Source organism: Phenylobacterium sp. (assembly GCF_030697305.1).
Classification (GTDB): Bacteria; Pseudomonadota; Alphaproteobacteria; order Caulobacterales; family Caulobacteraceae; genus Phenylobacterium.
Window position 1 is genome coordinate 1 of record NZ_JAUYQL010000081.1, and the last position, 43,177, is coordinate 43,177.

44 protein-coding genes and 2 tRNA genes are annotated in these 43,177 nt (G+C 68.1%); 26 read left to right on the forward strand and 20 right to left on the reverse strand.

Annotation, left to right across the window (positions count from 1 at the left end; genetic code table 11):
• The 5 genes from Q8R27_RS08760 to rodA form a co-directional block, all read left to right on the forward strand.
• On the forward strand, window positions 1-295 hold a 295-nt coding region (locus Q8R27_RS08760; protein WP_305698656.1), incomplete at its 5' end, for a rod shape-determining protein.
• A gap of 67 nt (window positions 296-362) precedes the next feature.
• The gene (gene mreC / locus Q8R27_RS08765; RefSeq protein ID WP_305698657.1) at window positions 363-1,511 is read left to right on the forward strand and encodes a rod shape-determining protein MreC; all 1,149 of its coding nucleotides are present in this window, start codon (window positions 363-365) and stop codon (window positions 1,509-1,511) included.
• Window positions 1,508-2,020 (forward strand): hypothetical protein, encoded by a 513-nt coding sequence (locus tag Q8R27_RS08770; protein WP_305698658.1) that lies wholly within the window; start codon window positions 1,508-1,510, stop codon window positions 2,018-2,020. Before mreC ends, Q8R27_RS08770 begins: the two co-directional genes overlap by 4 nt.
• A gap of 12 nt (window positions 2,021-2,032) precedes the next feature.
• Window positions 2,033-4,015 carry a penicillin-binding protein 2 gene (gene mrdA / locus Q8R27_RS08775; protein WP_305698659.1) on the forward strand — a complete coding sequence of 661 codons (1,983 nt, stop codon included), beginning with the start codon at window positions 2,033-2,035 and terminating at the stop codon, window positions 4,013-4,015.
• The gene (gene rodA, locus Q8R27_RS08780) at window positions 4,012-5,166 is read left to right on the forward strand and encodes a rod shape-determining protein RodA (RefSeq protein WP_305698660.1); all 1,155 of its coding nucleotides are present in this window, start codon (window positions 4,012-4,014) and stop codon (window positions 5,164-5,166) included. Before mrdA ends, rodA begins: the two co-directional genes overlap by 4 nt.
• Here rodA and pip read toward each other — a convergent pair.
• The 4 genes from pip to cysD all read right to left on the reverse strand — a co-directional run bounded on the left by pip (window position 5,163) and on the right by cysD (window position 9,690).
• Window positions 5,163-6,182, reverse strand: coding sequence for a prolyl aminopeptidase (gene pip / locus Q8R27_RS08785; RefSeq protein ID WP_305698661.1), 1,020 nt, complete (start codon window positions 6,180-6,182; stop codon window positions 5,163-5,165). The two genes, rodA and pip, sit on opposite strands and share 4 nt — an antisense overlap.
• Window positions 6,183-6,428: 246 nt before the next feature.
• The gene (locus tag Q8R27_RS08790; protein WP_305698662.1) at window positions 6,429-6,785 is read right to left on the reverse strand and encodes a DUF423 domain-containing protein; all 357 of its coding nucleotides are present in this window, start codon (window positions 6,783-6,785) and stop codon (window positions 6,429-6,431) included.
• A gap of 41 nt (window positions 6,786-6,826) precedes the next feature.
• Window positions 6,827-8,731: a sulfate adenylyltransferase subunit CysN gene (gene cysN, locus Q8R27_RS08795; protein ID WP_305698663.1), complete on the reverse strand. Its 1,905-nt coding sequence runs from the start codon at window positions 8,729-8,731 to the stop codon at window positions 6,827-6,829.
• Window positions 8,731-9,690 carry a sulfate adenylyltransferase subunit CysD gene (gene cysD / locus Q8R27_RS08800; protein ID WP_305698664.1) on the reverse strand — a complete coding sequence of 320 codons (960 nt, stop codon included), beginning with the start codon at window positions 9,688-9,690 and terminating at the stop codon, window positions 8,731-8,733. The genes cysN and cysD overlap by 1 nt, the downstream gene beginning before the upstream one ends.
• A gap of 17 nt (window positions 9,691-9,707) precedes the next feature.
• Here cysD and Q8R27_RS08805 point away from each other — a divergent pair, with 17 nt between their 5' ends.
• The 8 genes from Q8R27_RS08805 (at window position 9,708) to Q8R27_RS08840 (ending at window position 17,029) form a co-directional block, all read left to right on the forward strand.
• Window positions 9,708-9,881, forward strand: coding sequence for a hypothetical protein (locus Q8R27_RS08805; RefSeq protein WP_305698665.1), 174 nt, complete (start codon window positions 9,708-9,710; stop codon window positions 9,879-9,881).
• 27 nt (window positions 9,882-9,908) lie between these two features.
• Window positions 9,909-11,444, forward strand: coding sequence for an AlkA N-terminal domain-containing protein (locus Q8R27_RS08810; RefSeq protein ID WP_305698666.1), 1,536 nt, complete (start codon window positions 9,909-9,911; stop codon window positions 11,442-11,444).
• On the forward strand, window positions 11,425-11,961 hold the full coding sequence (locus tag Q8R27_RS08815) for a methylated-DNA--[protein]-cysteine S-methyltransferase (protein ID WP_305698667.1): 537 nt from the start codon (window positions 11,425-11,427) through the stop codon (window positions 11,959-11,961). Before Q8R27_RS08810 ends, Q8R27_RS08815 begins: the two co-directional genes overlap by 20 nt.
• A gap of 140 nt (window positions 11,962-12,101) precedes the next feature.
• A complete protein-coding gene (locus Q8R27_RS08820) occupies window positions 12,102-12,317 on the forward strand; it encodes a hypothetical protein (protein WP_305698668.1) in 216 nt (71 codons plus the stop codon).
• 237 nt (window positions 12,318-12,554) lie between these two features.
• On the forward strand, window positions 12,555-14,948 hold the full coding sequence (locus Q8R27_RS08825) for a polar localization protein TipN (RefSeq protein WP_305698669.1): 2,394 nt from the start codon (window positions 12,555-12,557) through the stop codon (window positions 14,946-14,948).
• Between the two features lie 28 nt (window positions 14,949-14,976).
• A complete protein-coding gene (dgcA, locus tag Q8R27_RS08830; protein ID WP_305698670.1) occupies window positions 14,977-15,957 on the forward strand; it encodes an N-acetyl-D-Glu racemase DgcA in 981 nt (326 codons plus the stop codon).
• Window positions 15,958-15,994: 37 nt separating this feature from the next.
• Window positions 15,995-16,420, forward strand: coding sequence for a DUF4112 domain-containing protein (locus Q8R27_RS08835; protein WP_305698671.1), 426 nt, complete (start codon window positions 15,995-15,997; stop codon window positions 16,418-16,420).
• Window positions 16,421-16,477: 57 nt separating this feature from the next.
• Complete coding sequence (locus Q8R27_RS08840) at window positions 16,478-17,029, forward strand: carboxymuconolactone decarboxylase family protein (RefSeq protein WP_305698672.1); 552 nt, start codon at window positions 16,478-16,480, stop codon at window positions 17,027-17,029.
• A gap of 4 nt (window positions 17,030-17,033) precedes the next feature.
• Here Q8R27_RS08840 and scpA read toward each other — a convergent pair whose 3' ends face one another.
• From scpA to Q8R27_RS08870, 6 genes are all read right to left on the reverse strand, one after another.
• Window positions 17,034-19,193 carry a methylmalonyl-CoA mutase gene (scpA, locus tag Q8R27_RS08845; RefSeq protein ID WP_305698673.1) on the reverse strand — a complete coding sequence of 720 codons (2,160 nt, stop codon included), beginning with the start codon at window positions 19,191-19,193 and terminating at the stop codon, window positions 17,034-17,036.
• The gene (locus Q8R27_RS08850; protein ID WP_305698674.1) at window positions 19,193-20,614 is read right to left on the reverse strand and encodes a methylmalonyl-CoA mutase family protein; all 1,422 of its coding nucleotides are present in this window, start codon (window positions 20,612-20,614) and stop codon (window positions 19,193-19,195) included. Before Q8R27_RS08850 ends, scpA begins: the two co-directional genes overlap by 1 nt.
• Window positions 20,615-20,701: 87 nt before the next feature.
• Window positions 20,702-22,135, reverse strand: a complete 1,434-nt coding sequence (locus tag Q8R27_RS08855) for an MFS transporter (RefSeq protein ID WP_305698675.1) — start codon at window positions 22,133-22,135, stop codon at window positions 20,702-20,704.
• Entirely contained in the window at window positions 22,132-22,584 is a 453-nt protein-coding gene (locus tag Q8R27_RS08860) for a MarR family winged helix-turn-helix transcriptional regulator (RefSeq protein WP_305698676.1), read from the reverse strand. Before Q8R27_RS08860 ends, Q8R27_RS08855 begins: the two co-directional genes overlap by 4 nt.
• A gap of 54 nt (window positions 22,585-22,638) precedes the next feature.
• Window positions 22,639-23,118: a hypothetical protein gene (locus Q8R27_RS08865; protein ID WP_305698677.1), complete on the reverse strand. Its 480-nt coding sequence runs from the start codon at window positions 23,116-23,118 to the stop codon at window positions 22,639-22,641.
• Window positions 23,119-23,178: 60 nt separating this feature from the next.
• On the reverse strand, window positions 23,179-23,616 hold the full coding sequence (locus tag Q8R27_RS08870; RefSeq protein ID WP_305698678.1) for a S24/S26 family peptidase: 438 nt from the start codon (window positions 23,614-23,616) through the stop codon (window positions 23,179-23,181).
• Between the two features lie 85 nt (window positions 23,617-23,701).
• On the opposite strand from Q8R27_RS08870, the gene Q8R27_RS08875 reads away from it, so the two are divergent.
• Window positions 23,702-24,091, forward strand: coding sequence for a hypothetical protein (locus tag Q8R27_RS08875; protein ID WP_305698679.1), 390 nt, complete (start codon window positions 23,702-23,704; stop codon window positions 24,089-24,091).
• A 50-nt stretch (window positions 24,092-24,141) separates the two neighbouring features.
• On the opposite strand, the gene Q8R27_RS08880 is transcribed toward Q8R27_RS08875, so the two are convergent.
• From Q8R27_RS08880 to Q8R27_RS08915, 8 genes are all read right to left on the reverse strand, one after another.
• Window positions 24,142-24,339 (reverse strand): hypothetical protein, encoded by a 198-nt coding sequence (locus Q8R27_RS08880; RefSeq protein ID WP_305698680.1) that lies wholly within the window; start codon window positions 24,337-24,339, stop codon window positions 24,142-24,144.
• A 341-nt stretch (window positions 24,340-24,680) separates the two neighbouring features.
• A complete protein-coding gene (gene fdhD, locus Q8R27_RS08885; protein ID WP_305698681.1) occupies window positions 24,681-25,457 on the reverse strand; it encodes a formate dehydrogenase accessory sulfurtransferase FdhD in 777 nt (258 codons plus the stop codon).
• Window positions 25,458-25,491: 34 nt separating this feature from the next.
• Window positions 25,492-25,731, reverse strand: coding sequence for a formate dehydrogenase subunit delta (locus Q8R27_RS08890; RefSeq protein WP_305698682.1), 240 nt, complete (start codon window positions 25,729-25,731; stop codon window positions 25,492-25,494).
• The gene (gene fdhF / locus Q8R27_RS08895) at window positions 25,728-28,571 is read right to left on the reverse strand and encodes a formate dehydrogenase subunit alpha (RefSeq protein WP_305698683.1); all 2,844 of its coding nucleotides are present in this window, start codon (window positions 28,569-28,571) and stop codon (window positions 25,728-25,730) included. The genes Q8R27_RS08890 and fdhF overlap by 4 nt, the downstream gene beginning before the upstream one ends.
• Before the next feature lie 7 nt (window positions 28,572-28,578).
• Window positions 28,579-30,132: an NADH-ubiquinone oxidoreductase-F iron-sulfur binding region domain-containing protein gene (locus Q8R27_RS08900; protein WP_305698684.1), complete on the reverse strand. Its 1,554-nt coding sequence runs from the start codon at window positions 30,130-30,132 to the stop codon at window positions 28,579-28,581.
• Window positions 30,129-30,611: a formate dehydrogenase subunit gamma gene (locus Q8R27_RS08905; protein WP_305698685.1), complete on the reverse strand. Its 483-nt coding sequence runs from the start codon at window positions 30,609-30,611 to the stop codon at window positions 30,129-30,131. The genes Q8R27_RS08900 and Q8R27_RS08905 overlap by 4 nt, the downstream gene beginning before the upstream one ends.
• A 62-nt stretch (window positions 30,612-30,673) precedes the next feature.
• Entirely contained in the window at window positions 30,674-30,949 is a 276-nt protein-coding gene (locus Q8R27_RS08910; RefSeq protein WP_305595332.1) for a hypothetical protein, read from the reverse strand.
• 197 nt (window positions 30,950-31,146) lie between these two features.
• Window positions 31,147-31,221: transfer RNA gene (locus tag Q8R27_RS08915), tRNA-Thr, on the reverse strand.
• Between the two features lie 364 nt (window positions 31,222-31,585).
• Between Q8R27_RS08915 and murA the strand changes: the two genes are divergently transcribed.
• The 5 genes from murA to Q8R27_RS08940 all read left to right on the forward strand — a co-directional run bounded on the left by murA (window position 31,586) and on the right by Q8R27_RS08940 (window position 36,539).
• On the forward strand, window positions 31,586-32,875 hold the full coding sequence (murA, locus tag Q8R27_RS08920; protein ID WP_305698686.1) for a UDP-N-acetylglucosamine 1-carboxyvinyltransferase: 1,290 nt from the start codon (window positions 31,586-31,588) through the stop codon (window positions 32,873-32,875).
• A gap of 5 nt (window positions 32,876-32,880) precedes the next feature.
• Window positions 32,881-33,312: a DUF2948 family protein gene (locus Q8R27_RS08925; RefSeq protein ID WP_305698687.1), complete on the forward strand. Its 432-nt coding sequence runs from the start codon at window positions 32,881-32,883 to the stop codon at window positions 33,310-33,312.
• A gap of 36 nt (window positions 33,313-33,348) precedes the next feature.
• Window positions 33,349-34,656: a histidinol dehydrogenase gene (gene hisD / locus Q8R27_RS08930; protein WP_305698688.1), complete on the forward strand. Its 1,308-nt coding sequence runs from the start codon at window positions 33,349-33,351 to the stop codon at window positions 34,654-34,656.
• A 149-nt stretch (window positions 34,657-34,805) separates the two neighbouring features.
• Complete coding sequence (locus tag Q8R27_RS08935; RefSeq protein WP_305698689.1) at window positions 34,806-35,741, forward strand: fatty acid desaturase; 936 nt, start codon at window positions 34,806-34,808, stop codon at window positions 35,739-35,741.
• Between the two features lie 159 nt (window positions 35,742-35,900).
• Window positions 35,901-36,539, forward strand: coding sequence for an SH3 domain-containing protein (locus Q8R27_RS08940; RefSeq protein ID WP_305698690.1), 639 nt, complete (start codon window positions 35,901-35,903; stop codon window positions 36,537-36,539).
• Here Q8R27_RS08940 and Q8R27_RS08945 read toward each other — a convergent pair.
• Window positions 36,536-37,837 carry a hypothetical protein gene (locus Q8R27_RS08945; RefSeq protein ID WP_305698691.1) on the reverse strand — a complete coding sequence of 434 codons (1,302 nt, stop codon included), beginning with the start codon at window positions 37,835-37,837 and terminating at the stop codon, window positions 36,536-36,538. The genes Q8R27_RS08940 and Q8R27_RS08945 overlap by 4 nt on opposite strands.
• A gap of 195 nt (window positions 37,838-38,032) precedes the next feature.
• Here Q8R27_RS08945 and Q8R27_RS08950 point away from each other — a divergent pair, with 195 nt between their 5' ends.
• The 7 genes from Q8R27_RS08950 to Q8R27_RS08980 all read left to right on the forward strand — a co-directional run bounded on the left by Q8R27_RS08950 (window position 38,033) and on the right by Q8R27_RS08980 (window position 41,264).
• The gene (locus tag Q8R27_RS08950) at window positions 38,033-38,509 is read left to right on the forward strand and encodes a UPF0262 family protein (protein ID WP_305698692.1); all 477 of its coding nucleotides are present in this window, start codon (window positions 38,033-38,035) and stop codon (window positions 38,507-38,509) included.
• 5 nt (window positions 38,510-38,514) lie between these two features.
• Complete coding sequence (locus Q8R27_RS08955; protein WP_305698693.1) at window positions 38,515-39,003, forward strand: low molecular weight phosphatase family protein; 489 nt, start codon at window positions 38,515-38,517, stop codon at window positions 39,001-39,003.
• A 91-nt stretch (window positions 39,004-39,094) separates the two neighbouring features.
• The gene (infA, locus tag Q8R27_RS08960; protein ID WP_111458197.1) at window positions 39,095-39,313 is read left to right on the forward strand and encodes a translation initiation factor IF-1; all 219 of its coding nucleotides are present in this window, start codon (window positions 39,095-39,097) and stop codon (window positions 39,311-39,313) included.
• Between the two features lie 25 nt (window positions 39,314-39,338).
• Window positions 39,339-39,920, forward strand: a complete 582-nt coding sequence (locus Q8R27_RS08965; protein WP_305698694.1) for a nucleoside triphosphate pyrophosphatase — start codon at window positions 39,339-39,341, stop codon at window positions 39,918-39,920.
• Window positions 39,917-40,957: a ribonuclease E/G gene (locus Q8R27_RS08970; RefSeq protein ID WP_305698695.1), complete on the forward strand. Its 1,041-nt coding sequence runs from the start codon at window positions 39,917-39,919 to the stop codon at window positions 40,955-40,957. Before Q8R27_RS08965 ends, Q8R27_RS08970 begins: the two co-directional genes overlap by 4 nt.
• On the forward strand, window positions 40,954-41,118 hold the full coding sequence (locus Q8R27_RS08975) for a DNA gyrase inhibitor YacG (RefSeq protein WP_305698696.1): 165 nt from the start codon (window positions 40,954-40,956) through the stop codon (window positions 41,116-41,118). The genes Q8R27_RS08970 and Q8R27_RS08975 overlap by 4 nt, the downstream gene beginning before the upstream one ends.
• Before the next feature lie 70 nt (window positions 41,119-41,188).
• A tRNA-Phe gene (locus Q8R27_RS08980) sits at window positions 41,189-41,264 on the forward strand.
• Window positions 41,265-41,328: 64 nt separating this feature from the next.
• On the opposite strand, the gene Q8R27_RS08985 is transcribed toward Q8R27_RS08980, so the two are convergent.
• Window positions 41,329-42,540 carry a glycosyltransferase family 87 protein gene (locus Q8R27_RS08985; protein ID WP_305698697.1) on the reverse strand — a complete coding sequence of 404 codons (1,212 nt, stop codon included), beginning with the start codon at window positions 42,538-42,540 and terminating at the stop codon, window positions 41,329-41,331.
• Window positions 42,541-43,177 lie beyond the last annotated feature (637 nt).

Below are 43,177 nucleotides of genomic sequence, written 5' to 3' on the forward strand. Positions count from 1 at the left end.
CAGCGAGAAGCAGGCCTCCGACGCCCTGGCCGAACCGGTCGGCCAGATCGTCGACGCGGTGAAGATGGCGCTGGAAGCCACGCCGCCGGAGCTGGCGTCAGACATCGCCGACAAAGGCATCATGCTGACCGGCGGCGGGGCGCTGCTGCGCGGCCTGGACGCCGAGATCCGCGACCACACCGGCCTGCCGGTGACGGTGGCCGACGACCCGCTTTCCTGCGTGGCGCTCGGCTGCGGCAAAGTGCTTGAACATCCCAAGTGGATGAAGGGCGTACTTGAGAGCACCCTGGCGTAGTATCCACGAATCGCCGGGTTTTTGGGGGTGACGGGGGTCCTCTCAATGCCGCTTGGAGTCGCCTCAGGTGTCCTTACGGGACAATCCGTTCGGTGAGCTGAAGGTCCCGCTGACCTGGACGGCGGCGGTGGCGTTGATCGTCGCCGCCATCGTGGCCATGGTTCTGCTGGCCAATGACCGTCGTGGCACCTTCCAGGCCGAGGCCTACGGGGTCACGCGGCGGGTGGGCGACGCGGTGGCGGCGCCGGTCGGCGGGGTGATGTCCGCACCGATCCGCTGGACCGGCGATGGCGTCGATACGGTGCGGGGCTACTTCTTCGCCGTCTCGGAGAACCGGCGGCTGAAAGCCGAGCTCGCCGAAGCGCGCCAGTGGCGCGACGCAGCCCTGCTGCTGCGCGACACCAACGAACGCTACAAGACCCTGCTGGGCCTGCGCACCGACCCGCCGATCCCGATGGTGGCGGCGCGCACGGTGCTGGATTCGCGGGGGCCCTTCGCCAACACCCGGATCGCCAACGTCGGCAAGGAGAAGGCGATCAAGGCCGGCTATCCGGTGGTCAGCGAGAACGGGCTGGTGGGCCGGGTGATCGGCGTGACCACGGGCGCCAGCCGCGTGCTGCTGCTGACCGACATCGCTTCGCGCGTGCCGGTGATGGTCGACCGCACCAACGCCCGCGCCATCTTGACCGGGGACGGCGGGCCGAACCCGACAATGGAATATCTGCGCGGCCAGGAGCCGGTGCGCCAGGGCGACCGTGTGGTGACGTCCGGCGATGGCGGCGTGCTTCCCCGCGGTCTGCCGGTCGGTACGGCTGTGAAGACCCTCGACGGGCGCTGGCGGGTGGTGCTGGCCTCCGACGCGGCCCCGGTGGACTTCGTCCGCATCCTGTTGTTCCAGGACTTCGCGCAGCTGGCCGACAGCGCCGAGCTGAACAAGATGCCCGTGCCCCCGCCGCCGGTGGGCGGCGTGCAGGTGGGCGAGGTGCGCCAGGCTTCGCCCGCCGCGCCAGGGACTTCGGCCAGCGCGCCGTCGCTGAAGATCACCCCGCCGCGCCCGGCCGGCGCAGCAGCGACCGCCTCCACCCCGCCGAGCGCGCCTGCCGCGACGGCCCCGCGTGCGGCGACGCCGCCTGCGACGCCCCCCCCGCAGCTTGCCACGCCGCCTGCGCCTGCCGCTGCAACGACGTCGCCACCCGCTCCGGCGCCAGCGCAATGAGCGGCCAGGCTCGCGTGCTCGCCCCGTGGGAGTGGATCGGCGCGCCGATGCTGCAGTGCGTGGCCTTGACCATCCTGTTCGCGGTGTCGCTGAAGGTGTTCGGACTGCGGCCGCCGGAGCCGGTGTTCGCCATGTGGCCAGTGTTCGCCTGGGCGATGATCCGCCCCTCGATCCTGGCGCCGTTCGCCGTGCTGTTGCTGGGCCTGTTCCTCGACGCCTTCTGGGGCGGGCCGACGGGTTTGTGGGCTGTGTCCCTTCTGGTCGCCTATGGCGCGGTGCTGGCGGCGCGGAACATGATGGTCGGCCAGAGCCAGCCGATGATGCTGTTCTGGTATGCGACGGTTACGGCGCTGGCGTTCGGCGCGGGCTATCTGATCAGCGCGGTGAAGACCCAGACCTATCCGAGCCTGGTGGCGGTGGGTTGGCAATTCCTCGCCACAATCGTGCTCTACCCGTTAGCCAACCGGTTGATCGACAGATTCGAGGACGCCGATGTCCGGTTCCGCTGAGGGGCGCCGGCCATGAGCCAGCCATCGATCTTCTTCGCCGAGGTCAACGAGAAGCAGGGCGCGTTCCACCGGCGTGCGTTCCTGATGGGCGGGTTCGCCGGTGTGAGCCTGTTGGCGTTGGGCGGGCGGCTGGCCTACCTGCAGATCTCGCAGGCCGAGCGTTATGAGAAGCTGTCGGCGTCCAACCAGTTCAACTTCCGGCTCACTCCGCCGCCGCGCGGTCTGATCGTCGATCGCAACGGCGTGGTGCTGGCGTCCAACCGGCCGAACTTCCGCCTGCTGGTGGCGCGCGACGAGCAGTTGGACGCTCAGGCGACGTTGAAGGTGCTGGCCAATTTCGTACCGCTGGACGCGGCGCGTCAGGATCGGCTGGTCAAGGAAATCGCCCGCACGCCGCGCCGCGTGCCGGTCTCGGTGATCGAGGACATGAGCTGGGACCAGTTCTCGGCGATAAACGTGCGCGCGCCGGAGTTGCGTGGCGTCACCGCCGACATGGGCGAGGTGCGGGTCTATCCCCACGGCGGCGCCTTCGCCCACGTGATCGGCTATGTGGCCAAGGTGAACCGCGAGGACCTGACGGCCACGGGGCCGAACTCCGACCCCATCCTGCTGCACCCGGGCTTTCGGATCGGCCGCCAGGGGGTGGAGAGCGCCTTCGACCAGGAGCTCCGCGGCAAGCCCGGCGCGCGGAAGGTGGAGGTCGACGCCAACGGTCGCGAGGTGCGTCAGGATCCGGAAGGCGACATTCCAGCCACCGCCGGCAAGCAGATCCAGCTGACGCTGGACGTAGACGTGCAGAACCGCGCGCTGGAGGTGTTCGGCGAAGAGGCCGGCGCCGCCGTGGTGATCGACTGCCGCACCGGCGACCTGCTGTGCATGGTCTCGACGCCGAGCTTCGATGCGAACCGCTTCGTGCGCGGGTTGACGGGCGTGGAATATCGGGCGCTGGCCAACTACGAGCGACGGCCGCTGCTGGACAAGGCGATGTCGGGGACCTACCCGCCGGGGTCGACCTTCAAGATGATGACCGCGCTGGCGGCGCTGGAAGCCGGGATTGATCCCGAGGAGCGCGTGGTGTGCGGCGGGAGCTGGCGGTTCGGCGGTCGATCCTGGGCGTGCTGGAAGCGTGGCGGGCACGGCGCGCAGAACCTGCACAACGCGATCAAGAACTCCTGCGACGTCTACTTCTACCAGATGTCGCTGCGCACCGGCCCGGACCGCATCGCCCAGGTGGCGCAGGCGTTCGGATTCGGCCAGGCCTTCGACATCGGCATTCCGGGCCAGAAGAAGGGAATCGTGCCGTCGACGGCCTGGAAGAAGAAATACTTCCGCAACCCTGAACTCCAACGCTGGTGGCCCGGGGAGACGCCGAGCTATGCGATCGGGCAGGGCGCGCTGGCGGTCAATCCGCTGCAGCTTGCGGTGATGACCGCCAGGTTGGCGAACGGACGCAAAGCGCTGAATCCACGCTTGATCCGCTCCATCGGCGGGGTGGAGACGCCGAGCGGGGCGGAGGCGCCCGACTTGCCGTTCAGCCAGGAGCACCTGGACATGGTGCGCGGCGGGATGGCGGCGGTGGCCAACGACGTCACCGGCACCGCCTATCGCGCCAGCCAACTCGGCCTGGGCGAGATCAAGATGGCCGGCAAGACCGGCACGGCCCAGGCGCGCAGCTATGGCTCGGGCGGCCGCGGCAACGCCGGTATCGCCTGGCGGCTGCGCGACCATGCGTGGTTCGTGGCCTTCGCGCCGTTCGATGCGCCACGCTATGCGATGTCGGTGCTGGTGCAGCACGGCACGGCCGGCGGCGGCGGGGCGGCGGTGGCGGCGCCCAAGGCGCGCGAGATCATGCGGGTGGTGCTGCTGAAGGATCCGGAGCTGCGGGCCCGGATCGAGCAGCCGCTGCCGATGCCCGCCATGCCGCATGAATGGGACGGCGAGGGCGAGGCGCCCGGCGAACCCACGATCGTGCCGCCATCGGAGCGACCCGCATGACCGTCAGCGCCCTGACCCGGCCCGGGGAACGCGACCGCCTGGTCGTCAAGCTGAGCGAGATCGACTGGTTTTTCTGCCTGGTGCTATGCCTGATCGCCGGCGCCGGGGCGTTGATGCTGTTCTCGATCGCCGGATCGTCTTGGGAGCCCTGGGCCGCCAAGCACATGATCCGCTTCGGCCTGTGCTTCGCGCTGATGGTGGTGCTGGCGCTCGTCGACCTGCGGGTATGGTTCGCGCTGGCCTATCCGATCTATGGACTGGGCCTGGTGCTGCTGGTGGCGGTGGAGGCCGTCGGCGACGTGTCGATGGGCGCGCAGCGGTGGCTGAATCTGGGCTTCGTTCGCCTTCAGCCGTCCGAGATCATGAAGATCGGCATCGTGTTGGCGCTGGCGCGCTTCTATCACGGCCTGTCGGGCAAGAAGGCGCACCTGTCCTGGTGGCTGCTGATCCCGGCGACGCTGATCGCGGTGCCCGTGGCGCTGGTGATGCATCAGCCGGACCTCGGCACCGCCATGCTGATCGCGCTCACCGGCGTCGCTGTGGTGATCATGGCCGGATTGTCGTGGCGGGTGATCCTGGCCGGCGTGGTCGCCGCCGCAATGGCCATCCCGCCGCTGGTGATGTTCGTGCTGCACGACTATCAGCGAAAGCGGGTGCTGACCTTCCTGGACCCCGAGAGCGATCCGTCCGGATCGGGCTACCACATCCTGCAGTCGAAGATCGCGCTGGGCTCCGGCGGCCTGCTGGGCAAGGGATACGGACTGGGCTCGCAAAGCCAGCTCAACTTCCTGCCTGAGAAGCAGACCGACTTCATCTTCGCGACCCTGGCGGAGGAGTTCGGCTTCGTCGGCTGCGTGACCGTGCTGGCGCTCTATGCCGCGGTGATCTTCATGGCGCTCCGAACCTCGTACGTCGGCCACAGCCACTTCGGGCGGCTAGGGGCGGCGGGGGTGACAGCGACGTTCACGCTCTATGTGCTGATCAACGGAGCGATGGTGATGGGCATGGCCCCGGTTGTGGGCGTGCCGATGCCGTTGTTGTCGTATGGCGGCACCGTGCTGCTGACGGTGATGATCGGCTTCGGACTGGTGCAGGCGGTGCGCGTCCACCGCTACTCCGAAGTCACCAGCGGCAAGGGCGCGCTGCTCTAGGCAACGGAGTAGGCTTGGTCGGTGGCGCGGACCAGAGCGTCTATCACGCCCGGTTCGGTGGAGGCGTGGCCAGCGTCCCAGACCACCTCGAAGCGCGCCTCCGGCCAGGCGTTGCAGAGCCGCCAGGCGGCGTCCATCGGTGTCACTACGTCGAAACGGCCCTGGACGATCCAGCCCGGGATGCCGCGGATGGCGGCGATGTTCTTCAGCAGCCAGCCGTCCTCGGCGAAGAAGCCCCGGTTGGCGAAGAAGTGGCATTCGATGCGGGCGAAGGCGATGGCGAAGTCGACCTCGTTGAACTTGGACGGACGCGCCTCCGGTCCGCGGATCGAGATGGTGTCGCCTTCCCACTGGCTCCAGGCGGAAGCCGCCTGCGCCTGCACGCGCCGGTCGGGATCGGTGAGGCGGCGATGGTAGGCGCCGATCATGTCGCCGCGCTCGTCTTCCGGGATGGGCGCACAGAAACTTTCCCAGGCGTCCGGGAAAAGCATCGAGGCCCCCTCCTGGTAGAACCATCGCAGCTCGCGTTCGGTGAGCAGGAAGACGCCGCGAAGGATCAGCGACTCGACACGTTCGGGGTGCTTGATGGCGTAGGCGAGCGCCAGCGTGGAGCCCCATGAGCCGCCGAACACCGCCCATTTCTCGACGCCCAGGTGGATACGCAGGCGCTCGATGTCTTCGATCAGCGACCAGGTGGTGTTGTCGTCAAGGCTGGCGTTGGGTCGCGAGCGTCCGCAGCCGCGCTGGTCGAACAGCACCATTCGCCAGCGATCGGGATCGAAGAACCGGCGCATGGTCGGGTTGATCGCCCCGCCCGGGCCGCCATGGAGGATGATGCACGGCTTGCCGTCGCGCTTGCCGCACTGCTCGTAGAAGATCTCATGCGGGCCGCCGGTGGGCATCCAGCCGTAGTCGAACGGGGCGTTGTCGCGGAACAGGCCGCGTCGGGAGGCTTGCGAAGCGACCACCGGCGGAAAGAGCCTCCGTTCAATCGCGCTCAGCTTACTTCGGGACATGCGGGGCGATCCAGTCGCGGGTAGCTCGTTGAACGCGCGAGCCGGCCGCAAGGGCGCGGACGATCGGACGGCTTCTTCGCACAGCGAATACGGCGAGAACACAAGCATGATCACGAGCAGCGGGGCGACCGCAACCGGCGCCTGGCGGCGGCGTCCCCCACGACGTTACGGCCGATGGCGCTGGTGATCTTCCTGGCGTTGGCGGGCTCGGTATCGCCCTGCGCACCTTGGCGTTGCTGAAGCGGCTCAGGCGCGAGGGCGATCGATCGCGGCGGCGGACCAGGCGAGCACGGCCCAGCCGCCGAGAAACAGCAGCCCGCCCAACGGCGTGATCGCCCCCAGCCAGCGCGGAGCGCCGAACGCCATGGCGACGAGCGAGCCGGAGAAGATCATGACGCCGGGGAGGAACAGCGCCGGGGCGTGGCGGGCCCTGGCGGCGCCCAGTTGCATGAACACGGCGCAGGCCACGGTAGCCAGAGCGTGCATGAAAGCGTAGCGCGATCCGATCTCCAGCAGGCCTTTGGCGTAAGGGTCGGGGACGCCGTGCGCGGCGAAAGCGCCGAAAGCCACCGACAGGAACCCGACCGCGGCCGCGAGGCTCATCCATACCCGCCGGTTCCAGGCCATCGCGTCAGGGCCTCAGGTCAGATGCCGGGATCGAAGCCGCCGTCGAGGCGGAAGGCGATGAACTCGGCGGCCTCCTCAGGCGTCATGGTCGTGGTGTCGATGCGGATTTCGGCGTTCTCCGGCGGCTCGTAGGGAGAGTCGATGCCGGTGAAGTTCTTGAGCTCGCCGGCGCGCGCCTTCTTGTAGAGGCCTTTGACGTCGCGCTCCTCGGCGACCGCGAGGGGGGTGTCGACGAACACCTCCATGAACTCGCTTTCACCCACGAGTTCGCGGGCCATCCGTCGCTCTGCGCGGAACGGCGAGATGAAGGACACCAGCACGATCAGGCCGGCGTCGACCATTAGGCGAGCGATCTCGGCCACGCGGCGGATGTTCTCGACGCGATCGGCGTCGGTGAAGCCAAGGTCCTTGTTGAGGCCGTGGCGCACGTTGTCGCCGTCGAGCAGGTAGGTGTGGCGGCCGTTGGCATGCAGGCGCTTCTCGACCAGGTCGGCGATCGTCGACTTGCCGGCGCCGGAGAGGCCGGTGAACCACACGACGCGGGCCTGCTGGCTTTTCTGGGAAGCGCGTGCAGCCTTGTCCACCGACAGCGCCTGCCAGTGGATGTTCTGGCTGCGACGTAGCGCGAAGTGCAGCATGCCCGCGCCGACCGTGCGGTTGCTGATCCGATCGACCAGGATGAAGCCGCCGAGGTCGTGGTTCTCGGAATAGGGATCGAAGGCGATCGGCGCGTCGAGCGAGAGGTTGCAGACGCCGATTTCATTGAGCTCCAGCCGCTTGGCGGCGAGGTGCTCCATCGTGTTCACGTTGACCTTCCACTTCGGCTCGCTGACGCTGGCGCCGACGGCGCGCGCGCCGAGCTTCATCAGATAGGGCCGACCTGGCAGCATCGCGTCGTCGTCCATCCACACCAGCGTCGCTTCGAACTGGTCGGCGACGGCAGGGGCGGCTTCGGCATGGGCCAGGACGTCGCCACGGCTGACGTCGATCTCGTCGGCCAGCGTGATGGTGATCGACTGGCCGGCCACCGCGCGGGGCAGGTCGCCGTCCTGGGTGACGATGCGGGCGACCGTGCTTTCGCGTCCCGAGGGCAGCACCTTCAGGCGGTCGCCGGGCGCGACGGAGCCGGAGGCGACGAAGCCCGAGAAGCCGCGGAAGTCGAGGTTCGGCCGGTTCACCCACTGCACCGGCATGCGGAACGGGTCGGCGCGCAGGTAGTCATCGACCTCGATGGTCTCCAGGTGGCTCATCAACGTCGGTCCCTGGTGCCAGGGACTGTTGGCGCTGGGCTCGGTGATGTTGTCGCCGCGCAGGGCGGACATCGGGATGGCGGTGAAGTCCTTGATGCCGATCTGCTCGGCGAAGCCGCGGTACTCGGCGAGGATCTCGTCGAAGCGCTCCTTGGACCAGTCCACCAGGTCCATCTTGTTGATCGCCAGCACCACGTGGCGGATGCCGAGCAGGCTGACGAGGTAGCTGTGGCGCCGCGTCTGGGTGAGCACGCCGCGGCGTGCGTCGATCAGGATCACGGCGGCGTCGGCGGTCGAAGCGCCGGTGACCATGTTGCGCGTGTACTGCTCGTGGCCCGGCGTGTCGGCGACGATGAACTTGCGCTTGTCTGTGGAGAAGAAGCGATAAGCGACGTCGATGGTGATGCCTTGCTCGCGCTCGGCGGCGAGGCCGTCGACCAGCAGGGCGAAGTCGATCTCGCCGCCCTGCGTGCCGACGCGTTTGGAGTCGGCTTCGAGCGCGGCGAGCTGATCCTCGAAGATCATCTTGGAATCGTAGAGCAGGCGGCCGATTAGCGTCGACTTGCCGTCGTCGACTGAGCCGCAGGTCAGAAACCGCAGCAGGCTCTTGACCTCGTGGGCCTTCAGGTAGGCGTCGATGTCCTGGGCGATCAGGTCGCTCTGGTGGGCCATCAGAAGTAGCCTTCCTGCTTCTTCTTCTCCATCGAGGCGGACTGGTCGTGGTCGATCTTTCGACCCTGGCGCTCAGATGTGGTGGTGAGCAGCATCTCCTGGATGATCTCGGGCAGCGTCGCAGCGGTGCTCTCGACAGCGCCGGTGAGCGGATAGCAGCCCAGCGTGCGGAACCGCACGCTCTTCATCATCGGAACCTCGCCGGGCTCCAGGCGCATGCGGTCGTCATCGACCATGATCAGCGCACCGTCCCGCTCGACCACCGGGCGCACGGCGGAGAAGTACAGCGGCACGATGGGGATCTTCTCAAGGTAGATATATTGCCAGATGTCGAGCTCGGTCCAGTTGGAGATTGGGAACACGCGGACCGACTCGCCGGGATTCTTGCGCGCGTTATAGAGCTTCCACAGTTCGGGCCGTTGGTTCTTGGGGTCCCAGCGGTGCTGGGCGGAGCGGAACGAGAAGATGCGCTCCTTGGCGCGGGACTTCTCCTCGTCGCGGCGTGCGCCCCCGAACGCCGCGTCGAAGCCGTACTTGTCGAGCGCCTGCTTCAGGCCCTCGGTCTTCCAGATGTCGGTATGCAGGGCCGAGCCGTGGTCGAACGGATTGATGCCGCGAGCCTCGGCCTCGGGATTTTTGTGGACCAGCAGCTCGAAACCGAGCTCGCGGGCCATGCGCTCGCGCATCTCGTACATGGCCTGGAACTTCCAGGTTGTGTCGACATGCAGCAGCGGGAACGGCGGCTTGGACGGATAGAAGGCCTTTGCCGCCAGATGCAGCATCACGGCCGAGTCCTTGCCGACCGAATACAGCATGACCGGGTTTTCGCACTCGGCGACCACCTCGCGCATGATGTGGATGCTCTCGGCCTCCAGGCGCTGGAGATGGGTCAGCGCGGCCTGATCGGCGAGCGGCGTTACAGGAATGGCGGCCGGTGGCGCGGCGCGGGCGTCGATCAAGAGCGATCCTTGCACGGATGGGGGCGGAGACGCCGAAAAATGAAAAAAATCCGCCGCAGCAAAGCATGCTGCGCACGGACTGGCCCTTGGCCGGTGACTTAGTGGACGCGAAGGTCAAGCGCAAGCCGCTGGCCGCGCGGTCGGCGCTGAAGAGGTGGAACCGCATCGTGACCGAAAACCGCGAGTTGTGACGTCATAACGTCCGAAAACCGCGAGACATGCGCCGTTCCGCGACCCATCCTGCGGTGATGGATATGCAGACAGAAGCCTATCATCGAGCCTTCATCACGCGCGACCCGCGCTTCGATGGGCGGGTGTTCGGCGGGGTCAAGACGACCGGCATCTACTGCCGGCCGATCTGCCCGGCGCGCACGGCCAAGCGTGAGAATGTGATCTATTTCCCGACCGCCGCAGCGGCCCAAGAGGCGGGGTTCCGGCCCTGCCTGCGTTGCCGGCCGGACGCGGCGCCGGACCTGGGCGCCTGGCGCGGGACGTCGAACACAGTGTCGCGCGCGCTGGCGCTGATCGAGGCGGGGGCGCTCGACGGCGGCGACGTCGACGCGCTGGCGACCCGGCTGGGCGTCGGCGAGCGGCAGCTTCGCAGGCTGTTCCGCCAACACCTCGGCGCCTCGCCCGTGTCGGTCGCCCAGACGCGCCGCGTGCTGCTGGCCAAGCAATTGATCCATGAGACCCGGCTGCCGATGAGCGAGGTTGCGCTTGCGGCCGGCTTCGGCAGCGTGCGGCGGTTCAACGAGTCGTTCCAGCAGCTGTTTCGGCGATCTCCCCAGGCGCTGCGCCGCTCTGGACGGCTGGAGACCAGCGCCGCGGACGGCGGCGCGGTGACGGTCAGGCTCGCCTACCGCGCGCCGTACGACTGGGAGAGCATGATCGCCTTCCTTTCGGCGCGCGCGATCCCCGGCGTCGAGGTGGTCACGGCGGACAGTTATTCACGCACCGTGTCGATCGATGGCGCGCGTGGTGTGATCAGCGTGCGTCCGGCGGACGGCGACGTCCTGGCGGCGAGCGTGTGGTTCCCGCGGCTACAGGCGTTGCCGGCGATCATCGCGAGGGTTCGGCGGGTGTTCGACCTGGCGGCCGAGCCGGAGACTATCGGCGAGCACCTGTCACAGGACCCGGCGCTGGCGCCCCTGATCGCCGCGCGCCCGGGGTTGCGGGCGCCGGGAGCCTGGGATGGCTTCGAGCTCGCCGTGCGGGCGATCCTCGGCCAGCAGATCACGGTCGGGGCGGCGCGCAACCTGGCGGCCAAGCTGGTCTCCGCCTACGGCGAAGCGATCGACGATCCGGCGGCGGTGGAACTGGGGCTGACCCGCGTGTTCCCGGGACCCGAGCGGCTGGTGGGCCAGGACATCGCGGCCTTGGGCATGCCCAAGGCGCGGGGCGCGGCGCTGGAATCGATGGCCCGGGCGACGGTCGCTGACCCACTGATATTCGGAGCTAGGCGCAGCCTGGAGGAGGCGATCGAGGCGCTGCGGGCGCTGCCGGGGGTAGGTGAGTGGACAGCCCAGTACATCGCGCTGCGCGAACTGCGCGAGCCCGACGCTTTCCCGCACGCCGACGTGGCGCTGCAGCGGGCGCTGGCGGACAGCGAAGGCCGGCGGCCGACCTCGGCGGAACTGCTGATCCGCGCAGAGCGCTGGCGGCCCTGGCGCGCCTACGCCGCCCAGCACCTATGGGCCTCCCTGCACGCCACGGCCGACCAGAAGGACAGGACCGATGACCTCCAAGCCGCTTGAGCTGTCGATCGACCGGATGGAGACGCCGACGGGTCAACTGTTCCTGGTCACCGACCGGGATGGCGCGCTGCGCGCCCTCGACTGGACCGATCACGAGGACCGCATGCGCCGCCTGCTGCTGCGGCACTACGGCCAGCCGGTCATGACCAAGGGCCCGGCGCCGGCGTCGGTGCGGCGCGCGCTGGAGGGCTACTTCGCCGGCGACGCCAAGGCGCTGGAATCGATTCGCTGGGAAACGGCGGGGACGGCGTTTCAGCGCGCGGTGTGGCGCGCGCTCTGCACGATACCTGCCGGGGAGACGCTTAGTTATTCGGGCCTCGCCGCCAAGGTCGGTTCGCCCAAGGCGGTGCGCGCGGTCGGAACGGCGAACGGCTCCAACCCGGTGGCGCTCGTGGTGCCTTGCCACAGGGTGATCGGCGCGGACGGGTCACTGACCGGATACGCCGGCGGCCTCGATCGCAAGCGCTGGCTGCTGGCGCACGAGGGCGCGGCGTTCAAGGAGCGCCTGGCCGCCTGACGCCAATCAGCGCCGACCGCTTCAAGCCCCGCTCCAACTCCGCGGGCCAAGCCGCTAAATTTCATGTTACAAGCGTCATCGACGGGACACGGCTGCTATACAGCGGATTGGTGTTCGGCTCCGGCAGGAGGAGAGGTCTGATGACGACATTCACTGAACTCGTCGCCGCCGTGGTCGTGCAGTCCTCGACGCTCGTCTATTCGCATTTCGGCGTGACCCTGGAGCCTGTCCGGGTCGACCAGCCGGCGGTGGTCGAGCGGGTCGTGGTGCGCAGGGACGTCCCGCCGGCGGCCAAAAAGGCCGACAAGACCCTGGAGCGCCCCGCGCCGCCACCGGTGCGGGTGGCCAAGGCCTAGGGCGTCGCCCGTGGTCGCGGCATTGCGTCTCTGTAAGCCGGAATCCCTCCTATGACTGTTTGCGTCCTCCATGATGGCCGGTAAGTCTCGTGCCGATTGGTGTGGAGCCGCTGCGTCCGAGCCGGGACGCGAGGCTTTGAGCCGTGGGCCGAGCAGGCCGCACAAGGGCCGCGTATGAAGATCACCAAGCGGCGGCAGCCGGCGGATTTCCAAAGCGTTTCAGATCTTTCCCCAGCGATGTCGGAAGACGGCGCGCCGAGCGCGTTGACGCCGGCTGACTCAGACCGGGCGCCGGCCCGCCGTGGGGCGAGCGACGCTGCGGAGTTCTCCCGCGCCGACACGTCCCTGGCGGTGCTGCAGGAAGAATACGAATCACCTCCCGCGTGGCCGATCTATCTGGCCGCGCTGGTTGTGTCGGTGCTGTGGGTGTGCGGTCCGCTGGCGTTCGCGATCGGCTATCGCAACGGCGTGGCCCCGTTCCGGGACGACCTGTTCGCGATCGCGGTGTTCGCCCTGCTGTCGGTGGGGCCGGCGGCGTTCGTGTGGATCGCGGCCTATATGGTGCGCCAGACTCAGCGGCTCGGCGCCGAGACCCGTCGAGCGAAGGCGCTGGCCGACGACCTGATCGCACCGGCTGTGGCGGCGGGCCTGGGGGCCGGGGATGTCGTGCAGTCGATACGCGAGGAAATCCGCAGGGCCGGCGAGGCGGCGGACGATGCCCGCGTCGCGCTGCTGGAGCTGCGCAAGTCGCTGTCGCAGGAGACCGAGCGACTGGCGGAGGCCGCGGCGACGTCGCTTCGCAACGCGCAAGGCTTGAGCGCGAGCCTGGGCCTAGAGCGCACCGAAATGGGCGTGCTGGCGCAGAGCCTGGATGCGCAGGCGGCCAAGGTCGCTGACGTGATCAGCCAGCAGGCGCGCATGGTGGCCGAGGCGTCCGACCTCGCCGAGACGCAATTGCGGGAAGCCGAGGCTCTGCTGGCGGCGAGGGCCGCTGACCTTGCCGCCGCGGCCGGCGAAGCCCAGGGCGCGGCGCGGACGGCGGGCGAGGACCTGAACAGGCACATCGCACGGCTGGAGAACGCCGGCATCGGCGTCGCCGAACAGATCCGCGCCGTGGAGGGTGGATTGGCCGAGCAGCGGGCGTCGCTGGTCACGCTCTCGCATGCCTTGCGGGCGGACAACGAAGCGTTCGCCACCGAGGCCGAGGGCCACGCAGCGCAATTGGCCGACTTCATCGGCCAGGCGCGGATCTCGGCGCTAGAGATGGGCGACCGCGCGCTGAAGGGCGGCGAGTCGCTGCGCCATCTGATGGCCGAGGCGACGGCGCAGTTCCGTGACCTGACCCAGGCCGCCCAGGCCGAGCGCGACGCGTTCAGCCAGTCGTCGGCCCAGGCCGTAGGCACGGTGTTCGAGACTGCGGCCAAGGAACGCGAACAGCTCGCGGTGCAGACCGAGGCTGCAATCGAGGCGCTGGCGCGTGCGGCCGAGGAGACGCGTGCAGCGTCGTCGCGTCACGCGGAGGCCGCGCGAGATCAGGTCGATCAACTGTCGGAAGCCGCATTCACCGCCGGTCAGAAGGCCAACCAAGCGTTCGAGGCGCGGTTGGATGAGGCGCGGCAATTGATCGAGCGCTCGGCCGAGATGGTCGAGCAGGCGGGGACGGCGACGGCCGAGAAACTGGAGGCCGGCGCTTCGGCGGCGCGCGCGACGCTGGAAGAACTGCAGCGCATGCTGGCCGACGTGGATCAGCGTTCGGCGCAGATGCCGCTGGCGGCGCGCGATCAGGCCGAACAGGTGCGGGTCGCCGTCACCGAGAGCATGGACGAACTGCTGGGTCAGGCGCGGCGCGCAGCCGAAGAGACCCAGGCGATCGACGCGGCGTTCCAGGAACGCGTCCGGCGCAACTACGAGATGCTGAGCGAGGCCGTGCGGTTGATGGGCGCGGTGGCCAGCGGCCCGGTCACCGCCATGGCCGCGCCGGCGATGCTGACGCCTCCGCCGCCGCCTCGGACTCCACGTGCGGCCCCGGAGTCTGTCGTGGAAGCGCCTGCGCCGGCGCGCGCACCAGAGCCCAAGGCAGAATCGAAGGTCGAGCCTGCCGCGAAGGCCGATCCGGGCGCGGCGCGGCCTCGGTTGCGGCTGACGCCGACCGCCACGGACGAGGAATTCTCCAGCGTCTTCGAGGCCAGCGGCGGCGCGGACACGCCGGACACCGACGGCTGGACATGGAAGGAGCTGCTGTCGTCGATCGACGAGAGCGGGCCAACCGACCCGGTGAAGCTTGAAGCCGTGCTGATCGACGAGATCGCCGAGATGGGGATCGATGCGACGTCGCTGCTGCCACCGGACCGGATCGAGAAGATCGCCGCGGTGATCCAGACCGGCGACCTGATCGGCGCGCGCGAGGTGGTGCGCAAGCTGGCGCCCGCCGCGGTGCATAGGCTGAGCCGGAGGCTGCTGGCCGACGAGCGGCTGGGCCGGCAGACCGCGCGACATCTCGACCGCTACAAAGCTCTGCTCGACGACGCCGCGGCGCGCGACCACGAAGGGTTCCTGGTGGCGGCGCTGCTCAACTCGGACGGCGGGCGCGCCTATCTGGTGCTCGAGGCGGCGGTCGGGGACATGGCCTAAGCGCGCACCTGGGCGCGGGGAGCCGATGATGCGTACGCTGTCCGTATGCGATGAGCGGTGGCCCACGGCGGGCGAGTTCCGCATCGCCCGCGGCGCCAAGTACGAGGTGCATGTGATCGTCGTCGAGATCACAGAAGGCGCGCACCGGGGCCGCGGCGAGTCGACGCCCTATCCGCGCAACGGAGAGACCATGGAGGGCTCGCTGGTGCAGGTGGCGGCCACGGCGGAAGCCATCGAGGCCGGCGCGTCGCGGGACGTCCTGCAGACGCTGCTCGGCCCGGGGGCCGCTCGCAACGCCCTGGACTGCGCGCTCTGGGACCTGGAGGCGAAGCGCAGCGGAACACCGGCCTGGCGGGCGGCGGGGCTCGAACGGATCCACCCGCTGAAGACCTGCTTCACGATCGGGATGGCGAGCGCCAAGGACATGGCGCGCGCCGCCAAGGCCGCGGCGAGCCGGCCGATGCTGAAGCTGAAGATCGGCGGCGGGGACGACCTGGACCGTGTGGCCGCGGTGCGTGCGGCGGCGCCGAAGACGCGCCTGATTGTCGACGCCAACGAAGGGCTTTCGATGGAGCTGCTGCGCCGGCTGGCGCCGGAGCTTTCCAAGCTGGGCGTGGCGCTGATCGAGCAGCCGCTGCCCGCTAGCGAGGACGTCCAGCTCGAAGGGTACGAGAGCCCTGTGCCGCTGTGCGCCGACGAGAGCCTGCACACCCGCGCGGAGCTCGACGACTGTGCGCGGCGCTACGCCTGCGTGAACATCAAGCTGGATAAGGCGGGCGGGCTCACCGAGGCGCTGGCGCTGAAGGCGGCGGCGCGGGAGCGCGGGCTGATGGTGATGGCGGGCTGCATGGTGGCGACCTCGCTGGCCATGGCGCCGGCGATGATCCTGGCGCAGGGCGCGGAGTTCGTCGACCTCGACGGCCCGTTGCTGCTGGTGCGCGATCGCGAACCGGGATTGGCGATCGCCGGATCGATCCTTGAGCCGCCGAAACCGGAGCTGTGGGGATGAGTGGAGCCAAGGTGGCGGTCTGCGCGTTGACGCTCGCATGAGCGAACATCGCGAGAAGGCCCATCGCGCCTGGCGTTCCGCGGAACGGATCAAGCGGCTTTCGGACCGGCTGGTCAGCATCGGCCCGTTCGGCCTGGGACTAGACGGCGTGCTGGCCTGGGTTCCGGGCGCCAATGTCGTCTACAGCGTGGGCGCGGCGGGTCTGCTGATCTACGAGGGGGTGCTGGCGGGCGCGTCGGCGGCGACGCTGGCCAGGATGGGGCTGTACCTTGCCGCAGACTCCGCAACCTCCGGCGTGCCGGTGGTGGGCTGGGCGATCGACACCCTGTTCCCCGGCCACCTGATGGCCGCCAAGGCGCTGCAGAAGGACATCGAGGCCAGGCACGGGCCTTCAGTGCTGACCGACGGCTGGTTCTCTCGGCGCGGCGTCGGCCGGGCGGCGAAGGCCGGCGCGGGACGCTGAGGCGCTTGCCGCGGCGCGCGACGCCGATAGGTTGCGAGTTCGCCAAGGACCCGTCACATGCCGCGCATTCCGTACTTCAATCCCACCGACGCCGTCGGCCCTCGGGCTAAGAAGGCCTACGAGAAGCTGCCGCCGCTCAATCTGTTCCGAATGCTGGGCCATCTGGGCGAGCTGATGGAAGGCTTCACCAAGCTGGGCGGGCAGCTGCTGAACTTCGGAAAGCTCGACCCGGTCTTGCGCGAGATCGTGATCATCCGCGTCGGGGTGCTGTCCGAAGCGCCTTATGAAATCACCCAGCATGAGTGGATCGGCAGGCGGGTCGGCATGAGCGACGCACTGATCGCGGCGATCCACGAGGGACCGGACGCGGCGGCGTTCGACGATCTGCAACGAATGATGATGCAGTTCACGGACGACGTGGTGAAGAACGTGCGCGCATCCGACGCGACGTTCGAGCCGTTGCGCGCGCGGCTGTCCTATCAGGAGCTCCAGGAGGTCGTGCTCACGATCGGCTACTACATGACCGTATCGCGGATCCTGGAGACCTTCGACGTGGAGCTCGAGGACCAGCCTTACGAGATGGCCGTGGACGCCGGCCGCAACCGCTAAAGATTCAGGCCGGCTGCGCCACCTGGGCGTAGCCGAGCTGCTCGTTCAGCCGTTCCAGAACCTCGATGGCCGCCTCCGAGACCACGGCGCCGGGCGTGAAGATGGCGGCCACCCCTGCATCCCGCAGGGCCTGGAAGTCCTCCGGCGGAATGACGCCGCCGACCACCACGAGGATGTCGGGGCGGCCGAGCTTGGCGAGTTCGTCCTTGAGTTCCGGCACCAGGGTCAGATGGCCAGCGGCGAGCGAGCTTGCCCCCACCACATGGACCCCGTTCTCGACAGCTAGGGCCGCAGCCTCCGCGGGCGTCTGGAATAGATTGCCGATGTCCACATCGAACCCCAGGTCGGCGAAGCCGGAGGCGATCACCTTCTGGCCGCGGTCATGGCCGTCCTGGCCCATCTTGGCGATCAGCACGCGGGGTTTGCGTCCATCCGCCTGGGTGAAGGCGTCTGCCATCGCGATGGCGCGGCGAGAGGCGGTGGTGGAGCCGGCTTCGCGCAGATAGACGCCGGTGACGGCCGACGCGACGGCCGAATGGCGGCTGAAGACCTTCTCCAAGGCCAGGCTGATCTCGCCGACCGTGGCGCGGGCGCGCGCTGCGTTGACCGACAGCTCCAGCAGATTGCCGTTTCCGCGCGCGCCCTCCGTCAGGGCGTTGAGGGCGGCCTCCACGGCGACCGGGTCGCGCTCGGCGCGAAGCTGTTGAAGCTTGGCGAGCTGGCGTTCGCGCACCGCGCTGTTGTCGACCTTGAGCATCGGAATCTCGTCAGCGCCCTCGGGTCGGTAGCGATTGACCCCGACGACGGTTTGGCGGCCGGAGTCGATGCGCGCCTGGGTGCGGGCCGAGGCCTCCTCGATGCGCCGCTTGGGCAGGCCGTCCTCGATGGCGCGAGCCATGCCGCCCAGGGCCTCGACCTCTGCGATGTGCTCCAGCGCACGGGCCGCAAGATCGGCGGTGAGGCGTTCGACATAGTAGGAGCCGCCCCAGGGGTCGATCACCCGGGTCTGGCCGCTCTCGAGCTGGAGGAAGAGCTGGGTGTTGCGCGCGATCCGAGCGGAGAAGTCGGTGGGGAGCGCCAGGGCTTCGTCGAGAGAATTGGTGTGCAGGCTCTGAGTCTGGCCGCCCACCGCGGCCATAGCCTCTACGCAGGTGCGCGCGACGTTGTTGTAGACGTCGTGGGCCGCCAGGCTCCAGCCGCTGGTCTGGGTGTGGGCGCGAAGGGCGAGCGAGCGGGCGTCCTTCGGATTGAACTCGTCGCGCATCAGCTTGGCCCAAAGGAGGCGGCCGGCGCGCTGCTTGGCGATCTCCATGAAGGCGTTCATGCCGGCGTTCCAGAAGAACGACAGGCGCGGGGCGAACTTGTCGACGCTCATGCCCGCGGCGACGCCGGCGCGGACGTACTCGATGCCGTCGGCCAGGGTGTAGGCGAGCTCGAGGTCCAGCGTCGCGCCCGCTTCCTGGATATGATAGCCGGAGATCGAGATCGAATTGAACTTCGGCATGTGGCTCGAAGTATATGAAAAGATGTCTGAAATGATCCGCATCGATGGCGCTGGCGGATAGATGTAGGTGTTGCGGACCAGGAACTCCTTGAGGATGTCGTTCTGGATCGTGCCGGACAGCTTCTCGGTCGGAACACCCTGTTCCTCGCCCGCGACGATGTAGAGCGCCAGGACCGGCAGCACGGCCCCGTTCATGGTCATTGAGACGCTCATCCGGTCGAGCGGGATGCCGTCGAACAGGGTGCGCATGTCGAGGATGGAGTCGATCGCCACGCCGGCCATGCCGACGTCGCCCCGGACCCTCGGGTGATCGGAATCGTAGCCGCGATGGGTGGCGAGATCGAAGGCGACCGAGAGGCCCATCTGACCGGCCGCAAGGTTGCGGCGATAGAAGGCGTTGGAGTCCTCGGCGGTGCTGAAGCCCGCGTACTGGCGCACCGTCCATGGGTTGGTCAGGTACATGGTGGGATAGGGGCCGCGCAGGAACGGCGCGAGGCCCGGGTAGGCGCCGACGACGTCGAGGCCAGCGATGTCGGCAGGGCCGTAGCCAGGTTTGACGCTGACGCCCTCGGGGGTTTCCCAGACCGCGCCCTCGGCGGCGAGCGCCGGGATGGCGCCGGCGTCGAAGGGCAGGGTCGCGAAATCGGGGAACTGGGCCATCACTGGACCTCGTAGGGTTGGGCCAGGCGCAGGGGCTTGAGCGGCGGACAGGCGCTGTCTGGTCCGGGGACGCGCGGCGAGGGCGCATCGACCGCGTGTGCGGCGGGCGTCTCCACCGCGACCTGGGCGGACTTATCGGGCGGGAAGGCGGTGACGCCGACGATGCGGGGTTCTCCCGCCGAAGCGCGGGCCGCCTTGGCCTGGGCGACCTCGGCGGCGATGTGGCCGGACTCCAGGGCTGCGATCGCGCCGCCTGCGGCCTCGATGGCCTGGAAGGCGGCCCAGGCGGCACGCGCGAGTTCCTCGGTCAGGGTTTCGATATAGCCGGCGCCGGCGGCGGGATCGAAGACGCGCGCGATATGGGCCTCCTCCATCAGCACGAGCTGGGTGTTGCGGCTCTGACGACGGGCGAACTCGGTGGGCAGGCCGATGGCGTCGGTGAAACAGCCCAGCGCTACGGAATCGGCTCCACCGACCGCGGCGGCGAAGCCAGCGGCGGTGAGGCGCAGCATGTTGGTCCAAGGATCCTGCACGGTCAGCATGCGATGCGAGGCGCGGGCTTCGACCACCGCTGCGCTGTCGACCCCGCAGGCGGCGACCAGGCGCGCCCAGAGCACGCGCGCGGCGCGCAGCTTGGCGATGGACAGGAAGTAGTCGGTGTCGGCGCTGAGGCCCAGGCTGATCGCGCCGAAGGCGCGGTCCATGGGCATGTCGGCTCGCACCAGCGCCTTTGCGTAGGCGAGGGCGGCGGCGAGCGCGAAGGCCAGTTCGCCCGCTTCGCCGCCCCCCGCCTCGTGGACGACGCGCCCGGAGGCCAGGAACAGCGTCGCCTGCGGATAGGTGTCGGAGAGGCGAACGGCGGCGACGGCGCAAGCCACCATGTGGCTCTCGACGGGACCCGGGCTCGCGCCGGCTTCGGCGAAAGCGCTCAGCGGGTCGAGGTTGAGCCGGAGTTTTGCGCCGGGCGAGGCCTTGGCGACGGCGCCGAGCCAGTCGGCGGCGCGGACGCCCAGGAAGCCGGCGTCGAGGGCCACCGGCGCGAGTTCGAGGACAACCTGTGAAAGCACACGGGCCAGATCGTCGGCTGAACCGACGGCCGCGCCGGTCTCGCCGGTCGGGTCGAGCCGCACCAGCACGGAAGCGGCGCCGCCTTCCAGGTCGCGGAGGATCTCAGCATTGGCGATGGCCGGATCGGGGTGGGCGACCACTGTGCGCACGTCCCACTGGCGATCGGCGTCTACCGTCCGCGGACGGAACCCCAGGGGCGGCGACCCCGCGGACGGGTAGAGCGGCGCGATCGTCAGATTCTCCGCGGTCGTCGAGGAGAGGCTTTCGAACGGCTTGTCGCCGAGGGTCTTCGCCACGAGGGCGCGCCAGTCGGCGGCGCTCGAAGGCGGAAAGTCGAGGTTCGCTTCGGACATCGCGGCAGATGGGCCACCATGCGAGGCAGGCGTCAAGACGGCGGCGGGCGGCGCCGTCGCGTAAGTCTGTCGATGAGGCCGAGGCTCCTATGGCCTGCGGTTCATTCCGTCGCCGGCGTCACGAGGAAGGCGCAGGAAGAAGGGGATCGAGAGGAAGCTGATCGCCCCCAGAGCGATGAAGGTGTTCGCGACCGACGACGCGCTCAGCGTGGTTTCGCCCCGCATGGTGGTGAACAGATGCAGCATGGTGGCCGCCACGCCGACGCCGATCGACTGCACAAGCTGCTGCGCCATCTGCGACATAGAGGTGGCGCGGCTCATCTGAGGTTGCTCGATATCTGCGTAGGACAGGCCGTTGAGGCTGGTGAATTGCAGCGAGCGGAAGAAGCCGCCGGCAAGCAGCAGGGTGATCATGATCCAGCGCGGCGTCGTGGGCTCGAAGACCGCGTACATCAAGAACATGACGCTGACGATGAGGCCGTTCACCCAGAGCACCGTGCGGAATCCGAACCGCCGCAGGATCGGCGGCGCAGCGGACTTCATGGCCAGGGCGCCGATGGCCGCCATGCAGGTCAGCAATCCCGCCTCGAACGGTGACATCCCGAAGATGACCTGCAGCAGCAGGGCGAGCAGGAACGGCGTGGCCCCCTGGACGAGGCGCATGAACGCGCCGCCGACCACGGACGCCGTGAAGGTCGGAATCCGGAACAGGGTGAGGTCCAGGATGGCGTCCGGGTTGCCGCGGGAATGGCGCCAGTACAGCAGCATGCAGAGGACAGACGCGGCGAACAATCCGGCGACGGCGAAGGGGGACACCGCGTCGCGGCCGAGGGTCTCGAAACCGAAGATCAGACCTGCAAGGCCGAACCCGGTGAGGACCAAACCCCAGGCGTCCAGCGGAGAGACGGCCTGTTCCTTGATGTCGGGCACATAGCGCAGGACCAACAGGATGCCGACGGCCGCGATCGGCAGGTTGATGTAGAAGATCCAGCGCCAGTCCCAATAGGTGACGATGAACCCTCCGAGCACCGGCCCGAGCGCCGGGCCGAGCAGGGACGGCATCGTCAGGACTGAAAGAGCGCCGACCAACTCATGCTTGGGCGTCGTGCGCAGGAGCACCAGGCGGCCGACAGGCGACATCATCGCCGCAGCGATCCCCTGGAAGAGCCTTGCGAGCACGAGCTGCGACAGATCCTGCGCCATGCCGCATGCCGCGGAACTGACGGCGTAGAGAATCATCGAGGCCAGGAAGATGCGACGCGCGCCGAACTTATCGGCGGCCCAGGTGCTGACCGGCAGGAAGACCGCCGCCGCCAGCAGATAGACGGTGATCGCGAGATTCAGGCGCACCGGGTTCTCACCCAGGGCATGGGCCATTGTCGGCAGGGCGTTGGACAGGACGTTGGCGTTCAACGTCTGCATCATCATCGCCGAACCGATGATCAGCGGCACGACCCAGCCGCGACTGAGCTCGGCGCGCCGAGCTTCGCGCAGGGCGGCAGGATCCTCGAGCTCGGTCACGTTTCCAAGGTCGCGAGTTGGAGTAGGGGGCCGGCCGCTTCGCCGAGGCGTGCGCGGTCTTCATGGGTGAGCCGTCCGAGCCGCTCGACGAGCCAGTCATTGCGATGGCGGCGGATCGTCTCGATGCGTCGCACGCCCTCGGGTGTGATCTCCAGCACCGAGCGGCGCCCGTCAGCGCGATCGGTGCGCCGGGCGATCAGGCCCGCGGCCTCGAGGCGCTTGACGTGGGCGCTCATCGTCGGGCGGGCCATCTGTTCGGTGTCCGCAAGGTCGCAGACGCCGACCCCCGGATGCTTGCGGATATGCCCCAGCAGGGTGGCGTCGACCGCAGAGAGGCCGGCCTTCTGAGCGGCGTTCCGTAGCCTGCGCGAAGTGCGCAGCAGCGCAGGCCGCAGCAACTCGGCGAGCGCGAAGACATCGTCGGCCAAGGTCTGATCCGCAGAGGACATGGAGCGCAGCCTTTGGTTAGTTTCCCAAACTATCTATCAAGCGGCCGGGCGTGGTCAACGTGCAGATGATCCCGGATCGGACGATCCGGTGGTCGGCCGGGGTGCAGCCAGAGTGAGCCGGCGACGTACGGCGCGGGCGGTGACGAGCAGTCGGCGTGCGTGCCGTTCAAGCGCGGCCGCGGCGGCGGCGCAGTGGTCGAGTTCGCCAGAAAGTCCGCGACTGACGCAGGCGCGCACGGCGTCTGCGGAAAGGTGAGCGCTCACGGCCGCCTGCTGGGCCTGGTCGACGGCCTCCACCAAGCGACCTTCGGCCGATGCACGCCAGGCGGCGCGCTCGTTCAGCCGGCTAGCCGCATCGGCGCGCAAGCGTTCGACCGGGCGTTCAGGCCAAGGGTCGGGCGACATCGCTGCCCAAGCGACGCCGCTGTAGCGTCGGGCGTCGCGGGCGTGAATCTCCCGGCGAACGGCTTCGCGTGAGACCTCCTCGTCCAGAACGGCCTCAAGGGGTGAGTGGGCGTCTGGATCGGGCGTCACATCGTATGTATAAAATGTACAAAACGAGAGTCAAGCGATTATGTATTTATTATCCACAGGTCAACCGCCCATGCGGATGATCCTCCGTGCCTGATAGGGCGGGATGATCGCCGTGATGTGCGCCGCCCAGCGTAGCTTGGCGTCATGGCGGGTCGGACCGGCCAAGCTCTCCAGATCGAAGCGGCCCCGCTCCGAGCCGCGCAGCAAGCGCTTGACCAGCACTTCATCGGTATCGATTTCGACGACGACGACGTGGCCCAGCATGTCCGGTGTGGGCGGGGTGCGCTGGTCCTCGAAATAGATCAGCGCGCCGTCATCAGCGAAGCCGTGCATGGAATGTCCGACCACCTGCAAGGCGACGGCGTTGTCCGTGCCGCCAGGGGGGATCGGGGCCAGATCGCCTGCGTCATGGCCTGTGGCGAAGAGCACGGTCCCCTCCGGATTGGCGCCGACTCTGCCGATAATGCGGACCATGCCGTCCTCGACGCCGATCCGCATCGGGCCTGACGCGTCATAGAGCCATTCCGGGCGCACCCCGAGGGCGGCGGCGTACTCCTTGGCCCGGCGATAGGAGAAGGGTGCGTTGCCGTTCTCGTTCGAGGCGAACGCGCGGGGGCAGAAGCTTCAGGGCCTGGTGAACCGGCGCGCGGCGGAGGTCGCGCTGTGGTCGACGCTTGAACCGGGGTCTCGGCCAGATGCGCCCCCGTCGAGCGTGACGCGCACCGAGCGAACGCCGCCAACCCCGGCGGACCCTGTTCCGGCCGGCAAGAGCGGCTCGCTGATCGCCGCGGCGACCTCGGCCGCGGCCGCGGTGACGGTTGCCGCGCAACAGATCACCGCCGCAGTCGCGCCCTATGTGACCTATTCCGACCCGGTCAGGCAGGCCGTGGCGATGGTCGCCACGTTGGCCGCCATGGCGGCTGTCGCTGCGCTTGCGCTCAACTGGGTCAAGCGACGGGAAGCGAGGCGATGAGCGGCCTGTCCGTGCGCCAGGCCGCGCTGGGCGTGATGGTCTTGTTACTGTCAGCCCTGGTGGCGGCATGGTCCTTCGATCCCTTCCACCGCCGCCGCTCGGCGGAAGAACACACCGAGCGCGCGCGGGTCGAAGCGACAACAGCGCGACTGGAGACCGAAGGCGCCCGTCAGGCCGAGCGAGGGGCCGCATCCATTGTCCGCAGGCGTGAAGTCGTCCAGGCGCAAGTCGCGGAACTCGCGCGCCATGCCCAACAATCGGAGGACGCAAATGCGCCTATTCCCGCCGCTCGGGCTGCTCGCCTGCGCGCTTTCGACCGTCAGCTGTGCGAATTCTCGCCTGAGTTGGACGGCTGCGCCCCAGATAGAGATGTCGAGCGAAGCCCGTCGCCCGTGCAGCCTTTATCGACTGCCTCTCGAGCCGCTGGCAGTGGATCTTGAAATCGGCTTCGCCATCCGTGGCGCTCAGCTGGTGTCTTGCGATGCGACTCGCAGACTTGCGGTGGATATCCACGACGCCGAACATCAGTTGGAAGCGCAGGGGCGGGAGCGAATGACGCCCTGGTGGCGTCGCTTGTGGTGATGGAGCTTCAGGCGATCAGTCTTTGCGGATGTGAATAGACCTCGAAGCCGTCAGCGCGCGCTACAGCGATCAAGGTGATCCCGGCTTCATCGGCAGTTCGCACGGCTAGCGCGGTTGGAGCCGACACGGCGATCAGCACTGGCGCGCCAGCGGCCGCGGCTTTCTGGACCATCTCCACCGAGACACGGCTGGTGAGAACAACAGCGCCGTCGCAGCAAGCGCCGCCAGAACGAAGGCGCGCGCCGACAAGCTTGTCGAGCGCATTGTGACGGCCGACGTCCTCGCGCACGACAATCTGACGGCTAGTGACGTCCCAATAGCCTGCCGCGTGCACAGCGCGCGTCGCCGCGCCGAGCGGCTGGACGGCTACAAGAGCGGCGAGCGCGGTCTCGACGTCGCGCGGCGAGATCGAAAGCGTGGAGTCCACACGTCGCGGTGGTCGGACGGCCTGTTCCAGGCTCTCGACGCCGCATAGGCCGCATCCCGTGGGCCCAACCATCCGACGGCGGCGAGCGACAAGCGCAGTCGACGGAGCCTCGGCCAACCACAGGCGAAGCTCAATGCCCGCATCGGACTCGACGACCTCAAGGTCCCGGATGTCGGAGAGCGACCGAATCAACCCCTCCGTGAAGCTGAAGCCCACAGCGAAGTCTTCCAGATCTGCCGGTGTGGCCATCATCACGGCCGACGTTGAAGCGTCGTGGACTATGGCGATCGGCGTCTCTTCGGGGACCTGTCGCGAGCCCGCCTCCAGGCCTGCACCGCTCCACCGGAACCTGCTCACTTCGACAGCCGGTTGCAGCGCGCTCGCGTCCAGATCAGCCCGGCGCATCGGTGCGCGCCGGACGAAGGAGTGGGACCGCCGCAGCGACCAGGGCGCTCAAGCCTGAGCCGCCAGCGGCAGCATGCTCGCTCAGCTGTTCGCGCATGGTGGGAGCCCAGAAGCTGTTGAGGTGATCCGCCGTCGCCCGAGCCGCCCCGTCCCCCGGTTGAGACTCGAAGAAGCGCGCGATCTGGTTGGCCATGGTGACCAACCGGTCGACTTCCGCGCCGCTCATTCGGCCGGTTCAGGTTGCGCGATGCGTCGGCTGCGTCGCGTGTGGGCTTGGTAGCGGGTCTGCCAATCCGTCGTGCCGTTGGAGAGCGCCACTTCGACGGCGGTGACCTTGTACTCGGGGCAGTTGGTGGCCCAGTCGGAATACTCGGTGGTGACTACGTTGGCCTGCGTCTGAGGGAAGTGGAAGGTCGTGTAGACGACGCCGGGCGCGACGCGTTCGGTCACTGTTGCGCGCAGGCTGGTTTCACCTGCGCGGCTCTTCAGCGAAACCCAGTCGCCATCGCGGACGCCCCGCTGTTCGGCGTCCTCTGGATGGATCTCGAGAAGGTCCTCGTTGTGCCAGGCTACGTTCGCCGTGCGGCGCGTCTGGGCGCCGACGTTGTATTGAGACAGCACGCGGCCGGTGGTGAGCAGCAGCGGAAACCGTGGGCCGACCTTCTCGTCGGTGGCCACGTATTCGGTCAGCATGAACCGGCCCTTGCCTCGGACGAAGCCGTCGAGATGCATGACCGGCGTGCCGAGAGGCGCAGCCGCGTTGCAAGGCCACTGGACGGACCCTTCCTCGTCGAGCTTCGCGAAACTGACGCCGGCGAAGGTGGGCGTGAGGCTGGCTATCTCGTCCATGATCTCGGACGGGTGGGAGTAGCTCATCGTGAAGCCGAGGGCGTTAGAGAGCATCTGAGTGATCTCCCAGTCGCCGAAGCCATTACGTGGGCTCATCACCTTGCGAACCCGCTGGATACGGCGTTCGGCGTTGGTGAAGGTGCCGTCCTTCTCGAGGAACGTCGATCCAGGCAGGAAGACGTGGGCGTAGTTGGCCGTTTCGTTCAGGAACAGGTCCTGGACGACAACGCACTCCATCGCCGCAAGACCGGCCGCCACGTGCGTGGTGTTCGGGTCGGACTGCAGAATGTCCTCGCCTTGAATGTATAGCCCCTTGAAGGCGCCCTGGACGGCGGCGTCGAGCATGTTCGGGATGCGAAGGCCGGGCTCGGCGTCAAGCTCGACGTCCCACAGCGCCTCGAACACGCCGCGGGCATCGTCGTCGGATACGTGGCGGTAGCCGGAAAGCTCGTGGGGGAACGAGCCCATGTCGCAGGCGCCCTGAACGTTGTTCTGGCCTCTCAGCGGATTGACGCCGGCGCCCAGCTTGCCGAGGTTCCCGGTCGCCATGGCCAGGTTGGCGATGGCGATCACCGCGGTGGTGCCTTGGCTGTGCTCAGTGACGCCAAGGCCGTAGTAGATCGCCGCCGCGCCGCCTGTCGCGTACAAGCGGGCGGCCTGTCGCACGGTCTCCGGCGGCACGCCGGTGAAGGCTTCGCTCGCCTCGGGTGAATTCGCCGGCGCCGCGACCGCCTCAGCCCAATCCTGGAATTCCTCCCAGTCGCAGCGCTCGCGCACGAACGCCTCGTCCACCAGGCCTTCGGTGACGATGACATGCGCCAGGGCGTTCAACACGGCGACATTGGTCCCTGGCCTTAGCGGCAGGTGATGGTCAGCCTGAACATGAGGGGTGCGAACGAGGTCGATCCGCCGAGGGTCGATGACGATCAGGCGCGCACCCTGGCGCAGCCGCTGCTTCATGCGGGAGGCGAACACCGGATGGCCGTCGGTGGGATTGGCGCCGATCACCATGATGACGTCCGAGTGCTCGACAGAGTCGAAATCCTGGGTACCCGCAGACGTGCCGAACGTCGCCTTCAGTCCGTAGCCGGTGGGCGAGTGGCAGACGCGGGCGCAGGTGTCGACATTGTTGTTGCCGAAGCCGGCCCGCACCAGCTTCTGGACCAGGAACGTTTCCTCGTTGGTGCACCGCGACGAGGTGATGCCGCCAACTGAATTGCGGCCATGGGCCGCCTGAATGCGTGTGAATTCCGAAGCGGCGTAGGCGATGGCCTCTGACCAAGTCACCTCGCGCCATGGGTCGGTGACGGCCCTGCGGATCATCGGATTGAGGATGCGCTCGCGATGGGTCGCGTATCCCCAGGCGAAGCGACCTTTCACGCAGGAGTGGCCGCGGTTGGCCTTGCCGTCCTTGTACGGGACCATGCGCACGAGTTGCTCGCCGCGCATCTCGGCCTTGAAGGTGCACCCGACGCCACAGTAGGCGCAGGTCGTGACGACTGAGTGTTCGGGCTGACCGATGTCGATGATCGCCGTCTCAGTGAGCGCCGCCGTCGGGCAGGCCTGCACGCAGGCTCCGCACGACACGCACTCAGACTCCATGAACGGCTGCGACTGGCTGGCTGAAACCTGGCTGGCAAAACCGCGGCCTTCAATGGTCAGGGCGAAGGTGCCTTGCACCTCGTCGCAGGCGCGCACGCAGCGCGAACATACGATGCATTTCGACGGGTCGAAGGTGAAGTACGGGTTGGACTCGTCAGCTTCCGCGCAGAGGTGGTTGGCGCCGTCGTATCCGTATCGAACCTCCCGCAGCCCCACGGCTCCGGCCATGTCCTGGAGTTCGCAATCCCCATTGGCGGCGCAGGTTAGACAATCCAGCGGGTGGTCGGAAATGTAGAGCTCCATCACGCCCTTGCGCAGTTTCGCGAGCTTGGGCGTCTGGGTGCGCACCACCATGCCGTCGGCGATCGGCGTGGTGCAGGACGCCGGCGTTCCGGCGCGACCGTCGATCTCCACCAGACAAAGCCTGCATGAACCAAAGGCCTGAAGGCTGTCGGTCGCGCATAACTTCGGGATCGCCGTGCCCATCATGGACGCCGCACGCATCACCGAAGTCCCGGCTGGCGCCATCACGGTTTGCCCGTCGATCGTCAGCGATACGACCTCGGTCGCAGCGGAAGGAGGTGTGCCGGAATCGGCCTCTTTGATCAGGGGCATCGCGGCCTCATTTCGGCGGCGCCAACGCCTCCCCCCTGGGCTCGAAGTCCTGCGGGAAGTGTGTCACCGCGCTCATCACGGGATATGGCGTCAAGCCACCGAGCGCACAGAGCGATCCTAGCCGCATAGTTTCGCACAAATCCTCAAGCACTGCGAGGGAGCTGCGTTCACCAGCGATGATCCGGTCGATGGTCTCAATCCCGCGTACCGACCCGAGCCGGCATGGCGTGCACTTCCCACAGCTCTCGATGGCGCAGAACTCCATGGCGAAGCGCGCCTGCGCCGCCAAGTCCACGGTGTCGTTGAACACCACGATCCCGCCGTGTCCGATCAAACCGTCGCGTGCGGCGAACGCCTCGTAGTCAAAGTGCGTGTCGAATAGGCTGGGTGGGAAATATGCACCCAACGGTCCGCCGACCTGAACGGCGCGGACGGGGCGGCCGCTCAGAGTCCCACCGCCGATGTCGTAAACCAGCGTGTTGAGGTCGAGGCCGAAAGGCGCTTCGAACAGGCCCCCGTTCCGGATGTCGCCGGCCAGTTGGATGGGCATTGTCCCGCGCGAACGGCCGTGTCCGTGCGCCGCGTAAGCCTCCGCGCCGTTCGCCAGAATGAGGGGCGCGGCGGCCAGAGTCAGGACGTTGTTGATTAGCGTCGGCCTCCCGAACAAGCCTGCATGCGCCGGAAGAGGGGGCTTGGCGCGCACCTGGCCGCGCTTCCCTTCCAGGCTCTCCAGCATCGCGGTCTCTTCGCCGCATACATAGGCGCCGGCGCCCACGCGCAATTCTATGTCGAACGCCGGCAGCCCCCCGCCTGCGGTTGGACCAAGCAGCCCAGCGTTTCGCGCCGTCGCTACGGCGCGTGAAAACGCGCGAATGGCGTGCGGGTACTCCGAGCGGATGTAGATGAAGCCCTTGGCGGCGCCCACCGCGAGGCCGGCGATGACCATGCCTTCGATCAGCAGGAACGGGTCACCCTCGAGCAACATCCGGTCGGCGAAGGTCCCGCTGTCGCCCTCGTCGGCGTTGCAGACCACGTACTTGCGGTCGGCTTGGGCGCGACGAACCGTGTCCCACTTGATCCCGGCCGGAAAGCCAGCGCCGCCCCGACCACGCAGCCCGGAGCGGGTGATCTCTTCGACGATCTGTTCCGGTGTGAGCGAGAGCGCCTTCTCTAGGCCAGCTAGGCCGCCAGCATTGCGATAGGCATCCAGCGATTGCGGATCGATCACGCCGCAGCGCGCGAATGTCAGCCGCATCTGGCGACGCAGGAAGGGCAGGGTCTCCACCGGACCTACGCATTTGGGGTGCGACTTCGCCTCGAACAGGCCGCTGTGCGCGAGATCCCGTGCTTCGTCGGGATAGATCGGACCGTAGCCGACGCGGCCTGCGGGGGTTTCGACCTCAACCAGCGTCTCCAGCTCAAACATCCCCCTGGATCCGGTCCGCACGATTTCGATCGGCAGACCGGACTGGCTGGCCTCCGCTGACAAGATGTCACAGACCTGATCGGCGCCGACCGCCAGGGCGGCGGCGTCCGCTGGCACGAAAACCCGCACGCTCATGGCAGAACCTGTGTGAGTAGGTGGTCGAGACGCGCGCCTTTCAATCGCGCGAACGGGTCGCCATCCAGCAGCGCCGCTGGGCCGCTCGCGCATAGGCCGAGGCAATAGACGGCTTCCAGCGTCACGGCGCCGTCGCTGCGGGTTTCCCCGACCTTTAAGCCTAGGGCGCGCTCAACCTGTGCGATAGCGTCGGCCGACCCTCGCGCCTGGCATGCCTCCGCCGCGCAGAACTTGAGGATCCTGCGTCCCGCCGGAACCCGTCGGAAGTCGTGATAGAAGGTCAGGACACCGTGAACATCGGCGCGGGATAAGTTCAAAACCTGAGCGATGATTGGAACGGCTTCGTCGGGCACGCAGCCGAACGTCGCCTGAATGACATGGAGAGCTGGCAGCAAAGGGCCTTCCAGCGCGACGCACCGCGCGACGAGCGCTGCGGCGTGGTCGGCGTTCCAGGGGATCTGTGGCAGGGAGGCAGACATGCGAACGCATTTGGGGGCGCCCCCCGCGCGCTAGCAAGCAAGCATCCCCGCCTGCGCCAAGCTCAGGTGATGTGACTGGGGCTTATGGGGTCGCTGCCGGGGAAGCTTTCCTCGATCGCCTCGTCGAGCAGGGCTTCCTGGCGATCTTCGGACGCGGCTTCCTTGTCCGCTAGCTGATCGTGCTTCTCGTCGTCGGCCAGCGGCTCCGCCTTGCGAGCGTGCGGCGTCTGAATGTGACGATCCTCAAGGCTCGGCTTACCTTCGACGGCCATATCGGCGGTAGAGGCGCTGGAGCCATGGGTGAAAGAGCGATCGGTGTCTGAGCTGCGGGTCGGCATGGGACTTAAGTCCTCCTGTGGCCTTGTAAGGCGTTCGGTGACTCAACCCCCTGGCGCGTCGCCAGTTGCAGCGCTTGCGCACAATGTCGCGAGCGACGGCGCTGGCTCAGTCGGAGGACGCACTGGGGAGGGAGGAGAATTGAAGCTAGTTCGCCCCGCCAGGCCCGCCCTGCGCGCGATATCGCGCGAGGGTGCCATGGTGCCGCCGGGGGGAATCGAACCCACGACCTCAGCCTTACCAAGGATGCGCTCTACCACTGAGCTACGGCGGCGAAAAGGCGAGGCGCGGGCTATAGCCAAAGCCGACCGCGCCGTGAAGCGAAATCGACGGCGGGTGGTTGCTTGACGCCATTGCCCGCCCGTCGCAAGCCTGTGCGGGTGAAGTGTCAGCCTCCGACTGTGAAGACCCGCCTCGACCCGCGCCGTGAGAAGCTGGCGCTGGCGCTGCGCGCGAATCTGCGCCGCCGCAAGGTGGGCGGTGGGCCGCCGGCGGCGAAAATCGGGCGTCCGGCGGACGAAACGCCTTCGTGATCCGCATGGCTAAGCCTAAATCGCGACCGGCGCTGGACACTGCGATGCGCTGCGGTGATGAATCCGCGCGCCGCCCGCGCCCACATCGTCGATCGAGGAACTGATTTGGACCGTATCGCCATCACCGGCGGCGTTCGGCTGGAGGGGGAAATCCCGATCAGCGGCGCCAAGAACTCCGCGATCAAGCTGATGGCCGCCAGCCTTTTGACCGACGAGCCGCTGCGGCTGACGAATATGCCGCGGCTAGCCGACACCCGCTTCCTGGGGCGGCTTCTGCAACGACTGGGCGCTGATCTCGTCGAGAGCGATGGCGTCGATGGGCCCGAGACAGTGCTTCGGACGAAAGAGATCGTCAGCGCAATCGCGCCCTATGACCTGGTCCGTCAGATGCGCGCATCCTTCAATGTGCTCGGCCCTCTGTTGGCGCGAACGGGGCAGGCGAAGGTATCGCTGCCCGGCGGCTGCACCATCGGCGCGCGGCCCGTTGATCTGCATCTGAAGGCGCTGGAGGCTTTGGGCGCACAGATCGACCTGCACGAGGGTTACGTTTACGCCCAGGCGCCGCGTGGTCTTCGCGGCGCGACTATCGCGTTTCCATTCGTGTCTGTCGGCGCCACCGAACACGCCTTGTTGGCCGCCGTGCTCGCCGAGGGCGAGACGGTCCTAGAAAACGCCGCCTGCGAACCGGAGATCGTCGATCTCGCCGACTGCCTGAACAAGATGGGTGCGAGCATTTCGGGCGCTGGTACGCCCAGCATCCGTATCAAGGGCGTCGCCCGCCTGGGCGGAGCCTCCCATGCGGTGATCCCCGATCGCATCGAAACTGGCACCTATGCGCTCGCCGCGGCTATGGCTGGGGGAGAGGTCAGGCTCACCAACACCCGTGCAGACCTCATCGAGGCGCTGCTCGACAAGATGACCGAGGCGGGCGCCGAGGTGACCCGCCACAACGACGGTGTGACCGTAAAGCGCAACGGTGCGCGGCTGCGGGCCGTGGAGATCGAAACCGACCCCTATCCGGGTTTCGCGACGGACCTCCAGGCCCAGTTCATGGCCCTCATGACCCTAGCCGACGGCGAGAGCGTGGTGCGGGAGACGATCTTCGAGAACCGCTTCATGCATGCCCCTGAACTGCGCCGGCTCGGCGCCGACATCACGGTGTCGGGCGGGGAGGCGAGGGTGCGGGGCGTCGACGCCCTCGAAGGGGCGCCCGTGATGGCCACCGATCTTCGGGCTTCGGTGAGCCTGGTGATCGCCGGTCTGGCGGCGCGCGGCGAGACCATGGTCAACCGCGTCTATCATCTGGACCGCGGCTTCGAGCGCCTGGAAGAAAAGCTCGGGGCGTGTGGCGCCCAGGTGCGGCGCATCGTCGGCGACGGCGAACCCGAGGACTGATCTGCATGCCAGGTCCAGATTCAGCGGCGCTGCGTCTACTCGCCATGGACGAAGACGATCTCGCGGTGATCTCGGCGGCGCTTCAGGACGCTGTCGCCAAGGTCGGTGATATCGCCTACGAGCCGCGCGAACGCCGCCTGACCATCGTCTTCAATCGGTATCGGTGGGAATCCGGCGGCGGCGAGCGGGTCCGCTCGGCGTTGCAGCTCGGCGGCGTTTCACTGCTCCAGGCTCGCCGCATCCGCCGCGGCGCCAGGCAGGCGGTCGTGGAGCTGCTTTCCGTGCACTTCGAGGTCGGCGATGCGCCGAGCGGCTCGGTGGTGATCAGCTTCGCCGGCGGCGGCGACCTGCGCGCTGAGGTCGAATGCGTCGACGCCATCCTGGCGGACATTTCCACGCCGTGGCCAACCCGCAGCGAACCGGCTCACGAGACTTGATGGCCTTAGCGCGCCAGGCCCGCTAAACACCGCGCCATGCGCCGCTTCCGCATCTCCGATCCGGGTTTCGACCCGGCTTTCGCCGCCTTCCTGGACGAGCGCCGGGAGGCGCCGCAGGAAGTCGACGACATCGTTCGCGGCGTCCTGGCCGCAGTCCGCAACGAGGGACTGGCGGCCCTGCTGCGCTACGCGCGCGAATTCGACCGCGTCGAGCTGGACGAGCGATCGATCCGCATCGGCTCCGACGAGATCGCCGCGGGAGCCGCAGCGTGCGAGCCTTCGGTGGTCGAAGCCATCGCCTTCGCCGCCCAGCGCATCCGCGTCTATCATGAACGCCAGCGGCCGGCCGACGCCAGCTTCGTCGACGCGGCCGGCGTCACGATGGGCTGGCGTTGGACCCCGCTCGACGCGGTGGGAATCTATGTCCCTGGCGGACGTGCAGCCTATCCCTCCACCGTCCTGATGAACGCCATACCCGCGGTCGCGGCCGGGGTCGGACGCATCGCCATGGTCACGCCGCCGGGCAAGGTGCAGCCGGCGGTGCTCGCCGCCGCCCAGCACGCTGGCATTTCTGAGATTTGGCGGGTCGGCGGCGCACAGGCGGTCGCGGCGCTGGCGTTCGGCGCGGGCCCCATCCGACCAGTCGATAAGATCGTCGGGCCGGGCAACGCCTTCGTCACCGCGGCCAAACGCCAGGTCTATGGCGTCGTCGGCATCGACGCCCTGGCGGGACCCTCCGAGATCGTGGTGGTCGCCGATGCGGCTAACGATCCGCGCTGGATCGCCGCCGATCTGCTGTCGCAGGCCGAGCATGATCCCGGCGCCCAATCCATTCTGATCACCGACAGCGAGGCCTTCGCCGCCGCTGTCGAGGCCGCCATCGACCTTGAGCTCAGCAAGCTGGCTACTGGTGCAGACGCCGCGGCGTCGTGGCGCGACCATGGCGCAGTGATCATCGCGCCGCTCGACGCTGCTCCCGGTCTCGTCGATCGTATCGCACCCGAGCACGTCGAGTTCGCGATGGATGCGCCGGAGCGATTGGCCGACCGGGTGCGTCACGCTGGCGCGATCTTCCTGGGCCGTCACACGCCCGAAGCTTTGGGCGACTACGTTGCGGGCTCCAACCACGTACTGCCAACAAGCCGCGCAGCCAGATTCTCGTCAGGCCTGTCGATGTATGACTTCCTCAAGCGCACCTCGATAGTCAACTGCGGCCCCGCCGCTTTCGCAGAGCTCGGGCCGCACACGGTCGCGCTGGCGACCGCAGAAGGGCTGCCGGCCCACGCCCTCTCGGCCGCGCTTCGGCTGGGCGCCGAGGCACGCTTCGATGGCGGCGACCAGTAGACGTCGATGCGCCTCGAACCCGCCCACCTTTAGAGGTAGTTGACGTCATCCACAGTGAGCGGACGCATCCCGTGACCTCCCAAGCCACACCCTCAGAAGGATGGAGTCGAAAGCTCGCGCCTTATCGTGAGCCCAGCATTGCGCGCAGCGTGATCGAGGTGTTGATCACCGCCGTGCCGCTGGCGGCGCTCTGGGCTCTGGCCTGGGCCCTGCATGAACGGGGCTGGTGGTGGGCGGCGCTGCTGCTCACGCTCCCGGCCGCGGCGTTCTTGGTGCGGCTGTTCATGATCCAGCACGATTGCGGACATGGCTCGTTCTTCCAGGACAAGCGCGCCAACGATTGGCTGGGCCGCGTGATCGGCGTGCTCACGCTCACCCCGTACGACTATTGGCGCCAGACCCACGCGATCCACCACGCCACGTCCGGCAACCTCGATCGGCGCGACCTGGGCGCCATTGAGATGCTCACTGTCGAGGAATATCACGCGCTGACGCCGGCGCGCCGGCTGGGCTACCGCCTGTATCGCAACCCGCTGGTGATGTTCGGCCTGGGGCCGGCGTTCGTGTTCTTCCTGATGCAGCGACTGCCGATCGGCATGATGCGCCGCGGCTGGCGACCTTGGGCCAGCGTGCTGGGCAACGGCGCCGCGGCGGCCGTAGGCCTGGGCGCACTCATCTGGATGTTCGGACCGGCGCCGGTGCTGATGGTCAATGTCCTCACCATGCTGCTCGCCGCCACCGTCGGGGTGTGGTTGTTCTACGTCCAGCACCAGTTCGAAGGCGCGATCTGGGCCCGCAACGCGGACTGGCGTCGCGATGACGCAGCGTTGCATGGGAGCTCGCATTACGACCTCCCTGCGGTGCTACGATGGTTCACCGCCAACATCGGCGTGCATCACGTCCACCACCTGTCCAGTCGCATTCCGTTCTATCGGCTGCCGAAGGTGCTGAACGATTTCCCGGAGCTGCGCGCGGTGAGCCGCGTGGGCCTCTGGGAGAGCTTCGCCTATGCGCGCCTGTCCCTGTGGGATGAAGGCGCTCGCCGTCTGGTCTCATTCCGCCAAGCCGCTCAAGCCCGCGCCTGAATCTCTGCGCCGGACTCTCCGCGTCCGGCCGTCGGCGGATCGCGCCGCGAAGCTGAACGGCGGCTGACTACAACCCTCCGGACCCATTCAGGCGGCGACCTCTAGTTTGCAGACCATCGGGGCTCAGGCCCCAAGGCAAATGCAGACGGGAGTAGGTCCATGCACAATTCCAAATCCGTCAATCAGGTCCGTGGCGCGACTGTCGCGGTGATCGCGGGCGTCCTGGCGATCAACGCAGGCTCCACCGCGTCGGCGCAGGCTTTCGGCGGCAACCTCCAGCCGGTGGTCGGCTGCGATGCGCCGGGGTCCAAGCAGACGGGCGGCGCGGTCATCGGGGCCCTGCTGGGCGCTGTCGCCGGCAGCAACCTGGCCAGGAACGACCGTGGAACGGGGACGGCGATCGGCGCGGTGGCGGGCGCAGCCGCCGGTTCGGCGATCGGCTGCAAGATGCAGCGCACGGATCAAGTCCGCAGCGCTTACGGCTACGGCGGCTATGCGCCGGCGAACGCCACCTACGTCTCGCGCGGCTATCGGCTGTCGTCCAATCTCGCGCCAGCCAGCTTCGAGCGTGACGGCGGGGGCTTTGTCGCCCGCAGCAACCTGAATCTGCGCTCGGCGCCGACGACCGGCGCCCAGCGGGTCGGCCAGCTTCGCGCTGGCGAACGTTTCCAGGCCCTGGCCCGGGTGCGCGGGACGGACTGGATCCTGGTTGGTGAGAACGGCGTCGGCGTCGGTTACGTCCACGGAGCCTACGTCCAGCCAGAACGCGCCTATAGCTACGCGTCGTACCGCTACTAGGCGGCCCGGACGCTGGCGTGCGTTGCGCCCAACAGCGCGACCATGCCGGCGTCCCTGGCTGATGCGGTGCGATAGACCAGCACCGATCGGGTCACATGTTTCAGTGCGTCGATGGTCGCCTTTGACCAGCCGTGGAATTCCGCTTCGCCCATGTGAGGCGGACATTCCACGGACAGAGCCTGCAGGCCGCACCCCTTGAGCTGCGACAGCGCGCCCGGCGCCGGCGGGGTCGTGCTCAGTCTTCCCACCACGAACAGCGAAAACGGCCGGATCAGCGAGACGGCGCTGAGCAGCGCCACTTGCGGCACGCCTTCCAAGTCGCAGATCTCACAGATCACGCCGCGCTGCACGAAGTCGTTGGCCTCTTTGAACGCCTTGGCGATCTCGTCACGCCCGCGCTGACTGGACAGGCTCACATACGAGACCGGGATGATCAGGCTTGGCTGCAGCTTGGCCCCGTCATCGGCGTCCAGTCGGTCCAAGCCCCGCGCGATGGTCGCCAGATCGATCCGCAGTAGGTCGGCCCGCGACAGCAGCGCGATGGCCGCGGGAGGCAGCTCCTCGTCGCTGCCGGTCACCAGCACCCGGCGCGCCAGGCGAAACCCGATGCGGGCGTAGTTCTTCAGTTCGAATACCGGCTCCAATGTGCACGATACGCGCAGTTCTCGCCCGTCAGAGGCGACGAACGGAGACCACTGGTCCATCGTGCGGCGGATGCGGCGCAACACTGGCTGCGGCTTCGGCTCGGGCTCGGGAGCCTCCACGAAAGACGCAGGTTCGGGAGGTACGGCCGTCTCGGCTTGCGCTTCCTCGGCCGCGGCACGCGCCGCCAGCGCCGGGTTGATCTTTATTGCCTCGACCCCGGTCGATGAGATCTTGTTGACCTCATGGACGTAGCCATTCGCCAGGTGCGCTTCACCCAGGAAATGGCCGAGGATCTCGCGCAACGCCACCAGGCAGGCGGCCTGACATCCGAAGCGGCTCAATTCGGGCTGACAGATGAGGAAGTCGGTCTCCGACACCCGCAGGTAAAATCCTCGTGCGCCCAGCATGCGCTGCAAGGTTCGCTCGGCGTGGGCGTAGACCTGGTCGCGGCGCAGGCCCCACTTCGACCCGAAGCGGTCATAGACCGCGTCAAGGGCGATGATGTTGACCTTACCCTGCGCCAGCAACTCCGGATCGCCGAATTGCTCCATCGCGGCTTCGCCGTCGGCCGACATGAGTCGCGTCACGGCCTTGGCGGCCATTGGGTCGACGCGGACGGCGTCGTCGGCGGTGGTCTCGGTCGTGGGACTCACGGAGCCTCACCTCACAAAGCGCACTGGGTCGATTTCAACCGACCGTTGAGGGATTGTCTCACGCACTCAGTTAACGAGATGTGCGGCCATCCATTCGTTCGGCGGCCGATTCGGCGGGCTTGATCCACGTCAGGCGACGTCGCTCGCGACGCAACATTTGCAATCGGCGCAGGATTGCCGCACCGGTCGAAGGCCATGGGCGAGCGAAACCACAGCAACCGGCTGCAGAAGGTCGAGATCGACGAGGAATCCCTCGCCGCCGCGTCGCGCGACCAGGAGCAGGAACGCCAGATCGCCATCTTCGACCTGCTCGAAGACAACCTGTTCGAGCCTGACGGGGCCCAACAGGGTCCCTACGATCTGCGTATGAGCGTTCTGGAGAACCGGCTGGTCCTGGACGTCAGCGGCCCGGGCTACGAGCGACGCCACATTCTTTCGCTGTCGCCGCTGCGCAGCCGCATCCGCGACTATTTCCTGATCTGCGAGAGCTACTACCAGGCGATCCGCAACTCGACGCCCTCGCAGATCGAGGCGCTCGACATGGGGCGCCGGGGCCTGCACGACGAGGCGTCCGAGATCCTGCGTGCGCGGCTCGCCGGCAAGATCGAGACCGACCGCGACACTGCGCGGCGTCTGTTCACCCTGATTTGCGCCCTGCATTGGCGCGGGTGAGGGGCATGGGCCAGAACGATAATTCCCCCACCCCTGGCGCCGTGCTGTTCGCCTGCAACTATAACCGCGTGCGCTCTCCCATGGCCGAGGCGTTGCTGCGGCGCGTCGCCGGCGACAGGATCTTTGTCGATAGCTGCGGGCTGAAGGAGGAGAGCGGCGAGGGTGTGATCGATCCTTTCGTCGAGACTGTGATGGCCGAACTTGGGTGCAACATGGCGCGCCATCATCCCAAGTCGTTCGCTCAGTTGCAGGACGACTCGTTCGATCTGGTCATCTCGCTCACCCCCGAGGCCCAGCATCACGCCGTCGAGCTCACCCGCGGGCGCGCCGTGCAGATCGAATATTGGCCGATTTTCGATCCGACGCTGGCCGACGGCACGCGCGAGTCCCGGCTCGCGGCATACCGAGAGGTGCGCGACGCGCTGGCGACGCGAATCGCTGAGCGGTTCGCCCAACCCGTGAAGATGCGGCGCCCCATCGACCCGGAGCGGTGACCTGGGCTATGATGCGTTGACATCTGCACGGCTCGCGACCGATTCCCGGACGCGGGCCGTTCGCGTTAGGTGCGTCCATTTGGGAGAATGCATGGCGAAAGAAGAACTGTTGGAGTTTCCGGGCACGGTCAGCGAAGTCCTGCCCAACGCGACGTTTCGCGTGAAGCTTGAGAACGATCACGAGATTATCGCCCACACGGCCGGCAAGATGCGCAAGAACCGGATCCGGGTGTCGGCCGGCGACAAGGTGCTGGTCGAGATGACGCCCTACGACCTCACCAAGGGCCGCATCACGTTCCGCGTCCGCTAGAAGGTCGCCAGGCGCCTTGTCCCACTTGGCCACGCAGCGCCTGGTCCTGGCCTCAGCCAGCCCACGGCGCCTTGAACTGCTGCGGCAGATTGCGATCGCGCCCGATGCGGTCGAGGCCGCCGAGATCGACGAGTCTCCGCTCCCCAAGGAAACCCCGCGTTTGCTCGCCGGACGCCTGGCCGCCGCCAAGGCCGCCAGGGTCGCGGAGCTGCATCCCGACGCCTATGTGATCGCCGCGGATACGGTGGTGGCCGTGGGGCGCCGCGTGCTGCCCAAGGTCGAGACGGCCGAGCAGGGGCGCGCCTGCCTGGCGTTGCTCTCCGGCCGCGGCCACCGAGTGCTGACCGGTCTTGCCGTGCTGGCGCCCGACGGGCGCGGCGCCAGTCGCCTGGTCGAATCGCGGCTGAAGGTCAAACGCCTCAGCGGCAGCGAGATCGAGGACTACGTCGCCTGCGGCGAGGGTTTCGGCAAGGCCGGCGGCTACGCCATCCAGGGACGCGCCGGCGCCTTCGTCATCGAACTGCATGGCTCCTACTCCGCCGTCGTCGGCCTGCCGCTGTATGAGACCCAGGCTTTGCTGGGCGGCCTTGGATATCGCCTCCGATGAGCGAGCGGCGGCTCTACCTGGATGCAGGCGTCGGCGAGACCCGCGGCGTCGTCACGCTCGACGGCAAGCCCGAACGCCTGCTGATCCGCCGCGACGAGGAAGACCTTCGCCTGGCGCTGGGCGCACGCCTGGTCGGGCGCGCCCGACGCGTGGACGCCTCGATCGGCGCGGCCTTCATCGACCTTGGTGACGGCGCCGAAGCGATCCTGCCGTTCAAGCCCGGCGAGCGGCCCGTGGAAGGCTCGTCCCTGGAGGTCGAGATCCGCAGCGAGGCGCGCCACGCAAAGCTCGCGGTCCTGCGGCTGGTGGGCGAAGGGCAGGGGGCGCCGCGTCTCCTCGATCCGCCGCCGCCGCTTCGCGAACAGCTTGCAGCCCTTGTCCGGAACGCAAGGATCGTCGACGGCGCCGACGCGCGCCGCATGGCCGACGCCGCCCAGGCCGAAGCGCTGCAGACTTTGCATGCGCTGCCGGGTGGCGGGGTGCTGGCCATCGAGCCCACCCGTGCGCTCACCGCGCTGGACATCGATCTGGGCGACCGCAAGGGCGCCGACGCCAAGCGCGTCACCCGCCAGGTCAATCTGGTCGCCATCGCTGAAGCCGCCCGCCTGCTGCGTCTGAAGGGCCTGGGCGGACTGGTGGTCATCGACCTCGTCGGCCGCGGACACGATGGTACGGCGCTGCTGGCGGCCGCGCGCCTGGCTTTCGCGCCGGATAATCCCGGCGTCGCTCTGGGCCCGATCAGCCGCTTCGGCACCCTGGAGCTCACCATTCCACGTCGCGCCCCGCCACTGCGTGACGCCCTGTGCGACGAGTATGGCGGGCTGACAGACCGCGCGCTCGCCCAGATGCTGATCCGTCGACTGGAGGCCGAAGCCCACGCCAATCCTGGCGGACGACTCGCTGCGCGCGCAGCGCCCGATGTGGCCACGGCGGCAGGCTCGCTCGCCGCGAAGCTTGCCGGCATCGTCGGCGCGCGTTTCACCATCGAGGCCGACGCCAAACTCGCCCGCGAGCGCTTCGAGGTCGCCGCCGCATGACCCAGGCAAAATGTCCGATCTGCCGCAAGCCGGTGGAGCCCGAGTATCGTCCGTTCTGCTCCAAGCGCTGCGCCGACGTCGACCTGCAACGCTGGATGGTCGGCGCCTACGCAGTACCCGCGTCGGAGGAGGACGACGCCTCCGACGAAGACGAAGCCTGAGGCGCGCGCGGCGTCTGGACTTCGAATAAGCGCTCTTCTATAGACCCGGCTCCCGCAAGCGGCGGCGTGCGCCTGGGTAGCTCAGTTGGTAGAGCAGCGGATTGAAAATCCGCGTGTCGGTGGTTCGAATCCGCCCCCAGGCACCACATCTGCCCGCCGCCAGCGCGATCCCTTCCCAGTGATCCCCATCGAACGGCTCACGGCGTGATCTCAGTCGGCCTTGGCGCGATCCGTTGCGCCCGCTGGCCGAAACCAGAGGGGCAGACGGCAGATCACGAGCATCACGACCGCCAGCGGTCGGGCGACGGCTGTGAAGGCGAAGACGCCGGCCAGGCGGGACAGCGCCGATGACCGCCCGACCATCAGCGCGACCGCCGCCGGCTGCACCAGGGCCAGTTCGTACATCAACGCATAGGGGGTCGCGAGGTAGTAGCCGCTCATCAGCGCCAGCAGGCGTTCCACAGGATCGGAGGTGCGTCTGAAAGCTGCGACGACCAGCCAAGCGCCAAGCGCGGCTCCAGCGGCCATGACGCCGACCTGCGCCGGTTCCCCGAGGCCAGCCAAGCGCGCGATCGCCTTGGGCGTGATCCCGATCCAGGGCCGGCTGTCGACGATCTCTGAAAACCCCGCCAGCGCGGCGAACCAGCTTACCCAGGTCTGCGGCCCATGCGCCGCAAGCGATACGAGGCAGAGGCCGAGGCCGACGAGACCTGCCGTGATCAGCGCCTTGAGGTGTCCACCAGCCAGCAGGGCCAGTGGGACCATCACGAGAATCTGCGGCTTCGCGGCCGCGAGCAGGCCGAACACCATTCCCGCGAGCCGCGGCCGGGATTCCAGCCAGATCAGCGCCAGGATGAGTCCGGCGGCGATCACTAGCGTGACCTGACCCGTCAGCAGCGCCACGACCGTCGCCGGGCTCGCAAGAACGAGCGGCCAGGCGCGTCCGATAAGGCTCCGCGCCGCCACGCAATACAGGATCGCGCTGATGGCGATCCAGGTCAGGTAAGCGGGGAAGAGCGGCGCAGCCCGCAGCGGCTGCAGGAACAAAAGGAATGTGGGGGGGTAGGGGAAGGGCCGCAGCACGGTTGGGTCCGAGACCGCCCAGGCCTGGGCCTTGGTGATTGCGATGACATCGTAGACCGCATTCAACGGCATCCGCGCCGCGGTCCAGAACACTGTGAAATCAGCCTCCAGCTTGGGCAGGTCCCTCACGATCGCCGTCACGAAGGCGCAGTCGATGAACAGCGCGATCGCGAGCGAGAGCAGGATCGTCGCCCGATGGACCCTCGATAAGGGGGCGATCCCCTGTTCGCCCTTCGCAACCACGTGGTCTTGCGCTCTACCGAACAGTTGCATCAAACCCCCGGCCTGCGCGCGCGCGGTCGCCGAAGCGACCATCGTTGCGCCGGCCGCATCGAGCAAGGCCGGTCCGCCTACGACGTCGGAATTCATCGACCATCTGTGCGCTGCGTCTGGCGGGCGGGGCCAGGTCGCGGCGAGGCCATTCACCGTCACAGAACCGGCCAAGTGTGCGGCCAGGTTGTCGCGCATCGAGCCTGGCCAGGGCGGGAGAACAGACGATGCCGCCCGCAGGCGAGGACGAGCCTTCCAACCCCTTCGAACGCGCCAGCCCCTGGGGCCGCGCGCGGCAGGCGCCGTTCCGCATCGGCGCGCTGCCGCAGTCGCCCTCCCGCCCGCCGCCGCCTCGGCCCGCAACGCCGCCGCCAGGCGAGATAAAGCGCGCCGCGCCGGCGCGGCCGAGCGGCCGGGGAATCCTGTCTGGTTCGTTGATCCCGATCCGCGCCGCGCCGGCGTCTCCGCCACTCGCTGAACCGGCGCCGATCGCCCGGGAACCTCAGCCGTCAGCGGTCGCAGCCCGCGCTCAGGGGGAGCTCGAGCCTTCTGTGGCGGCTCGGCCGACCGCCCTCGCGCCCATCCCATCTGAGCGCGCAGCGTCTGTACCGGAGGCCGCGCAACCGGTCTTCGCTCCCCAGCGCCCGGCTGCGCGGCGCCCACGTCGCCGGCTGCCGCTGCTGCCGCTTGCGGCGGCTGTGGTGGT

Coding starts and splice junctions, on each gene's coding strand:
- Q8R27_RS08770 (WP_305698658.1), top strand. CDS start 1,508: ATGAGCGGCCAGGCTCGCGTGCTCGCCCCGTGGGAGTGGATCGGCGCG.
- mrdA (WP_305698659.1), top strand. CDS start 2,033: ATGAGCCAGCCATCGATCTTCTTCGCCGAGGTCAACGAGAAGCAGGGC.
- rodA (WP_305698660.1), top strand. CDS start 4,012: ATGACCGTCAGCGCCCTGACCCGGCCCGGGGAACGCGACCGCCTGGTC.
- pip (WP_305698661.1), bottom strand. CDS start 6,182: ATGTCCCGAAGTAAGCTGAGCGCGATTGAACGGAGGCTCTTTCCGCCG.
- Q8R27_RS08790 (WP_305698662.1), bottom strand. CDS start 6,785: ATGAGCCTCGCGGCCGCGGTCGGGTTCCTGTCGGTGGCTTTCGGCGCT.
- cysN (WP_305698663.1), bottom strand. CDS start 8,731: ATGGCCCACCAGAGCGACCTGATCGCCCAGGACATCGACGCCTACCTG.
- Q8R27_RS08805 (WP_305698665.1), top strand. CDS start 9,708: ATGGGGGCGGAGACGCCGAAAAATGAAAAAAATCCGCCGCAGCAAAGC.
- Q8R27_RS08810 (WP_305698666.1), top strand. CDS start 9,909: ATGCGCCGTTCCGCGACCCATCCTGCGGTGATGGATATGCAGACAGAA.
- Q8R27_RS08815 (WP_305698667.1), top strand. CDS start 11,425: ATGACCTCCAAGCCGCTTGAGCTGTCGATCGACCGGATGGAGACGCCG.
- Q8R27_RS08820 (WP_305698668.1), top strand. CDS start 12,102: ATGACGACATTCACTGAACTCGTCGCCGCCGTGGTCGTGCAGTCCTCG.
- Q8R27_RS08825 (WP_305698669.1), top strand. CDS start 12,555: ATGTCGGAAGACGGCGCGCCGAGCGCGTTGACGCCGGCTGACTCAGAC.
- dgcA (WP_305698670.1), top strand. CDS start 14,977: ATGCGTACGCTGTCCGTATGCGATGAGCGGTGGCCCACGGCGGGCGAG.
- Q8R27_RS08835 (WP_305698671.1), top strand. CDS start 15,995: ATGAGCGAACATCGCGAGAAGGCCCATCGCGCCTGGCGTTCCGCGGAA.
- Q8R27_RS08840 (WP_305698672.1), top strand. CDS start 16,478: ATGCCGCGCATTCCGTACTTCAATCCCACCGACGCCGTCGGCCCTCGG.
- scpA (WP_305698673.1), bottom strand. CDS start 19,193: ATGGCCCAGTTCCCCGATTTCGCGACCCTGCCCTTCGACGCCGGCGCC.
- Q8R27_RS08850 (WP_305698674.1), bottom strand. CDS start 20,614: ATGTCCGAAGCGAACCTCGACTTTCCGCCTTCGAGCGCCGCCGACTGG.
- Q8R27_RS08860 (WP_305698676.1), bottom strand. CDS start 22,584: ATGTCCTCTGCGGATCAGACCTTGGCCGACGATGTCTTCGCGCTCGCC.
- Q8R27_RS08870 (WP_305698678.1), bottom strand. CDS start 23,616: ATGCGGATCGGCGTCGAGGACGGCATGGTCCGCATTATCGGCAGAGTC.
- Q8R27_RS08880 (WP_305698680.1), bottom strand. CDS start 24,339: ATGGCGCGCGAGTTCCGCGACTTGCGCCTGGACGACTTCACGCCTGCG.
- Q8R27_RS08890 (WP_305698682.1), bottom strand. CDS start 25,731: ATGAGCGGCGCGGAAGTCGACCGGTTGGTCACCATGGCCAACCAGATC.
- fdhF (WP_305698683.1), bottom strand. CDS start 28,571: ATGCCCCTGATCAAAGAGGCCGATTCCGGCACACCTCCTTCCGCTGCG.
- Q8R27_RS08900 (WP_305698684.1), bottom strand. CDS start 30,132: ATGAGCGTGCGGGTTTTCGTGCCAGCGGACGCCGCCGCCCTGGCGGTC.
- Q8R27_RS08905 (WP_305698685.1), bottom strand. CDS start 30,611: ATGTCTGCCTCCCTGCCACAGATCCCCTGGAACGCCGACCACGCCGCA.
- Q8R27_RS08910 (WP_305595332.1), bottom strand. CDS start 30,949: ATGCCGACCCGCAGCTCAGACACCGATCGCTCTTTCACCCATGGCTCC.
- Q8R27_RS08925 (WP_305698687.1), top strand. CDS start 32,881: ATGCCAGGTCCAGATTCAGCGGCGCTGCGTCTACTCGCCATGGACGAA.
- hisD (WP_305698688.1), top strand. CDS start 33,349: ATGCGCCGCTTCCGCATCTCCGATCCGGGTTTCGACCCGGCTTTCGCC.
- Q8R27_RS08940 (WP_305698690.1), top strand. CDS start 35,901: ATGCACAATTCCAAATCCGTCAATCAGGTCCGTGGCGCGACTGTCGCG.
- Q8R27_RS08950 (WP_305698692.1), top strand. CDS start 38,033: ATGGGCGAGCGAAACCACAGCAACCGGCTGCAGAAGGTCGAGATCGAC.
- Q8R27_RS08955 (WP_305698693.1), top strand. CDS start 38,515: ATGGGCCAGAACGATAATTCCCCCACCCCTGGCGCCGTGCTGTTCGCC.
- infA (WP_111458197.1), top strand. CDS start 39,095: ATGGCGAAAGAAGAACTGTTGGAGTTTCCGGGCACGGTCAGCGAAGTC.
- Q8R27_RS08970 (WP_305698695.1), top strand. CDS start 39,917: ATGAGCGAGCGGCGGCTCTACCTGGATGCAGGCGTCGGCGAGACCCGC.
- Q8R27_RS08975 (WP_305698696.1), top strand. CDS start 40,954: ATGACCCAGGCAAAATGTCCGATCTGCCGCAAGCCGGTGGAGCCCGAG.